The following is a 56,279-nucleotide window of genomic DNA, read 5'->3' as shown; positions in this document are numbered from 1 at the left end:
CACGGCAGCCTCTATGATCGGCACATTTCCAGCGCGGATTCGCCTCTGGGCAGGCTCGCAACGGCCCCGGCCGGTCCGCACGAGACAAGATCCCCCCGCGGAGCGATCGGTGAACGGACCCCTCGAAGGACCGGGCAAGGACTCCGGCGACGCCCCCGGAACACAGGCGGAAGCCTTCACGGAAAGTAGTGGCGTCTGCCCGAAGCAGCGCACCCAGAGCGGACGGGAGGAGCACTCCGACTTCCGTGCCGCGTTCGACGCCGCGCCGCTGGCGATGGCGCTCGTCACCCAGGAGGGGCGGGTGCTCAGCGCCAACCGCGCCCTGAGCGCCCTGCTCGGCTCAGCCCCCGCGAGCCTCACCACCGGGGTCCTCGCCGACCTGCTGGAGCTCAACCTCGTCGGCCGGGCGCGCAGCGCGTACCACGAGGCGCTGCGCGGGCGCAGCGACCGCATGTGCTGCACCCGGCGGCTCAAGCACGCCGACGGCCACGCCCTCTGGGCGGACATCACCGTCACCCCGACCCCGCGCGGCGAGGCCCTGGTGACGATCTCCGACATCAGCGAGCGGCGCGACCTCCAGGAGCGGCTGCGTCACCTCCAGATGCACGATCCGGTGACCCGGCTGCCCAACCGCAGCCTGTTCTTCGAACGGCTCGGTTCCGCGCTGGACGACACCGCCACCGGCCGCACCGGGATCTGCTACCTCGACCTCGACGGCTTCAAGGCGATCAACGACACCCTCGGGCACCGCGTGGGCGACAACCTGCTCAGCGCCGTGGCGCAGCGGCTGAGCCGCTGCGTGGAGGAGGACGGCCACCTGGTGGCGCGGCTCGGTGGGGACGAGTTCGCGCTGCTCGTCGAGTCGTCCACCGGCACCGAGCAGTTGACGGGGCTGGCGCAGCGGGTGCTGCGGGCCCTCCAGCACCCCTTCGACGTGGCGGGTCAGCGGCTGACCGTCTCCGCCAGCGTCGGTGTGGTGGAGCGGGAGGCCGAGGGCACCAACCCCACCGAGCTGATGCAGGCCGCCGACACCACGCTGTACTGGGCGAAGGCCGACGGCAAGGCCCGCTGGACGCTGTTCGACCCGGAGCGGAACGCGCACCGGATGACCCGGCAGGCGCTCTCCAGCACCCTGCGCCGGGGTGTGGAGCGCGGCGAGTTCACGCTGGAGTACCAGCCCATCGTCGGGTTCGAGGACGACGCGGTGCGCGGGGTGGAGGCGCTGGTGCGCTGGCGCCACCCCCGGTTCGGCGTGCTCGGCCCGAACCAGTTCATCGGGCTGGCGGAGGAGAACGGCGCGATCGTGCCGCTGGGCCGCTGGGTGCTCGCCGAGTCCTGCCGCCAGGCCCGCCGCTGGATGCTGGAGCACGACCGGACGCCGGTGTTCGTCAGCGTGAACGTGGCGGTACGCCAGGTCTGGGACTCGGACCTGGTCGCGGACGTGGCGGCGATCCTGGACGAGACGCGGCTGCCGCCGGGCCTGCTCCAGCTGGAGCTGACGGAGTCGGCGGTGATGGGCTCCGCCGGGCAGCCGCTCCAGGCGCTGCGCGCCCTCTCCGACATGGGCATCCGGATCGCCATCGACGACTTCGGCACCGGCTACTCCAACCTGGCCTACCTGAGCCGTCTGCCGGTGCGGGCGCTCAAGCTGGACGGCACCTTCGTCCGCGGGTTCCGTTCGGAGCAGCACCAGAACCCGGCGGACGAGACCATCGTCGCGGCCCTGGTGGAGCTGGCCCACAAGCTCGGGCTGACCGTCACCGCCGAGTGCGTCGAGGGCGCGGCGCAGGCGGAGCGACTGCGGCGGATCGGCTGCGACACCGGCCAGGGCTGGCACTACGCCAAGCCGATGAGCGCGGACCGGATCTCCCGGCTGCTCGGCTGAACCGCCCCGGGCCGCGCGGCGCCGTGTACGGGCCGCGCGGCCCGGGGCCCGGCGCGCGGCGGGTGGCGGGTGGCGGGTGGCGGGTGGTCAGCTGCCGTAGGCGTCGGCGATCAACTCGTAGGAGCGGACCCGGATGTCCGGGGTGTGCACGTTGCCCGTGATCATCAGCTCCTGCGCCCCGGTGCGCTGGGCGAGCGCGTCCAGCCCCGCGCGCACCTCCTCCGCGCCGCCGTACACCACGTTCCGCGTCCAGCCCCGGACGAACTCCCGCTCCGCCTCGCTGAACGCGTACTTCTCCGCCTCCTCCGGCGTGGGCACCAGCCCGGCGTCGCCACGGCGCAGCCGCAGCATCGCCAGCGCCCCGCTGAGCACCTGGGCGTGCGCCTCCCGCTCGTCGTCGGTGGCGATCGCGGCGACGCCGACCATCGCGTACGGCGCGTCCAGCAGCGCGGAGGGACGGAACGCCTCGCGGTACAGCTCCAGCGCGGGCAGCGTGTGCGCCGGGGCGAAGTGGTTGGCGAAGGCGAAGGGCAGTCCGAGCTGGCCGGCCAGCTGGGCGCTGAACCCGGAGGAGCCGAGCAGCCAGACCGGCGGCCGGGACCCCTCCCCGCCCTGCACGGGGCCGGGCACCGCGTGGATCCGGGCGTACCGGTGTCCGGCGGGGAAGCTGTCGTCCAGGAAGTGGACCAGTTCGGTGAGTTGCCGCGGGAAGTCCTCCGCCCCCTCCCGCAGCCGTTCGGTGCGGCGCAGCGCGGCGGCCGTGGCGCCGTCCGTCCCGGGCGCCCGGCCGAGGCCGAGGTCGACCCGGCCCGGGGCGAGCGCCTCCAGCGTCCCGAACTGCTCGGCGATGACCAGCGGCGCGTGGTTGGGCAGCATCACCCCGCCCGAACCGAGCCGGATCCGCTCGGTGTGCGCGGCGAGGTAGGCGAGGATCACGGCGGGCGAGGAGCTGGCCACGCCCGGCATCGAGTGGTGCTCGGCCACCCAGTACCGGGTGAACCCGCGCCGCTCCGCCAGCCGCGCGATGCGGACGGAGGCGCGCAGCGCGTCAGCCGAGGTGTGGCCGACCCCGACGTTCGCCAGATCGAGGACGGACAGCGCGGCGGGCGCGCTGCCGGGGGCGCCCCCCCGGACGGGATCGGACGGGGCGGCGGCGCGCGGCTCGGACACGGGGTCTCTCCGTTCGCTGTGCGGCACAGCTGGTTCGCTCGGCTGACTCTCGGACACGAATCGGCACAACAACGGAGCGCGACGATCTGTTCCGCCACCCACCCCGGCCCCGCCCCCGGAGACCGAGACCGCGAACGGGACCCCGATCGAACGGGACGGCGCAGGGACGGGACGACGAGGGGGGCGGACGGGGGACGAGCGGGCCGTCGCCGGGACGGCGCGGCCCGGCGCGCGTCAGGCGAAGAGCGTGCCCAGTTCGGGGCAGCGCACCCGTTCACCGAGGAGTCGCAGCCCCTCGAAGGCGGTGACCTGGTTGGCCGTGAGCACCGGCTTGCCCAGCTCCTCCTCCAGTGCGGGGATCCAGGCGGCGCTGTGCAACGCGGTGTCCGGCAGAAGCACAGCCTCCGCGTCCGGATGGTCCCCGGCCCGGGCCATCCGCCGCACCTCCTCCATGCCCCAGGTGCCCACCTCGGCCGCCGTGATGATGCCGCTGCCGCGCATCGCCACGACCTCGGCGCCCGCCGCCTTCAGGAAGGCGGCGAACAGTTCGGCCACGTCCTCCGGGTAGGTGGCCGCCACCGCGACCCGCTCCACACCCAACTCCCGTACGGCGTGGGCGAAGGCGAACGAGGTGCTGGAGGCGGGCAGTCCGGCGGTGGCCGACAGCTCGTTCACCTGCTCGTGCGCCCCCTCCCAGCCGAAGACGAAGCTGGCGCTGGTGCACGCCCAGACGACGGCCTGGACGCCGTGCCCCTTGACCTCCTCCACCTTGGCGGCGAGGCGGGCCGCCGAGCCCATCTCCAGCAGGGCGTCGACCCGGTGCGCGTCCTCCCCGATGTCCGTGTGGACCAGGGGCAGCCGCACGTCGGCACCGGCCTCCCGCAGGATGCCCTCCAGCCTCGGGTAGTCGTCCTCCGCCGAGTAGCCGGGGTAGAGAAAGCCGACGGCCCGGGGGGTGCGGGCGGCCGCTGCTGCCATGTGATGCCTCCTGAACGGATGAGGCGCGCGGACAGCGCGCCAACTGGTGCGATCAGCGTGGTGGTTGCGATATCCGCGCCGCCGGAGCCGGATCCCGTCCCCGGACCGAACGCCGGACCGTCCGCGTTCCGGCGACCGCCGGGGCGACGGGGGCCGGGGCGACGGGGGCGAGAGCGGGCACGTGCGGAGGCCGGGCACCGTCCCTCGCGGGAGACGCCCGGCCCGTGACGCGTCAGCGGGGCCCGGGCTCGCCCACCCGGGCCGTACGGCTCAGGCGCCGGAGGACGGGACCCGCGGAGACCGGCCACCGGAGCGCCGGACCCGTCCCGTCGGGGCGAACGGAGCCGGGGGGCGGAGGCCCGAGCGCGGGCCCGGAGCCTCCTGTCCGGCGGGCCGGGTCAGAGCGGCGGTCAGACCGGTGGTTGCGGTCCGCCCCACTCCTCCGGGGATCCGGCGGCGTACCCGAGGTCGTGCCCGCCATCGAGCGGGTCCTCCGTCCCGGCGCCGGCGAGCGCGGCCTCCGGCTCGGCCGGGCCGAGTCCGGCCGCGTCCGGCAGGGAGTTCGGGTCCGCCGCCGGATCGACCGGGGGTGCGGAAGCCATCGCGGCCGGCCCTCGGCGGGCCACCGGGTCGAGCAGCGCCTGGTACGGCCCGACCGCCTCCTTGCCGATGCTGCGCAGTGCGGCCCAGACGGTCACCTGGTTCGCGGAGAGCACCGGCATCCGCAGCTCGGCCTCCAGCTGCGGGATCACGTCGAAGGTGGGCAGGTTGGTGCAGCTGATGAACAGCGCGTCCGGTGCGTCGTGGACCGCCTCCCGGGCCATGTCGACCACGTCCCGGTAGGGCACGCGCTGGATCTCCCGGGTCAGCCCCAGGTAGCTGCGGCCGGTGACGGAGATTCCGGCCTCCGCCAGGTACTCCTCCAGCGCGTCCGTCACCGACTTGGTGTACGGCGTGACGATGGCGATGCGCTGGGCGCCGATCTCCTCCAGCGCTTGGAGCATCGCCCCCGAGGTGGTGACCGCGGGGATCTCACCGGCCTGCGCCATGGCGGCGCTCATGGCCCGTTCGCCCGCGGTGCCGCCGACGAAGCTGCCGGAGGTGCAGGCGTACGCGACGACCTCGGGCGTGACGGCGCTCAGCGCGAGCACCGCGTCCCGCAGGGTCTCGTGCTCGCTGACGAGGCGGGCCAGGTCGAGGCTCACCTCCACGGGCACGAAGGGGGTGCGCGTCAGGTGCAGGGACACGTCGTCCGGCACCCAACGCCACAGTTCACGGTCGAGAGCGAAGTCGAACGGCGCGACGACCCCGACGCCGCGCTGCGGCTGCGGTCCGCCAAGGAAGGAGACGTCCATTTCGAGCCCCTAAGAACGGAAGGGGTGGCCCATGGCCTGTTGGGCCCCTTAAGCCGAGACATGAAAAAAGGAATGCCGGTCAAAAGCCGGGACGCCGGGACAGATGCCTTTGTTGACGAAGGTAGTTTCCGCTCCCTACCGTGGTCAATCCTCACCCCCGGGCTTGGCTTCGCCCGCCGTTCTCAGTCCACCGCCCCCTCGTTTCGAAACGGTGTCCTGCCTATGTCCGAAACCTGCCTTCTGGTCCTCGACGCCGAGCCGCTGCCCCGCCTGGAGCGGCTGGCCGGACGCGCCCGTGTGGTGCACGCCGACGAGAAGACGCTGGCCGAGCTGCTGCCCACCGCCGATGCGCTGCTGGCGTGGGACTTCCTGTCCGACGCCATCCGTGAGGCGTGGCCGGGCGAGGGCCCGCGACCGCGCTGGGTGCACACGCCCAGCGCGGGGGTCGACCGGCTGCTGCCGGAGCTGGCCGCGAGTCCGGAAACCGTCATCACGAATGCCCGTGGGGTCTTCGACCAGCCAATCGCCGAATATGTGGCTGGACTCGTACTCGCAATGGCGAAGGACTTTCGTGGCACTTGGGAATTGCAACGACAGCGGCGCTGGCAGCACCGCGAGACATTCCGTGTAGGAGGCACCCGGGCGACCGTGGTCGGCAGCGGCCCAATTGGCCGGGCAATTGGTCGCACTCTTTCAGCACTCGGGGTCACGGTGGACCTCGTCGGGCGCACGGAACGTGACGGAGACCCGGAATTCGGCCGGGTACACGGCATCGGCGCGCTGCACGGCCTCCTCGGGGAGGCGGACTGGGTGGTCTGCGTCGCCCCGCTCACCGAGGAGTCGAAGGGTCTCTTCGACGCCCGGGCGTTTGCCCTCATGAAGCCGGAAGCCCGCTTTGTGAACGTCGGCCGGGGCCAGCACGTGGTGACGGCGGACCTGGCCGACGCCCTGGTGAACCACCGGATCGCGGGAGCCGCGCTGGACGTCTTCGACCGGGAGCCGCTGCCCACCGACACGGGCCTGTGGGACGTGCCGAACCTGCTGATCTCGCCGCACATGAGCGGCGACACGGTCGGCTGGCGGGACGATCTCGCGGAGCAGTTCCTCGACAACTTCGACCGCTGGGAGGCGGGCCGTCCGCTGCTGAACGTGGTCGACAAGAACCTCGGGTACGTACCGACCAGCTCGTGAGGCCGTGCCGGAGACCGCCCCGACACGCCCCGGGCGCCCCCACCGGCCCACTCCGCCCCGCTCCGTCCCCGCCGCCCCGCTCCGGGGCGGGCCCACCTCGTTCCTCCCGGCCCCTCCGGGCCTCCCGGCCGCCGCTCCCCACGACGGCCGGTGTCCCACAGCGTCCTCACCCACAGCCCGGGCCCCGTCCGTGCTCTGCCCCGGCGGCCCGCCGGACCCTGGAGGTTTCGTGATGTCGGATCTCACCAACCTGACCGCCACCGAGCTGGTCACCGGCTACCGGGCGGGGGACTTCTCCCCCGTCGAGGTGGTCGCGGCGGCCCTGGAGCGGGCGGCTGAGACACAGACGCGGGTGAACGCCTTCACCCGCGTCGACGAGGAGAGCGCGCTGGAGGAGGCGACCGCCGCCGCGGAGCGCTGGCGGCGCGGGGAGCCCGCCGGGCTGCTGGACGGGGTGCCGGTCACCGTCAAGGACATGCTGTTGCAGCGCGGCGCCGCGACGTACAAGGGCTCGTGGACGGTGGACGCGGAGGGCCCGTGGGAGGAGGACGCCCCCTCCGTGGCCCGGATGCGGGAGCACGGCGCGGTCTTCCTCGGCAAGACGACCACCCCGGAGTTCGGCTGGAAGGGCGTGACCGACAGCCCCCGGTACGGCGCCACCGGCAACCCCTACGCCCCGGAGCGGACGGCGGGCGGGTCCAGCGGCGGCAGCGCGGCGGCCGTCGCGCTCGGCGCGGGCCCACTGTCGCTGGGCACCGACGGCGGCGGATCGGTCCGGATCCCCGCCTCCTTCTGCGGGATCTTCGCGCTGAAACCGACGTACGGGCGGGTGCCGATCTATCCCGCCAGCGCCTTCGGGACCCTCGCGCACGTGGGACCGATGACGCGGGACGCGGCGGACGCCGCGCTGCTGATGGACGCGATCTGCGGGCCCGACCCCCGCGACTGGTCCCAACTCGCCCCCGTCCAGGGGAGTTTCCGCGAGGAGCTGGCCGGGGGCGAGGAGGGCGCGCGCGGGCTGCGGGTGGCCTTCTCGCCGGACCTCGGCGGGCAGGTGGCGGTCGCGCCGGACGTGGCCGCCGCGGTGCGGCGCGCGGTGGACCGGCTGTCCGGCCTCGGCGCCCGGGTGGAGGAGACCGACCCGGGGTTCACCGACCCCGTGGAGGCCTTCCACACCCTGTGGTTCAGCGGAGCGGCCCGGGTCACCCAGGGGCTCGACGCCGAGCGGACCGGGTGGCTCGACCCGGGGCTGCGCGAGATCCGGGACGCGGGGGCGCGGATGAGCGCGCTGGACTACCTGGCCGCGGTCGACGAGCGGATGGCCCTGGGCCAGCGGATGGGCGGGCTGCTGCGCGGCGGCGCGGACGGCGGCTACGACCTGCTGGTGACGCCGACCATGCCGATCACCGCCTTCGAGGCGGGCCGTGAGGTCCCCGAGGGCGGCGCGCACACGCGGTGGACGGGATGGACCCCGTTCACCTACCCGTTCAACCTGACGCAGCAGCCCGCGGCGACGGTGCCCTGCGGCGTGGACGCCGCGGGCCTGCCGATCGGGCTGCAACTGGTGGGCGCGCGCCACCAGGACGCGCTGGTGCTGCGCGCCGCGCACGCGCTGTTCGCCTCCGGGGTGACGGAGGGGATGGCGCCCCCGGCGCAGTGAGGTACCGCCGGGCGGGACCGCGGAACGCGGAACCGCCCGGCGGGTGGGGTGGGGACGACTCCCCGCCCCACCCCGGTCGGTGACCGCGTCTCAGGCTGACGGCGCGTCCGCTCCGCGCACGTCAGGCCCGGCGGACGGCGGCCCCGGCCCCGGTGGCTCAGCCCCGCGGGGCCCGGACGCCGCGGGCTCAGGCCCGTCGGAAGGCGAGGGACTCGCCCAGCGCCCCGGCGCGCCAGAGGTCCTGGCAGGCCTCGGCCATCTCGTCGAGCCCCTCGACGATGGTTCCCCAGACGATTCCCGGAACCCATCCGGCGTCGCCGTTGATGAGCAGGTTGTTCCGCTCGTAGAAGAGCGCGAGGTCGATGACGGTGTTCCGTTCGATGTGTGCCGCTTTGCCACCCTGCTGTTCCGCCGCCGCCTCGTACCCGTAGGACGAGGTGGCCAATTGCGTGTTGGAGAAGGTGAAGTAACACAGATCGCCCGGAATCGGGGTGATGGTGGGATTCTCCAGCGGAGGCTCCTCGGGCGCGAAGGGCGGAACCAGGGTGTAGATCTCGTTCCTGGCGTACTTCGCGTGATAGACATCACCGCTCAGCGGTAGCGCGTTCCAGACAGCGGCGCAGGTGATCGGCGCGCGGTCGTCCAGCAGCTTTGCGGTGCAGGAAACTCCCCGCTTGTCCAGGGAGACTTCCAGGAAACGATCGGCCATTGTGCCTCCGGCTCCGGGTTGGGCATCGACGCTTCAATGGTGACCCATCGGTCAACCCCGCCCCCAGGTTAAGGGCTGGAAACAATCTGCATAGCTCCGGTGAACATGGGTAGCTGCGCGCGCATGGCTCCACCACAAGGGAACAACGACGCTGGCAGAGGCAGGGGAATCCGGCGCCGCTCACTGTTCGCAGGAGCGGCATCCCTCGGTGCCTTGGGTGCGCTGGGAGCGGCTGGATGCAGCCGTGCTCCCACGGAGGGAAAAGTAGAGGGAGGCGACCTGCTCGACCGGCTGCGCGACAAGGGAAGCGCGCGGATCGGTATCGCGAGTGAGCCCCCGTTCGGCTACGTGAACAGGGACGGAGAGGCCACGGGCGAGGCACCGGAGATCGCCAAGGTCGTTTTCAAACGACTCGGCATTGACGAGATCAAGGCGATTCCCGTGGAGTTCGGCGCGCTGATCCCGGGACTGAAGGCGCAACAGTTCGACGTGGTGTCGGCGGGAATGTACATCAATGCCACCCGCTGCGCACAGGTCCTGTTCTCTGACCCCGAATACCTCATGCTGGACTCTTTCATCGTCAAAAAGGGCAACCCGCACGGGATCAAGACCTACAAGGACATCGTCGACAACAATCTCAAGCTGGCGACCGGAAAGGCCTACGCGGAGATCGAGTACGCGCTGGCGGCCGGGTACCCCGAGAGCAAGCTCATGATCCTTCCCGACCAGGTCGCCGGACTCGACGCGGTAGCCCAGGGCCGGGCCCACGCGTTCGCCGGGACCAACGTGACGGTCAAGACGGTCGTGAAGGACTCGGCACGCGTGGAGGCGACGAAGGCGTTCCAGCCCATAGTGGACGGCGAACCCGCCTACGGGGCCGGCGGATTCGCCTTCCGTACCTCGGAGAAGACGTTCCGCGACGCCTTCAACAAGGAGATCCACAAGCTCAAGGCGAACAACTACGAGGAACTCCTGGAGATCGTCAGTCCGTTTGGTTTCGGAATGCGGGAGATGACCGATCTGACGGCTAAGGAGTTGTGCGGATGATGACCTCGGGCATGTTCACCTCCTGGTTCCTGCCGGGGATCTGGGTCACCATCCAGGTGACGGTGCTGAGTTCGGCGCTGGCCGCGGTCGTCTCGTTCGCCATCGGCATCCTGCGGACCTCCAGGTTCTGGATCGTCCGCTTCCTGGCCGGTACCTACTTCGAGATATTCCGGGGCACCTCGGCGCTGGTGCTGATGTTCTGGATGTTCTTCTCGCTGCCGCTCTTCGGCTGGCAACTGGTCCCGATGTGGGCCGGCGTCAGCGCGCTGGGCCTCACCTACGGCGCCTACGGCTCGGAGATCGTCCGGGGCGCGCTGGCCGCCGTCCCCCCGGCCCAGCGGGAGGCGGGGATCGCGCTCAGCTTCACCCGGGCGCAACGGCTGCGGCGTATCGAACTGCCGCAGGCCTGGCCGGAGATGGTGCCGCCGTTCAACAACCTGCTGATCGAGCTGATGAAGGGCACGGCGCTGGTCTCCGTGATCACGGTGGCCGACATGACCTTCGCCGGCAACCTGGTGCGGCTCGGCGACAACGAGAGCGCGCCGATCTACACCCTGCTGCTGGTGCTCTACTTCGTGCTCGCCTTCACCCTGACCCGCGGCATGCGGGCGCTGGAGCGGCACGCCCGGGCCGGTATCGGACAGCTGCCGGAGAAGAAGCCCGGGCTCTTCTCCCGCAGGCCGGGCGCGGACGCTGACGGCGCCGCGGCCGCGAAGCAGTCGGCGGGAGGCACGCGATGAACTGGGACTGGAAAGTCGTCGAGGACTTCATGCCGCGGTTCTGGGACGGCGTGCTGGTCACGCTCCAGGCCCTGGCCATGGGCACGGTCATCGCCTTCGGCCTGGGGCTGGTCTGGGCGATAGCCCAGCGCTCCACGCTCAGGTGGGTGCGGTGGCCGGTGATGGCGCTGACGGAGTTCATCCGCAACACCCCGCTGCTGGTGCAGCTCTTCTTCCTGTTCTACGTGGTGCCCGAGTGGGGCCCCTCGATGTCGCCGCTCACCACCGGCATCGTCGGTCTGGGCCTGCACTACTCGACGTACACCGCCGAGGTCTACCGCGCGGGCATCAACGCCGTGCCGGTCGGGCAGTGGGAGGCGGCCACCGCTCTCAGCATGTCCAAGACCCGCACCTGGACCGCGGTGATCCTGCCGCAGGCCATCCGCCGGGTCATCCCCGCGCTGGGTAACTACGTCGTCGCGATGCTCAAGGACTCGCCGATGATCGCGGTCATCGGCGCCCTCGACATGCTCGGCGAGGCCCAGGCGTACAGCAACGAGACCTTCACCCAGGAAGCGATCACCGTCGTGGGCCTCGCGTTCATCGTGATCGCCTACCCCGCTTCCCTCCTGATCCGAGCCCTGGAGCGTCGCCTTGTCCGCTGACAACACCCCTTCCGAGTCCTCGAAGGAAACCGCGAACCCGGCCGTCGACGGCAGCGAGCTGATCCGGTTCACCAATGTGACCAAACGGTTCGGCGAGAACGTCGTGCTGGACAACCTCTGTTTCAGCGTCTCCTCCGGCAAGCACGTGACCCTGATCGGCCCCTCGGGGTCGGGCAAGACCACCATCCTGCGGCTGCTGATGACGCTGATGACGCCCGACGAGGGCACCATCCAGGTCGGCGGCCAGTACCTCAACCACGAGGAGCGGGACGGCAAGCTGGTCACGGCGAGCGAGAAGCACGTCCGCGAGGTCCGCAAGAACATCGGCATGGTCTTCCAGCAGTTCAACCTGTTCCCCAACATGAAGGTGCTGCGGAACATCACCGAGGCGCCGGTGCACGTCCTGGGACTGTCCAAGGACGCGGCGGAGGAGCGGGCCCGCGAACTGCTGGAGCTGGTCGGGCTGACCGAGCACCTGGACAAGTACCCGACGCAGCTCTCCGGCGGTCAGCAGCAGCGCGTGGCCATCGCCCGCGCGCTCGCCATGCGCCCCCAGGTCCTGCTGCTTGACGAGGTCACCTCGGCACTGGACCCGGAGCTGGTGGCGGGGGTGCTGGACGTGCTCCGGGACATCGCCCACTCCACGGACATCACCATGCTCTGCGTCACCCACGAGATGAACTTCGCGCGGGATATCTCGGACGAGGTCCTGATGTTCGACGCCGGGCGCGTGCTGGAGTCCGGCTCCCCGGACAAGATCTTCAACAACCCGGACCACGACCGCACCCGGGACTTCCTCAGCGCCGTCCACTGACCGGCGCCGGAACCGATCCGGACGGTGTTCCACGCCCCGGGGCGCGCCCGCGCGGCGCCCCGGGGCGTGGAGCGTCCGGGCACGGTGCCTGGAACCGCACCCCGGCGGGCCGCCCGGACCGGCGGCGGGGGTTGCGGCCCCGCGCGGCGGGCATATGCCGATAGCCGCGACTGTGGTCTTGCCGCGCACGTCCGGCCGCTATCGTGAGAGTCACCGCCCGCGACCCGGCGCCGCCGTCACCTGGCGAGCGTCACACGCCCGAGGGGGACACCGTGGCACCGAGGCCGGAGCCCACCGCACCATTCCACTCGGTCCAGTTCGCGCTCCGCATGCTGGAGACGGTCGCCCGCGAACGCGACGGCATCAGCGAGGAGCGGCTGTGCCGGGAGGCCGGCCTCGCCCCCGGCGACCTGGACGCCATGCTGCGGATGCTCCTCCGCGAGGGCTACCTCCACCGGCTGGACGACGGCAGCTACGTGGTCGGCGCCGCGCTCCTCCAACTCAGCGGCGGCGGCCGGGAGACGGCGCTGCGTGAACGCCTCCAGTACACCCTGGAGGACCTGCGCGACTCCCTCGGCGCCGCCGTCTACCTCAGCCAGTACCAGGACGGCGAACTGGAGGTCGTGCAGTACGCGGACGGGCCGCGCGCCCCGCTGGTCAACCAGTGGGTGGACTTCCGCTCCGCCGTCCACGCCACGGCGATCGGCAAGTGCCTGCTGAGCCAGCTCGACCACGAGGCCCGCCGGGACCACCTCTCCCGACACAAGACCGCGCGACTCACCTCCCGCACCATCACCGACGAGAACGTGCTGCTCAACTCCCTCGACCAGCAGCCCTCCTCGGTCCCCACCCTGGACCTCCAGGAGTACGCGGTGGGCACCGTCTGCGCCGCGGTGCCGGTGACGGCGGGCTCCTCGGTCGGCTGCCTCGCCCTCTCGCTCCCCGTCGAGGACGCCCACCGGCTGCGCCGGACAGCCGAGGCGCTCAGCCGCCGGGCCGCCCCGGTCATGCTCTCGCTGGCGATCTGAGCCGCCGCACGCCGGGCGTGGCCGAGCGCTGACCCCGTGCGCCCCCACACGACCCGGCGCCCGCCCCGACCAGAACCCGCGGGTCCGCTCGGGCCCGCCCCGGCCCGGGCCCACGCCCCGGCCAGAACCCGCGACTCCCGGCTCGGGCCCCGGCGCGCTCCCGGTTCGATCTCGGTGCGCTTCCGGGGCCGACCTGGCCCGCTCCCCACTCGCGGGGCCGTGCTTCCGGGCCTCCGGCCGTGGAACCCGGTGGGCGGGGAGGGGCGGGGGCGGCCGGGAAAGCGGTCGGAAGCACCCCCGCGAAGGGGGTAGTATTTCCTCAGCTCGCCGGAGACGGCGGGCCCGGCGCCGCTAGCTCAGTTGGTTAGAGCAGCTGACTCTTAATCAGCGGGTCCGGGGTTCGAGTCCCTGGCGGCGCACCTGTTCCGTGGGGCGTCTTCGGTAACCGAAGACGCCCCACGGTCGTCTCCGCACCCCTTCCGACCCGTCCCGCCCCTCCACCCATCCGGACGGCGCTTCCGGACTCCCCCGCCCTCCCCGGCGGACGCACCCCGCCAACACCCGTTCACCGGGGGCCACTTACGTCCACTCACGTACGCCGCAGGCCACTGGGGGCCGCGCCCAGCGCGGACAGGGACGGACGGAGCGCGGGGTGGCGGCCCGACCCCCGGACCACCACCCCGCGCCGCTCAGCCACCGCCCCGCGTCCTCAGGAGCGGTAGGCCCGCCTCACGCTCGTCCGCGCTTCTCCAGGGAGACCGCGAACGCCTCCCACACCTGCGCGCACTCCTTCGCCGCCGCCGCCACCCGGCTCGCGTGGTGCGCCGGGACGGTACTGGTGATCCGGTCCCAGTGGTTGCCCGCGAGGTGCATCTCCAGCATGCGCAGCAGCAGCCGGCCGGTGTCCGTGTGCCGGAGCGAGGGGTCGCGGCAGAGATCCTTGAATATCGCGGTGAGGTCCTGCTCGGGCAGCCGCATCGCGGGGCGCCGGCAGCCGTCCGCCTCCTGCTCCTTCCGGGCCGGGGAGAGACGGCGCGGCGGCACCACGTCCTCGCCACGGCGCAGCCGGTCCCGCACGTCCCGCGCGGTGCCCGGCGAGATGCCCGCCTTCCGGGCGACCTCGCGGAGCGAGGCCTCGGGGTTCTCGGTGAACAGCTCACCGGCGGTCCGGCGGCCCTGCGCGGTGTCCAGCGGCCGCGCCCGGCCGTCCCGCCCGATCCGCCGCTCCGGCTGCGGCACCCCCTCCGAGGTGCGGCGACGCAGTTCCCCGACCGTCTTTCCGGCGAGTCCGGTGATGGACGCGATCGAGCGGTCCGACCACTGCGGATGGGAAATCAGGATGCGGGTCGCCGCGGCGGTGCGCTCGGCCAGGGTCAGCGGGAGACCGTCCTTCACGTTCGCCTTCACCGCGAGCACGAAGGCCTCTTCCGCACCCCCCTCGAAAAGCCGCGCCCGGATATGGGTCCGCCCCTGGAGGATCGCCGCGCGGGTGCGGTGCATACCGTCGATCACGCGGAGCGAGGGCCAGTGGACCAGGATCGGCGGCAACTCGCTCTCCTTCGCGGCGAGCATTCGCACATGATCCGGATTATGACCCCCTTCGCGCGGGGAATCAGCTCCCATCAGCTCTCCGATACGGAGCAGTTGAGCCCCGTGCAGGCCAGGCCGATCCGTGGGCGCGAGCCCTTCCCCGTCCGGGCCGAAACGCCTCTTTATCCGCGGCGCAGCGGCCTCGGTGGCACTCATTGCCGGGTACCCCCCGTCTGTGGATTCGGTACCTGAGGGCGGCTCGCCAGAATGGCCCCCGCTGCCCTGCCGTGGGTCGGCCCATGCCGACCAAGGTGGTGCACGACAGGAGACGTTACAAACCGATCAAGCGGTTTGTAAAGGGAGCGATCAAACCCCGGCCTTTGCCCCAGGTTTCTCAACTTTGCTGCTCAGGGCGGCTTTCTTGAGCGCTCAACCACCAGGGGTGGCCGTACGCCCGTCAAGTCGTCGGTATCGCCAGGTACTTAGCACACCGGCGTCCCGGTTTTTCCCTCAGCGCAGACCGATACCCACGCTATAGAGCCACCACACCTCAACGCGACAGCGGGGGCCACTCAGCGAAAACCGGAGCGAAGTGGTCAACTTCCGGGCCACGTTCAACTGCGGAGCCCCTGAGCGGGGATCAACTTTCAGTACCTCGTGGTTCGTTTTAGTCTCACGCGGATCGCGCACCCCTCCCGGAGGGTCCGGGGGGCACGGGGACGACGGCGCGGCGCCTCCCGGCACCGGGGTCCCCCAGGACGGCACCCGAGGTGGAGCATGCGGCAGGAGCGAGCGGAACGCACCCGGCGCGCGCTGGTACTCGCCGCCGCCCAGGCGTTCGACGCGCACGGCTACGACCGGACCTCCCTCCAGTCCATCAGCGGCTCGGCCCGGGTCACCAAGGGCGGACTCGGCTTCCACTTCGCCTCCAAGCGCGAACTCGCCCTGGCCGTACGGGACTCGGCCTGTGCCTCCGCCCGCTCGGCGCTGGCGTCCCTGGAGCGGGGCGAACGTCCCGCCCTCCAGGTCGCGGTGGACATGACGCACGCGCTCGTCCAGCAGCTGCACCGAAGTCCGGTGGCCAGGGCGGCCGTTCGCCTCACGCAACACGGAGACCTCCCGGACGACGAGACGCGGGACTACTGCCTCATCTGGCGCGCGGGAATGGACGGTGCGCTGACCCGGGCGGTCCGGCAGCGGGCGCTGACCCAGGACAGCGACCCGGGGAAGCTGGCCCCGCTGGCCCTGGCCCTGGCCACCGGCGCGGAGTTGACGACCCGGCCGCTCCGGTCACGCGGCCACGGGACGGCCGTCGCCACCGCCTGTTCGCCCGACGTCCCGCCCAGGGAATGGCTCGGCCTCTTCTGGCGCCTGGTGCTGCCCCAACTGGCCACCCCCACCGTGCTGCCGGAGATCGAGCCCATGGGCTCCCTCCGGTGACCCGGTGAACTGACGGCGTGTAAGCGGAGGTTGGGCACCCCGGTGAGTAGGCCCGGAGCCCTCCGCGTACGGAACCCGCCCCTCGGCGAACGGCGACGCGCGGTACGCCGCGGACAGGGGCCCTTCGGGCGCCGAGCGGGCCCCACGGGCCCCGCCGAACCCACGAGGTCCACGGAGGTCCACGGGTCCATCTCGGCCTGCGGACCCGAAGCCCCCTAACACGCACGTGAGTTGACGGGCGCGACGGGGTGCGTGGCAGAACGGGGGAAGGGGCGGGACGTGCTCAGCCGTCCGTCTCGACCTCGAAGGTCCCGGGCAACAGCCGCTGACGTTCCATGAGTTCGGCGTGGGTGCTGTCCAGCCGCAGGTGCGGCAGCACACCGGGTACCGCGATCCCCGGCAGGATGACGCGCCAGAGCGCCGTGATCTGCTCCGGTAGTTCCGCCAGCGTGTCGAAGAGCGCGCAGACCTGCTGAACTCCCGTGTAGGAACTGACGATCAGCCGGGCCAGCTGCTGCGGGTCGACGTGCTGGAGCAGCTCGCCCTTCTCCTTGGCCGCTGTCAGCTGGCTGGAGAAGAGTTCCGTCCACAGGCGGAACGGGGCGAGTTCGCTGATGCCCACCGAGCGCTGCACCGCGGCGGAGAGCCGAACACCGGCCCGGAGAAGGGTGTTGGTGCGCATCTCGTGCGCTATCCGCAGGTTGATGTCGATCAGCGTCTGGAGTCCGGCGGGTTCGAGTCGCAGCTCCAGCGCCCGCGCCTGCGCCGCCATCACGCCCTGCGCCAAGGCCTCCTTGGAGGGGAAGTGGAAGTACAGCGCCCCCTTGGTCACCCCGGCGCGGTTCAGGATGTCGGTGATGGAGGCGGCTTCGTAGTGGTACTCGTCGAACACCTCGGCCGCCGCGGCCAGAATGGCATTACGGGTCCGGATGGCGCGCTCCTGCTGGGCCACGCTGACCTCCCTCCACAGCGTGTCCGTTCCCCCCACGAGAAACGGAACCGCCGCATGTCGTCCGCGCTTCACCCCGAACGCCGCGTTCCGCATGGCGTCGCGATGCCTGTTCAGATAAGCAAACCGTCCGGACCGTATCTTACGCCGACGGCACCGCGCTGCCCATTCCACGCAAGTCCGCTCAGCGGCTTTCCGCCGCCGCTCACCGGCGGATTCGTGCGGACCATATACCGGTTCCGGGGCTCCGCCCACGCGTTGGCCCCCGGTCGCACAGCGGACGCCAAACCGACTTCTCCGAAAGAGAACCGCATGCCCGGTATGCGGACGGCTCACCACCCCCGGGAGGGTTCCGGATCCCCGCCAGCCTCCCGCGACCCCGTCCGGCCGCATCCTCCCCATGCCCGTTTCTCTCCGCACCCTGCCCGTTTCCCTCTCCGTCCCGTCCGGTTTCTTCCGGCCTCTCGCCTCCCTCCGGTTGCTGCCCCGTCAGTCCGGGATCACGCGGCCCGCTCCCCCTTCAGCCGGTCATGTTTCTCCCAACTCCCGTCGAAGCCGGGACGGGGTCTCCCGCCGCGTCCCCGGCCCGGGACCACGCGGCGACCGGCACTGCGACGCACCGCGCCCCCGGATCGTTCCCCGCACCCCCGGGGTGCCCGGCCCGGGCCCAGTCACCCCGGACCGTTCCCCGCTCAACCCCGCCGCTGGGCATCGCCGTTGGGCCGGGAGCCACCGGAAGCGCCGGGCACTCCGGAACCGCCGGGCGCCCCTGGACCACCGGGCGCATCGGCCGCCCCGCCCCCCGGTCCGCCCGCCGCGCCACCCCCGGGCCCGTCCCCCGGTCCGTGCCGCCGGTCGCGGCCCCACAGCGAGCCGATCGCGGTGAGGGCCACCCCCGCCACGGCCCAGACCGCCAGCACCAGCAGCGGCCCGCTGACCGCGTGGCCCGCGAAGTACACGGCGTTGCGCACGGCCGACACCCCCGCCCCGGTGGGCAGCCACTCCCCGACCGCGCGCCAGAACGGCGGGATCATGTGGGCCTGGTAGGCGCCGCCCGCGCTGGGGTTGCCCAGGACGACGAAGACGAGGATCGCCAGCCCGATACCGATCACCCCGAAGAGCGTCTGGAGCCCGATCGTGACGCTCGCGGCGCCGAACACGACGAGCGTGCCGACACCCCAGACCGTGCCGAAGTGCCCCGGCAGCGCGTCGAGTACCGGGCCGACGAGCACCGCGCCGCCGAGTCCGGAGAGCGCGGCGTACACGGCCATGGCGGCGAGTCGGATCACCGCGCGGGGCCCGGTGGACGGCCGCGCCCCCACCGTCACACCCAGCATGGAGGCGGCGAGGTAGCCGCCGACGAGCCAGCCGATGACGAGGTAGAAGGCGGTCAGGCTGCCCTGGTCGCCCTTTCCCGCCGGGACGATGTCGCGCACGTCGAGGGTGCGCCCCTCCTTCCGCGCCACCTCCTCACCGATCCGGGTGACGGCGTCCGCCACCGACTGTCCCCCGGCGGAGGCGACGAGGAGGGTGTCACGCGTGCCCGAGGGGTTCATGACGTAGGCCGCGTCCGCCTCACGGTGCAGGACCCGGTCGCGCGCGGCCGCCTGCCCGGAGACCCGGTCCGTCTCAACCGGCCGCCCGGGCAGCGCGTCCAGCCGCTCGGCGAGCTGCTGGGGACCGGCGACGGCGAGCGGCACGCGCTGCGGTTCGGGATGGTGGAAGGCCCCGATGTACGAGACGAGGAAGGCCAGTTGGACGAGGAAGACCGCCACCATCAGCAGGAGGGCGCGGGGGGTGATCGCGTCGCGCAGCTCGGCGACGAACGGGGGCTGGCGCATCGGTGCGGCTCCTTTGGGGTGCTTTGCCCCATCCATACCGCATCGTTTCTCCCCACCCCGGGAGCGCGCCAGTGAACGGAGGTCGAGATTCCTCAGTCATTGGTCTGGACATGCTCGCCGACCGTCACTAGATTCCGCTTTGGTCTAGACCGCACCTCGATCCCCCCACAACTCTGGAGCGAGCATGCGCAAGAAGATCGTCTCCGCCGTTCTCGGCCTCGGTCTGAGCGGCACGGCCCTGCTGTTCACCGCCGGTTCCGCGCAGGGCCACGGGTTCAGCCAAGACCCCATGAGCCGCCAGGGTTTCTGCGCCAACGGCACGGTCACCGACTGCGGCGCGATCCAGCACGAGCCGCAGAGCGTCGAGGGCCCGAAGGGCTTCCCGGCCGCGGGCCCCGAGGACGGCCTCATCTGCTCCGGCGGCAACGAGGGCTTCAAGCAGCTCGACGACCCCCGGGGCGGCGACTGGCCCACCACCAAGGTCACCGCGGGCGAGAACTTCACCTTCACCTGGAAGCTGACGGCGGCCCACGCCACCACCGACTTCCAGTACTACGTCACCAAGGACGGCTGGGACCCGAGCAAGCCGCTCACCCGGGCCGACCTGGAGTCCGAGCCGTTCCTCACGGTGCCCATGGACGGCAAGCAGCCGCCCTCCGAGTGGAGCGCCGAGGGCCAGCTCCCCGAAGGCAAGTCCGGTCAGCACATGATCCTCGGCGTCTGGAACATCGCGGACACCGCCAACGCCTTCTACGCCTGCTCCGACGTGGAGTTCTGACACGTACGGAGAACCCGGGGACCCCGGAAACCCCGGAGAACCCGGGCAACACGAAGAGCACGGGCGGTACGGGGAGCGCGGGACTCCCGAGCGGACGGGACGGGGAGTGCTGATGGGTGACCCCTGAGCGGTGGGCGGTCCGCCCCGGAACGCCACCGGGCGCCCGGAAGGCCCTGGCCACTCGGGACGCCCGGGAGTCGCCCCGCGCCGGGTACATCCCCCACCCGGCCGGGCGCCGCGGCGCCGGCGGACCTCATCCTCCCGCCGCCGGCGCCGCCCCCTCCGCGCCCACCCCTTCCCCCCTCTGGGCCCGCCCGCGTCACCGGGGCCCACGCCCCACCGCCTCACCACCCCACGTCCCACCGACCCAACACCCCAGCGCCCCGCGCTCCTCCGTGCCGCCCCGCACCCCACCGTCGTCCCCGCGGCCCGAAGGGGCCCCGGCGGGCGGGCTGTTCGGCGGCCACCCCGGACCCGGCGCCGGGCCGACCCCAGCCCGGCCCGGCCTCGGAGAGCCCTGAACCCCCGTCGTCACCCCGGAGAGGGTGGGCGGCGGGGGTTCAGGTGTTACCCGGGGGCCGTGGGTGCCGCCGTGCGGATCCATCAGGGGGTACACCGCTGTTCCGCACTAAGGCGACACTTCCATCACATCCGGTCGGTCAATAGCGCACGTTCCCGGTCAAAAACCACCAATCAGCCTTGCGATCATGTCATCCGTCGGGGACCCTGGCGTGGTTGCCGCCGGACCCGAGCACTCCCGAAAGCGCCCTGGTGGGGACCGGGTTGGGCGTGGACGAGGGACCCCTCGCAGGCGGTGGTGACGCGAATCACAGAACCGTACGCTGTTCGGTCGCAGTCCATGAGGGGTGGCGGCCGAAGTATGCCGCGCCCGCGCGAGGGGGCCATGGACGCGGGCCAGCACGAGCACACGCAGACAGCTGCGTGCGGGGGGATGGACTCATGACGTCGACGCCGCAGGACGGCGCCCGGCAACCGCAGCAGCCTGCCCAGGACCCGGCGCAGACCGCGCAGTTGCGGCTGCCGGGCAAGCACAAGCCGCGCGGCACACTGGGACGTGGGCTCCGCCTCTCCAAGGCGTCGCTGCCCCGGTACGACTACGAGCACTACAGCCGTCTCGCCGGGCCGCTGACCCAGCCGGACCCGAACAAGCCCTACCGGGTCAAGTTCCGCAGCCTGCTGTCCGACGAGCCGCACCGCGTCAAGGCGGCGATCCTGCTCTGCCTCGCCCCGCTGCTGTCAGCCGGTCTGCTGATCTGGCTGATGCAGCCGCAGCACTGGACCCAGCGGGACGACGGCGAGGTCTCCGACCTCGTCCTCAAGCTGGACATCGTGATGCTCGTGGCGATCGGCCTCATCGAGCTGTTCCGGACCCTGAACGTGCTGTCCAACTCGCACGCCACCCTGGTCGCGCGGGACCCGATACCCGTCGTCCCGGAGTCGGGCACCCGGGTCGCCTTCATGACCTCGTTCGTTCCCGGCAAGGAACCGATCGAGATGGTCACGAAGACCCTGGAGGCCGCGGTCAAGATCCGGCACCGGGGCACCATGCACGTCTGGCTGCTCGACGAGGGCGACGACCCGGAGGTCAAGGAGGTCTGCCGCCGTCTCGGGGTGCACCACTTCTCCCGTAAGGGCATCGAGAAGTGGAACCAGCCCACCGGCGCGTTCCGGGCCAAGACCAAGCACGGCAACTACAACGCCTGGCTGGACGCGCACGGCGACAACTACGACTTCTTCGCCGGGGTCGACACCGACCACATCCCGCTCCCCAACTACCTGGAGCGGATGCTCGGTTACTTCCGGGACCCGGACGTCGGCTTCGTCATCGGCCCGCAGGTCTACGGCAACTACGACAACTTCATCACCAAGGCCGCCGAGAGCCAGCAGTTCCTCTTCCACGCGCTGATCCAGCGCGCCGGGAACGCCTACGACGCGCCGATGTTCGTCGGCACCAGCAACGCCGTGCGGATCAAGGCCATCAAGGCCATCGGCGGGCTGTACGACTCCATCACGGAGGACATGGCCACCGGGTTCGAGATGCACCGCGCCAAGAACCCGGAGACGGGCAAGAAGTGGCGCTCGGTCTACACCCCGGACGTGCTGGCGGTCGGCGAGGGCCCGAACGCCTGGACCGACTTCTTCACCCAGCAGCTGCGCTGGTCGCGCGGGACCTACGAGACGATCCTCAAGCAGTACGGCCGGGGGATCTTCACCCTGGGGCCGGGCAAGCTCTTCAACTACACCATGTTGATGATCTTCTACCCGATCTCGGCGATGAACTGGATCCTGGCCGCGCTCAGTTGCGGGCTCTTCCTCGGTCTCGGCGCCTCGGGTGTGCAGATCGACCCGACCATCTGGATGGCGCTGTACGGCAACGCCTCCGCCCTCCAGATCGGCCTCTACATCTGGAACCGACGGCACAACGTCTCCCCCCACGAACCAGAGGGCTCCGGCGGTCTCGCCGGAATGCTGATGTCGGCGCTCTCCGCACCGATCTACGCGCGCTCGCTGTTCGACACGGTGCTGCGGCGGAAGAGCAAGTTCGTGGTGACGCCCAAGGGCGACTCCGCGAGCCCGGACACCCTGTTCGGCACCTTCCGCATCCACCTGTTCTTCATCGTGATCTTCGCGGGCTCCGCTGGCGGCTCCTTCTACCTGGGGCACGACCATCCCGCGATGCTGATCTGGGCCAGCCTCGCCACCCTGATCACGGCGGCACCCATCATCGGCTGGCGCTTCTCCGTCCGCGCGGAGAAGAAGCGCCGCAAGCAGCAGAAGAACCGGCACCGTCAGGGTCACGATCAGGAGCCGCCGCCCGGCGGCGGTACGGCGGAGCACACCGCTCCGGATCCGGCCGCACCGGGAGGCGGGCCCAGCTGGGCCGCCTCGCCTGACGAGACCATGCAGATCGCCCTTGGGGGACGTAAGCAATGAAGTACCGTCCGAGCCGCCGGACCCGTCGCCTCGCGATAGGTTCGGCGGTCGTCCTCGTGATCGCGGGTTTCAACGGCCCGTGGCTCTACGGCGAGATCACGGAGACGTACCACAACTACAAAATCAACCAGCCGGGTTACAAGGCCGAGAAGGGCCACTGGCAGGTCGTCGAGGTGCCGGAGAAGTACCGGATCAACACCATCCACGCCGCGCTGCTGAACACCGGCAAGGTGCTGCTCGTCGCCGGATCCGGCAACGACGCCAAGCAGTTCGACGCGAAGACCTTCCGGACGGTGCTCTGGGACCCGGTCAAGAACACCTTCAAGAACATCAGCACGCCGAACGACCTGTTCTGCGCCGGGCACAACCAGCTGCCCGACGGCAAGCTGCTGGTGGCTGGCGGAACCCAGCGGTACGAGACGCTCGGCGGTGACGTGAAGAAGGCCGGCGGCCTCATGATCGTCAACAACGAGAACCCGGACGCCGGGAAGGTGCTCAAGAAGGGCACCCGCTTCACCGGCCGGAAGAACGGCAAGACCTTCGTCTCCAGCAAGACGATCACGCTGCCGCCCGCGAAGAAGAAGACCGACCCGGTCACCGGGGAGGCCGAGGTCTCCGCGAGCTTCAAGCGGGTCTACGTCGAGGCCGAGAAGAACGGCAAGAAGTACCAGACCGGCACCCAGGACAACTACCGGGTGCACGGCCTCAGCGGCGGCGAGAAGAAGAACATCTACGGCATCGCGCAGAAGCTCTCCTTCGACAAGAAGGACTTCCAGGGCATCGACGACGCCTACGAGTTCGACCCGCAGAGTGAGCGGTACATCCGGGTCGACCCGATGCACGAGGCCCGCTGGTACCCGACGCAGACCACCCTCCAGGACGGCAAGGTGCTGACCGTCTCCGGGCTGGACGACATCGGGCAGGTCGTACCGGGGAAGAACGAGATCTACGACCCCCGGACCAAGAAGTGGTCGTTCCTGCCCAAGACGCGCTTCTTCCCGACCTACCCCGGACTGCACCTGGTCGGGCAGAACAAGATCTTCTACTCCGGCACCAACGCCGGGTACGGCCCGGACGACAAGGGCCGCACCCCCGGCCTGTGGAACCTGGAGACCAACAAGTTCACCAAGATCCCCGGAATGTCCGACCCGGACGTCCTGGAGACCTCCATGTCGGTGCCGCTCCCGCCCACCCAGTCCCGCAAGTTCATGGTGCAGGGCGGCGGCGGGGTCGGTGAGTCCCCCAAGGTGACCAGCAAGACCCGGATCGTCGATCTCACCGAGGACCAGCCGCAGTTCACCGACGGCCCCGACCTCTACGACAAGGTCCGCTACCCCTCCAGCGTGATCCTGCCGAACGACACGGTGCTCACCACCAACGGCTCGTCCGAGTACCGCGGCAAGAGCGACAGCAACGTGCTGAAGTCGGCGATCTACGACCCGAAGAAGAACTCCTACGAGAGCGCCGCCGACCCGCTCGTCGGCCGCAACTACCACTCGGGCGGGCTGCTGCTCCCCGACGGCCGGGTCATGACCTTCGGCTCCGACTCGCTCTTCGACGACAAGGCCAACACCAAGCCCGGCGAGTTCGACCAGCGGATCGAGATCTACACCCCGCCGTACCTGAACAAGGAGGGCAAGGACCAGCCGCACCTGGCCGACGTCGGCACCCCCCGCAAGGAGCTGGACCCGGGCGACCAGGTCAGCTTCCAGAGCAAGGACGCGGGGTCCATCGAGAAGCTCCGCCTGGTGCGCCCCAGTTCCTTCACCCACGTCACCAACGTCGAGCAGTCCTCGGTGGCGCTGAAGGTGAACAAGTCGGCGGGCGGCAAGCTCAGCACCACCATCCCGGACGACCCCTCGCTGGTCACCCCCGGCTGGTGGATGGTGTACGCGGTGGACAAGGACGGCATCCCGTCCAAGGCGAAGTGGGTGAAGGTCAACACCGACCCGAACGCCCGCACCGTCCAGACCACGAGCGAGTCCCCCTGATCCGGCGGCCTCCGGACACCGCCTGAGACACCGGGCGTCCACGGGCGGTCCACCGCACCCGCGGTGGGCCGCCCGCCGTCGTCTCCGGCCCCCGGGACCTCCGAGTGCCCCGGACACGCCCCCAAGATCCCCCGTACGCCCCCGGGACCCGGACGGCCCAGGCGCCCCGGCCCGCCCGGACCGGCCTCCCGCGCGGAGCCCCCGAACACGAGGAACCCCGCCGGAGGCGCCCAACGCGCCCCCGACGGGGTGTCGTTCACGTGCCGCGGGCCGCTCAGCCCTTGGCGTTGCGGACCAGGTCCAGCGCGTACTTCGGCCACCACTTCCCGGCCTTCGGCCCGCCCTTGCACTCGCCGTCCGACTCACCGGGACGCTTGATCCACAGGTAGGCGTCCACCCGCTTGTCGCCCGTCTTCGTGGTCGGCGACTCCCCGAGCGCCCGGCCGTCCGGGTTGCACCAGGACTCCTCGTCCTGCGCGCCCTCGATGGGGCCGTTGCCGTTCCGGCTGGTGTCGATGACGAAGGGCTTGTTGCCCACCATCTGCGAGACCTTCCGGCCGTAGGCCGTGTTCGACCGCGTGGTCTGGTAGTTGGAGACGTTCAGCGCGAAGCCGTCGGCCTGCGCGATCCCCGCCCGGTTCAGCGGCTCCACCAGTCCGCCCGGGTCGCGCACCCAGTCCGGGTTGCCCGCGTCCACGTAGACGGTGGTACCGGGCAGCTTCTTCAGCTTCCCGACCGTCTCGTTCAGCAGCTGGTACCGCTCCTCGTGGAACTGCTGCGGGGTACAGCCCTCGTCCAGCAGGTGGGGTATGGAGTCCGGCTCGACGATCACGGTGGCCTTGCGGTCCCCGATCCCCTTGGCCACCTTGTCGACCCAGGCGCGGTAGGCGTTGCCGTCCGCCGCGCCGCCCTTGGAGTACTGGCCGCAGTCCCGGTGCGGGATGTTGTAGAGCACCAGCAGCGCGCTGCGGTCCGCCTTCTCCGCGGCGTCGGTGACGCGGCGGGTGTCGCCCTCCGGGTCCTCGTAGTCGACCCAGTGGCCCGCGGGGTGCCGGGCGATCCTCTCGATCAGCTCGGCCTGCGAGGACTTGTCCTCGTCCCGGTAGCTGTCGACCTGCTGGGCCGCGCTCCCCTTCGGGTCCACCCAGTACGGCGTCTGCGTGCTGGCCGGCTGGCGGGCCTCCTTGCCGCCGTCACCCTCGCCGTCATCGTCGTCGCCCGATGAGGAACACCCCGCCAACAGCATCGCGGTGCTCAGCACGGCGCCGGTGGCGGCGAGTCGCGCGCGGGCCCGCCGCCCCCCGCGGCGGTCGTCTGTGCCGTACATCCACTCCCCCTTGGTGCACTCTGCTCGGAAGGACGCCCGCGTCCCCGTGGGGCAGGCCGTCGCCCTATCGTGCCATACGGCCTTTTCGAGCAAAGGGCGCGTCAAATCCCCAGCTAGGGAACGATACGGGGACCGTGAACGTTCGACCGTCCACCCCCGCGCCAGCCCCCACTCCGCCTGAACCGGACCGTCCACGTCCACGGCCCCGCTCCGCGGAACGCACCCGTCCCACGGGCACGTTCCCCACCACGGACCGTTCCCGGGGCACCCCGGAAAACCGCCCGCGCCCGGTCCCCGACTCCGTCGGCCGGACGACAGCTTCCGTCACGGGACGTCAAGTACGGCTAAGGACGCGGCGGATCACGTGACGGTTCACACGACGGACCACCCGGCGAATCACCCGGGATCACCCGGGATCGCCCGGCGGACGCCAACAGCCGCCGCCCTACACGGGGATACGCGGGGATACGCGGGGATACGCGGGGATACGCGACTGGCTGGTCATGCGCGGTCAGACGCGATCGACGAGATCCGCGATCGAGTCGACCACCGTGGAGGGCCGGTACGGGTACCGCTCGACCTCGTCGGGCCGCGTCACCCCGGTGAGCACCAGGAAGGTCTCCAACCCGGCCTCCATCCCGGCCCGCACGTCGGTGTCCATCCGGTCACCGATCATGGCGGAGCTCTCCGAGTGCGCGCCGATAGCGTTCAGCCCCGCGCGCATCATCAGCGGGTTCGGCTTGCCGACGAAGTACGGCTCCTGCCCGGTCGCCTTGGTGATCAGCGCGGCCACCGAACCCGTGGCGGGCAGCGCCCCCTCCGCCGAGGGGCCGGTCTCGTCCGGATTGGTGGCGATGAACCGCGCCCCGGCGTTGATCAGGCGGATCGCCTTGGTCAGCGCCTCGAAGCTGTAGGTGCGGGTCTCGCCCAGCACCACGTAGTCCGGGTCGGCGTCGGAGAGGACGTACCCGATGTCGTGCAGCGCGGTGGTGAGTCCCGCCTCGCCGATCACGTACGCGGAACCGCCGGGCCGCTGGTCGTCCAGGAACTGGGCGGTGGCCAGCGCCGAGGTCCAGATGTTCTCGATGGGGACGTCCAGCCCGATCCGGCCCAGCCGGGCCTGGAGGTCCCGCGGGGTGTAGATGGAGTTGTTGGTGAGCACCAGGAACGGCCGGTCGGACTCCTTCAGCCGCTTCACGAAGGCGTCGGCACCGGGCACCGGAATGCCCTCGTGCATCAGGACACCGTCCATGTCGGTGAGCCACGACTCGATGGGTTTGCGCTCTGCCACGGGGGCTCCTGCCGGGTCGACGAAGGATCCAGGCGGGTCACGCGGGGCGCCACCCGCCGCTCTCAGCCTAACCGCAGGCCGCGCGACCGGATCCGCGCGCGCACCGGTCAGCCCCGCGCAGCGGACGTACGGCTCCGGGCAACGGACGAAGCGAACCGGTCAGCCGACGGCGCCGCACACCGCGCGATGGTGACTCACCGCGCGACTGAGCGCGGATCCCGGGACGATCGGGGATCCCGAATCGGCCGGGGGTCACGGAGCGACCGAAGGTGCCGGAGGTGCCCAGGGGTGGTCAGAGACGGTCAGCGACTGTCAGAGGTCGGGTCAGACCCACCAGCGGCGTCACCACGGACATCATCGCTGTCAGAGGTACAGCCCCGTGGAGTCCTCGGAACCCTGGATCCGCTCGGCGGCGACGGCGTGCAGGTCCCGCTCGCGCATCAGCAGGTAGGCCACCCCGCGCACCTCGACCTCGGCCCGCTCCTCGGGGTCGTACAGCACGCGGTCGCCCGGCTCGACCGTCCGGACGTTCTGGCCGACGGCGACCACCTCAGCCCAGTTCAGGCGGCGACCGACCGCGGCGGTCGCGGGGATGACGATCCCTCCGGTCGAGCGGCGCTCGCCCTCGGCGGTGTCCGTCCGGACGAGGACGCGGTCGTGCAGCATCCGGATCGGCAGCTTGTCGTGGCCGGAGCCGGGGTCCGCCGGGACGCTGGGGTTGGGGGTCTCGGAACTCACCCCACGACCGTATCTCAGGGGTTCAGCCGCGCCGACGGCGAGCCTTCACCGCGCAGACGCCGCCCACCACGACCGCCACCGCGACGGCCGCCGGAACGACGCGCTCCAGCCGGGGCGCCCCCGTCTCGTCGACGAAGCGACTCCGGGCGTCGTACACCGCGCGGTGGGCCGCCTCGCAGGCCCGCCCGGCCGTCCGGTCGACGGCCGCCGCCACGCGCGCCTTGGCGTCCCCGATGAGCGTCTGGGGGTGCACACGGATGGCGATCTCGTCCAGCGCCGCGGCGAGCTCCCGCCGCCTGCGGACGATGTCCGCCTCGATCTGGGCGGGGGTCCTGGCTTCCGGCACCGCACTGCCTCCGTCGCTGTCACAAGGTCCGATTCCCGTCTCCGGGTGGCCCGCTGACCGGGCCGTGGCCGGATCCGCCATGACCCGGCTGCCGGACAGTCTGTCAGCTCGCGGGAGGCGCCGCCCCACGGCACCCCCGATCGGCCGCTCCCGGCTACCCTCGGGGCCCACGGCCGGGCGCACGACCGGACGCGTGCCGACATGAGGAGCATGAGGAGCACAGATGAGCGAGCGGTTGGAGCCGGGCGACGTCGCCCCCGAGTTCAGCCTGCCGGACGCCGACGGCCAGCAGGTCTCCCTCAGTGACTACCGGGGCCGCAAGGTCATCGTGTACTTCTACCCGGCCGCGCTGACCCCCGGCTGCACCAAGCAGGCCTGCGACTTCACCGACAACCTCCAGCTGCTGTCCACCGCCGGATACGAGGTGGTCGGCGTCTCGCCGGACAAGCGGGAGAAGCTGGCGAAGTTCCGGGAGAAGGAGGATCTCTCGGTCACGCTGGTCGGCGACCCGTCGAAGGAGACGATGACCGCGTACGGCGCCTTCGGCGAGAAGAAGCTGTACGGGAAGACGGTGACCGGCGTCATCCGCTCGACCGTCATCGTGGACGAGGACGGAAAGGTCGAGCGGGCGCTCTACAACGTGAAGGCCACCGGGCACGTCGCCAAGCTGATCAAGGACCTCCGCCTGGAGCCCTGAGGGGCGGCCGCCTGGAGTCCCGAGGGACAGCCGCCCGGGGGTCCCGCCCGCGACGGAACGGGACGGGACGGGACGGGACGGGGCCCCTCACCCGGGCGGCGTACCGGCCGCCCGGACGGGGGCCGGGGCGGGGCCCGCTCGACGGGCACGGCCGCGCGACGCACGGTACAGATGCACCATGCGTCGCGAGGTTCCCGAACCGGACAAGGCCGCGCTGCGGCGGCACCGAGCGCTGTTCCGCGCCGTCGAGCGCCGCGTCCACCCCCGGGTGCGGCGCAGCGACGTCACCGTCACGGACGAGCCGACGGTGCGCCGGGCGACGACCGCGGCGGCCGTCGGTAACGCCATGGAGTGGTTCGACTTCGGGATCTACTCCTACCTGGCCGTCACCATCGGGAAGGTCTTCTTCCCCGGCGACGACGGCACCCAACTCCTCGCGTCCTTCACCGCGTTCGCCGCCTCCTTCCTGGTCCGGCCGCTCGGCGGGCTGTTCTTCGGACCGCTGGGCGACCGGGTGGGCCGGAAGAAGGTCCTGGCGCTGACCATGGTCCTGATGGCGGCGGGCACCTTCTGCATCGGGCTGATCCCCAGCTACGCCTCGATCGGCCTCGCGGCCCCACTGCTGCTGCTCCTCTGCCGGATGGTGCAGGGCTTCTCCACCGGCGGCGAGTACGGCGGCGCCGCCACCTTCATCGCGGAGTACGCCCCCGACAAGCGGCGCGGGTTCTTCGGCAGCTTCCTGGAGCTGGGCACCCTCGCCGGGTACACCGGCGCCGCCGCCCTGGTGCTGCTGCTGACCACCACGCTGGGCGACGACGCCATGCTCGACTGGGGCTGGCGGCTGCCGTTCCTCGTGGGCGGGCCGATCGGGCTGGTCGGGCTCTACCTGCGGGTCAAGCTGGACGAGACACCCGCCTTCCAGAAGCTCGCCGCCGAACAGTCCCACGACCCGGACACCACCAGCGCCCGCAAGGAGCCGCACCTCTCCGAGAACGCCCCGCGCCCGGAGTTCCGGAAGATCTTCACCGGTCAGTGGCGGACCATGCTGATCTGTGTCGGGCTGGTCGCCGGATACAACGTCACCGACTACATGCTGCTCTCGTACATGCCCGCCTACCTCACCAGCGAGCTGGACTACGGCGGCTCCATGGAGCTGGTCGCCGCCATCCTGGCGATGGTGGCGATGATGACGGTCATCCAGCGGATCGGCCACCTCAACGACCGGTTTGGGCGGAAGCCGCTGCTGCTCATCGGCATGACCGGCTTCCTGCTCCTGACGGTGCCCGCCTTCGCGCTGTTCCAGCTCGGCCACTTCGCGGCGGTCCTCGCCGGTCTGCTGCTGCTGAGCGCCTGCCTGGTCTGTCTGCTCGGCACCATGTCGGCCACGCTCCCGGCGCTCTTCCCCACCGACGTGCGCTACGGCTCGCTCGCCATCGGCTACAACGTCGCCACCTCGGTGTTCGGCGGGACGGCTCCGGGTGTGATGACGTACCTGGTGACCGCGACCGGGGACAAGCTGGCGCCCGCCTACTACGCCTCGGGGGCCGCGCTGCTCGGCATCATCGCGGTCCTCGCCATGCGGGAGACCGCCCGGCAGCCCCTTGAGGGCTCCCCGCCGGCCGTCACCACCGAGGAGGAGGCCCGGGCGCTGGCTGGCACCCGCCTCCCGGAGGCCAGCCACTGACCCCCGCGCCCCGCCGCCAGGCCCCGTTGGCGAACCCCGGAACGGGCGGGTGGGCGGGGGGTGTTGGACCGTCCCATCATTCAGACCACCGGCTCTGGGACGCCGGAGAGGTACGCCGTACGGTGCCCGTCGAGCGCGTTCCGGATGGTGGTACGGACGCGGATGAGCTGGTACGGCGCGAGGTACCCGGGCAGTTCCTCCAGCGGGACGAACCGGTGGTCGCCCAGCTCGTGCGCGGGCAGCGTGAGCGGAACGTCCGACGGCAACTGCCCGCCGTCGAACACGAAGTTGACACCCTCACGGTGTGGCGGGTCGGCGGGCATGTGGTGCACGGTGAGCAGGTCGCCGGGTTCGACGCGACGCCCGATCTCCTCGAAGACCTCGCGCCGGAAGGCGTCGTGCAGGTCCTCGTCCGGCTGGGCGCAGCCGCCGGGCAGTCCCCAGGGGAAGGGGTCGCCCCGCTCCTTCCGGTACACCTTCTCCAGCAGGAGCACGCTCCCCTCGGGGTCGGTGATCAGGGCGAGGGCGCCGAGTCGGCGGCCGGGCGGGTGGGTGAAGTCGTACTCGGTGTGCATGATCCGTGCGCTATCCCTTGTGAACTGACGTACGGGTGGGGCCTGTTGGACTGGCGCCGTCACCGCCACGACTGCCGTCGACGCCCGTGCCGGGGCTGCCGGACGGACGGGGCGGAACGGACACGACGCCGGGGGCCGGTGGGCAGACGGTGGATATCCGGCCGCCGGACGGCGGGGTCGGCGGATGCGAAGGGCTCGGTGGAGTTGGTGGAGTTGGAGAAGCCGGTGCGGCCGGTGACGTTGGTGGACGCGGTGGACTCGGCGGGGTCGACGACTGACAGGCGGCCAGCCCGATACCGAGCGTCAGCAGCGCCGTGACGGACGTCAGCGCCACCGCGAGGATCGGCCGGTCCAGCTCCGGCGGACAGCAGTATCCGTCCCGGCCGTTCACGTCGTCCGGTCCGTTCGCGTCGGCCGGTCCGTTCTGGCCGCACGGGCCGTCGACGCCGTTCGGAACGTCGGCGTGGGCCGCCAAGTCCCGCGCGTAGGGGGCTGGTTGGGACCGGGTTACGTTCTCAGGGTGTGGGCGGTGGGGCTCGGCGTGGGCAGAGGAAGGCTCGGGCGCCAGGGAGTGCGCGAAGGGTGTTCGTGTCAGCATCACGCGGTCGCTCGCTCGGCTCGCTCAACTTGTTCGGCTCGTAAGGCCAGTTCGTGGCGGTGGATGGTGCCGTGGGGGTCACGGGCCGCCCCCTCGGCACCTCAGGGGGCACCACAGCGGTGAGTTGGAGCCGTGCCACTCGCCCCGCGTTCCCGGACGGGCGGGGGCGTCGGCCGCCGCCGGGACGCCGTCGCGGGGTGGCGTCTCCGGTGCGGACGACGACGGCAACCCGGCGCCAAGCGGCGTGCGGAAGGCCGCCGTCAACTCCCGAGTGCGCTGCCGTTGCAGGCGGTTGAGCTGTTGCAGACACCGCACGCACGAGTACAGCTCCATGGGGCCCCAGGGCATGGGAACCGTCCGGAACGCCGTCACCCGTACGTCGTCGCGACCGCAGTACAGCCCGCACTGGCCGACAGCCCACACCGCCCGACCGTCCCCCGTGCCGCCCGCCCCCTCATCCCCGTCGGCACCGCCGTACCCACCGTCGATATCGGCGGCGTCCTCAGCGCCGGTGTCTGTGCCGCTGCCGATTTCCGAGCCGGTCTCGGTGGCGACCGGCTCCAGGCAGAGGTAGACAGTCGCCACACAACCGACCGCGACCAGCAGTCCGAGGGCCACCGACACCCCGTTCACCGGCGCCCGTTCCACGAGAGCCACCATCGCCCGCACGCCCGACGGCGCTTCGCTATCCCCTGGCCCGCGCACGCAGCACCTCGGTCAACTCCCGTGCCGTCGCGAGGTCGCAGCGGCCAAGGTCCACCAGCGGACGTGGCGTGGGCCCCGTGCAGGAGAGCGGGTCCAGCCCGAGCGACGGCAACCTCACGCCCGCCGCCTCCAGCGCGTCCCGTAACTCCCGCCGTACCCGGTCCGCTTCGGGAATCGACGCCGACTCCCCACGGTCGTCCATCGCCGTCATCACCACTCCCCGCCCTTCAGTGCTCGCATGTCCGAACGACCGCCACACACGGTCGAGTTGAGTACCGGGTTGAGCGCGCGCCCGGGCGCCACACGGGCGCTCACGAGGACGATCCGCGACTGCGCCGGTTCACCAGAGCCAGAACGGCGCGAAGGTCCGGGGGCGGCGGCGCCTTCGGGTTGTCCGGGCACGCCGGATGCCCGCACTGACAGGGCGGGAACTCCATTGATCCCGGGGGGATATCCGCACCGTCAAGCGCGCTATCGATCGTCAGTCGCGTACGGTCCTCCACGGCTACCTTCCTTTCCTGGGTGGCCCATATCCCCGGGCCGACCGCACATCGTCCGCTGGGGTCTTCGCTGCTCTACGCAACTCCACCGCTACGCAGAGCGGTACCGTTGGAGCCCTAGCGGGTTTTAAGCGCTTTAAGTGCCGGCCAGCACGAGGAGTTGAGGGTCAGTGAGCACGCCGAAGCCGAATACCGATCTTGAACGGCTGTACCGCGAGACCCGGTGGACGCTGCGTCAGTTCGCCCAGGCCGTGAACCGTGTCGGAACGGAACGTGGGACCCCCCTCAACTACCGCGAACCGTCGGTCCACCAGTGGCTCAAGGGGCACATGCCCAGAGCGGCTGTGCGACCGCTGATCCTTGAAGCCCTGTCCCGTCGACTGCGTCGCCCCGTCACACACGCCCAAGCCGGGCTCCCCAAACCCCAGGACCAAGCGAACACCCATGCCCGTACGGTGGAAGGGCTCATCGATCTTGGGAGAAACGATATGGACCCTTCTCGTCGCAGCATGATAGGAGCAGGTCTATTCTCCGTCGCCCTTGCCGTACCCAACTGGCCAGATGTCGTTGGCCGGATGGAAGCAATTCAGAAAGGACAGGCACAGCGAGTAGGGATGCCCGAGGTGGAAATGGTCATTGCTATGACCGAACGGGTTTCCGATCTGGATGACCAGTTCGGCGGGCGACATGCGCGACCCATGGCTGCCGCGTTTCTCGTCAACACAGTCGCCCCCTACCTTCGAGCGGATGCTCCTGACCGTGTCCGTAAGGCAATGATGGCAGCGGCTTCTGACCTCTGTTACCTGACTGGCTACATGGCCGTAGACGAAGGAACTCACGGGGCAGCCCAGCAGTACTACCTCAAAGCTTTGGAATTTGCCGGAGCGTCAGAGGACCACCTGACGTACTGCACGACACTGCGAGGAATGAGCGTCCAAGCCGTAGACCTGGGGCACGGAAGAGCGGCAATGCGACTGGCTGACGCCGCCGCCACAGCCTCACCCAACGCAGGTCCACGCATGCGCGCCTTCCTGGCCGGTCAGCAAGCACACGCCGCCGCCCAGACCGGCGAGCGAAACAAGGCACTCACGTACCTTCGGGAAGCCGAAGTGGCGATGGAGAAGGCAGAAACCCGGGCGAAGACGTTTGGGTCGTACGACCCAGCCGCCCTGAATTACCACACGAGCCAAGTGCGGTATGAATTAGGTGACACGGCGGGGGCCGTCGAGGCGATGCGGCAGTCTGACAACTTACGGCACGACGTCTACAGGCGTACACGCGTCAAAGAGCGCGGAATCCTCGCTGAGCGCCAGCTTTCCGTTGGACACCTGGAAGCCGCCTGCGCCACCTGGAATCTCGTGCTGGATGACTACCCCCTCGTCCAGTCCGGGCGCGCGGACCAGCGAGTTCGGAACATGTTCAAGCTGATCCGACCGCACTTGGGTAACCCCAAAGCTAGAGAACTCCATGAACGGGCGCGACTGATCGCTCCGCCGTCCCTCCTGGCCGTCACATAGTCGCGGGCGGCTATGGCACAGGACGGACCTCTTCGTGTGGCCCTGGCCGAGTCACCACCCATCGAAACCGCCCCGCTGACTCCCCCGTCAGCGGGGCCGTTTCGCGTCTGTCCACTATCGGCTCGGCACGACCCGTTCCAGCACGGCGGATTCCCGCAGCCCCTCCGGACCTGTCCCCTGCGACACGGACGTTGACGCTGAACGCCGTCCCCCCTCACGCCCTTCGCTCCTCCGCTGGCCCGAACTCGCCATTCTCCTCGACGCGTTCGCCCAGCCTCGAACCTTCCGCCGTACCCTCGGATACGTGACGGGCGCACACGCCCACACAACCGGAGTTCCCCAGACAGAGCCTGGAGGACGACAGAGCATGAGCAGCACCCCCAACCTGCGCACGGCGGCATGGCGCAAGTCCACCTACAGCAACGGGGGCGACGGGAACTGCGTGGAGGTGTCCGACAGCTTCCCCAGCCTCGTACCGGTCCGCGACTCCAAGGACCTCGACCGCGAACCCCTCACCTTCGCCAACACCACCTGGTCCACCTTCGTCTCAGACCTCAAGCACCACACGATCTGACCCCACGAACACCCATCGAAACCGCCCCGCTGACTCCCCCGTCAGCGGGGCCGTCGTGTGTCCATCACCCGTACCCCACAACGGCGTTGTTGCGGCACGGGCGGGCTGGCGGCCGGTGTCATCGTGTGTGTGCGTCACGAGGGGGGATGTTCCAACGGGTTCCGTCGGGGATGTGCCACACGTGCGCGGTTCCGTCCCGCTCGCGGGTGTAGCCGAGTTGGTCCTGCGCCGGGCGGTCCGCGTCGTTCCACCAGCGCCACGCGGCCTCGGCCCGCTGCCACAGACCGGGGTCGCCGCCGTAGGTGACGGTGCCGGTGTGGTCGCCGGTGAGGGGCGTTCGCGCCCAGGAGCCGTCGGCGTCCTGGATCTGGATCGCCATGCCGCCGTCCGTGTCGTCCAGGTGGTAGACGAGTTGGGCGCCCGGGAGGTGGAGGGCGAGCAGCAACCGGAAGGGGTAGTTGCCGCGAATGTCCCTGGCGGTGACCGTTGTTGGGCGGGTCCCCGCCGTCGGCGCTCGCTCGGGCCGGACGGGTGTGGCGTAGGTGTGGGCACCGGTGCGTGCTGCCATGAAGCGGCCTGCCGTCGTGGTGAATCGCCCCGTCGCTCGCCCGTCGTCATCGATGACGACACGCACCAGGCCGCCCTCGATGCCCAGAGCGATGTCGGTGACGATGACGGTTCCGGGTCGGCTCTGGTCCATCCACGCCTGAGGGATGGCGGGAACGGAACAGGTGGCGATGATCCGGTCGAAGGCGTCGCCGGTGGGAGAGCCCCGGGTTCCGTCGCCAGGGGCGAGTCGTGGTGCGTACCCGGCTTCGGCCAGGCGTTGCCGCGCGAGGTGGATCAGCGAGGGGTCCACGTCCACGGAGTGCACCAGGTTTTCGCCTAGGCGGGCGCAGAGCAGGGCGGCGTTGTATCCGGTACCGGTGCCGATTTCGAGGGTCCGATGCCCGTCCTCGACGCTGAGGTCTTCGAGCATGCCCGCCATGAGACTTGGCAGCGTGCTGGACGACGTGGGTACACCGGTCCACGCGGTGTCGTCCACCTGCTCGACGGTGGCGGGGTCGAGGGAGGTCACCAGCGTCTGGTCACGGTAGACGGCGGCGAGGGCGGCGGCATCGGTGGTGGCACGCTGTTCACGCCATACGGCGATGCCCCTGTCATTGGTCTCCTGCCGGAACCAGCGCGGCACGAAGACATGCCGGGGCACCGTGGCGAACGCTTCGGCCCATCCGCGCGTGCGGACAGCGCCCATGGCGGACAGTTCACCGGCGAGGGCGGTGACGTGGGGGCGAGCCTGATCGAGGGCGGAAGCACTCATGCGGGAACTCCTCGCAGTTCGTCAGCGATGGCGTTGGCGATTGGCAGGCCCGTCGCGTGCTCGATCCAGTCCCACTGGCCGCACGGATTCGCTTCCAGGAACGTCCACTCGCCGCAGGGGCTGACGACGAAGTCGAAAGCGGCGAAACGCAGGCTGAGTCGGTCCATGTAGCGTCGCACGCCCTCCACGACGAGTGGCGGGGTCTTCCCCACTCGGTAGGTGAGCGATGCCATGGCGGCGGCCCGTAGATCGGTGGTGATGATGCCCTGGCCCACGACCAACTGCTCGCCGTGCGGAGCGTTGATCAGAGCACCGGCGGGGTGGGCGTCCGGTGACGAGTTCGTCGCCCGGTGATCCGTAAGCGTTCGCCGTCGAAGTCGGCGTGGACCAGGCCGACGCGGCCAATGAGCCAGCCCTCGGGCCGGGGCGGCGACGGCGCCCGTGTGGATCTTTCCGCGGGGGCGGCCCGGTTCGGGGGGCGGGTCAGGCCGCGTTCGCGGGCGCCGTCATCAGGGTGTGTGCGGTTCGGGTGATGAGGTCGGCGGCCTCGTCGATGCCGGTGCCGGTGGTGGTGCGGCCGATGCTGAGCCGGAGGGTTGCGCGGGCCTGGTCGCGGGTGAGGCCGATCGCGGTGAGGACGTGGGAGGGTTCGCCGCTTCCGGTGTTGCAGGCCGATCCGGTGGAGGCGGCGATGCCGGGGATGCGGTCGAGGAGATCGGTGGCCTCGATGCCGGGGAGGGTGAGGCTGAGGTTCCCGGGCAGTCGCCGGTGCGGGTGACCGTTGACGGTGACGCCGGGAATCGCGGCCAGGAGACGGTCTTGGAGACGGTCGCGCAGCGCCCGGGTGCGGGTCGAGGGAGGAACCGCGTCGGTGGTGATGAGGCGGGCGGCAGCGCCGAAGCCGACGATCGCGGGGACGTTGGGGGTGCCAGCCCGCAATCCGCGTTCCTGTCCGCCGCCGGTCTGCTGGGCGGTGATGCGGGTGCCGCTGCGGATGTAGAGGGCGCCGATGCCCTTAGGGCCGTGGAGTTTGTGAGCGGACAAAGAGGCGAGGTCGACGCCGAGTTCGGCGACGTCCAGCAGGCCGCAGCCGGCGCTCTGGGCGGCGTCGGTGTGGAGGACGATGCCTCGCGGGGCGGTGATCTCGGCGATGGCCGCGAGTCGCTGCAAGGTACCGATCTCGTTGTTGGCGTGCATCACCGAGACCAGCACGGTGTTCGGAGTGAGGACGGCGGCGATGTCGGCGGGGTGGACGCGGCCGTGCGCGTCGACGCCGACGCAGGTGTGGGTGTAGCCGTGGTGGTCGACGAGTCGCTGGCAGGCGGCGAGGACAGCCTTGTGCTCGATCGCGCTGGTGACGACGTGCCCGCCGCGCGGGCGGGCGGCCAAGGCGGCGCCGACGATCGCGAGGTGGTCGGCCTCGGTCGCGCCGGAGGTGAAGACGATCTCCAGTTCGTTCTTGGCGCCGACCAGGTCGGCGACCTGCTGGCGGACGGTGCGGATCGCCCTCGCGGCGGTGCGTCCGCAGGTGTGCGGACTGGAGGGGTTGCCGTACTTACTGGTGAAGAACGGCAGCATCGCCTCCAGAACGCGTTCGTCGAGCGGGGTGGTGGCCTGATGGTCGAGGTAGATCGGTTCGGTGTTCATGCGGCCCGCTCCTCGTGTCGGGCGGCGGCCGGTGCCGTCGCGGCGTACTTGCGTTCGCCGTCGACCAGGTCCCAGTAGATGGTGCGGGGTTGATCGAAGACGGAGAACGCGGTGGCCAGGCAGTGCCAGTTCCGGTTCGGCTGGGCCGCAGCGAGGAAGAAGGCGTCCTCGAACAGGCGGCGGGCGCGTTTGGCCAGGGCCTCGCGGGTCGGCTGCGGGGCGAACAGGTGCAGGAATCCGCGCCCACGTAGCCATGCCTCGGCGTGCTCGGCGCCGACGGTGCCGTCCAGGTGACCGCCGTCGGTGAGGATCTGGGTGGCCAGCCGCTCAAGCCGGCGGTGCCGTCGGGCGTCCTCACCGCCGGGGCAGTGGTCGCCGGTGATGTTCCATTCGTTCCAGCGAGGCGGCTGGTAGTGGTCCCAGTCGATGTCGTCGAGGTGGGCGGTGACCTGCGGCGGGATCTGGCCGCGGGTCAGGTCCGCGACGTCGTAGCCGGGCCCGAGAGCCTCCAGCGTGAGCGAGCCCGGCTGCCTGGGCCCGGGCCGGTCCATGCGGATCAGGACGGTGAGGCGGTTGGTAAAACGGTTGGTGGGCTCGGCGAGGATCACGGCCCGTCCGTGGGCCAGGAGCCCGGCCGCGCGGGATGGGATCTCCTCGACGGGGAAGGTGTTGCCGCCGCGGTAGTACCGCTTCTTCTCCACTCCGCCGTCGGAGCGGATCATCAGTTTCTCGGTGCCGGTGGCGGCGGCCAGGACGTGGGCGGCGGCGCGGACGGCGGCCGCGCTGTGGCCGGGCTCGATGAGGCAGGCGTTGAGGACGGGTAGCTGCAGCGAGTGCAGCAGGGCCATGGTCTGCCACTTCGGCCAGCGCCGGTCCTTGGCCGCGGCGGTCAGTTCGTCGGCGGTGAGTGCGTGTAACGGGCGGGGCAGGGATATCGCCATCGCGCCGTTTCCCCCTTCCCTTCGTCAGGCGGCGTCCGCGAGGTGCAGGTCGGCGGAGAGTTCGGCGAACGTGTGCTCGCGGTTCTCGGTGAATGGGTGGTCGCGCCAGTCGAAGAAGTCGCCGATGCCGAGCTCGTCGGCGCAGACGCGGCGGACGAACTGGCGGGCGAAGCCGGCCGAGGGCCAGTAGTAGTGCTCGCCGGGCCGCGGGGAGAGGTAGAGGTAGGGGCCGTCCGCGGCGGCCGGGAGGGCCGCCATGGAGGCGAGCCGCAGGCCGGGGCCGCCGGTCTTCTCGTAGGCGGCGGTGACCCGGTCCGGGTCGGGGACGGGGATCAGGTGCAGGTGGCAGTGGCTGCAGCAGGAGGCGCCCAATTCGCAGTCGCGCGGGCCGTGTTCGGCCAGGATGACGGGCCCGTAGCGGGCCTGGATCAGCGTGCGCGTCTGTTCCGTCTCCGCCGCGACCCGCTCCAGATCGGCCGGGGTGACGTCGGCGGCGGCGTCCAGGTGCTCAAGCGGCATGAACAGGCAGTAGCCGGTGGTGAGGGCGCCGATGGTGGGCAGCAGCACCCAGCCGCCGGCGGTCTCGGTGATGATCCGGGTCGTGCTCTCGCGTGCGGTGAACTCGGTGCAGAACTGGCAGTCCATCAGGGTCACCTCCGGATCGGGCCGACGGGGAACTCGTCGGCGTATCGGCTTTTCAGGTCGGCCTCGCGGCCGTAGAACGGGTGGGATGTGACGTCGTCGCTGCGGGGCCCGTCGAGGGCGAAGACGAGCAGGCGGGCCAGCGGCATGCCGTGGTGCAGCCGCAGGACGGCGGGGCCGGTATTCACGAGCTCCAGCGTCAGGTGCCCGTTCCAGCCGGGCAGGACAAAGGGGCTGGTGACGTGGACGGCCAGGCCGACGCGGGCCAGGTGGCTCAGGCCGCCGATCATGCCCATCAGTCCGGCCCCGAGCCGCAGCGGCTCCTCGACCACCCCCAGCAGCATCTCGCCGGGCATCAGCTCGTGGGCCTTCCACTCGGTGACCGGCTCGCCGTAGAGGTCGTCGATGCTGGACTGGTCGGCCAGGTCGATCACCAGCGTGCCGGGCGCCGTCAGCGGCTGCAGCGGCGAGCCGAGCGTCAACAGCAGCCCGTCACCTCGGAGTTGGCCGGGCCATTTCATGGCGCCCTGACTGATCAGCCAGGTGATCGACTCGGCTGAGAGCATGAGTCACCCCCGGGGATGCAGGCAGCGCTGCGGGCATCGCCTTTCGAATCGAAGGCGGCTGCTGAAATGTTCCCCGGGATAGTCCGCGATATCCATATGCCCGATAGGGCATTTAAAGGTTTTCTCGGGATGAAATGCGGAGAAGTTCAGTTCTGCTGGCCGTGCGGACAGTGCAAGCTGGTTGAGGCCGCGTCAGGGAGGGGGCGTGATGGTGCCGTCGTTGCCGTCCGGACCGTTGAAGGTGCCGGGCCCGGAGGGGTTCCGTGGCGATCTGCTGGCGTGTTCCCCGAACTTGCTGGATCTGACCTGGGACCAGATGCGGACGTTGATCGTCGTCCGTGAGGCGGGGACCGCGCTGGCCGCGGCGAAGGTGCTGGGGCGTGAGCAGTCCAGCGTGCAGAGGCAGCTCGACATCCTCAACCGCAACTTCCAGGCTCTCACCGGTGAGTTGCTGGTGGTCAAGCAGGGACGGGGCCGGGACTTCCTGTTCACCCCGACCGGGCTGGAGGTCGTCGAGCGGGCCCGGGCCACCTTCGCCGACTGGCTGCAGGGCATCGCCGATTCCCGCCGCCGTCTCGGCTCGACGCTGACGGTGGGGACGACCGAGTTCACCCTCGGCTTCCTGGGGCGGGTGTGGGAGCGTGTCGCGCCGCAGCTGCTGGAGCGGGAGGTCGAGCTGAAGGTCGTGCATGTGCGGACCCGCGACTTCTGGAAACGCCTGGACTCCAACCAGGTCGACCTGCTGTGCGGCGGGCTGGCGGCCGATGCCGCGGCCGAGCGGGTCGCCCCCGAGTACGACTTCCTCGAATGGCATCGCGAGGGCCTGGCCCTGCTGACGAACCTGCCGGTGCGCGAACTCGCTGCCAGGACCGTCGGCGTCGACCGGCTGCGGACCCTGCCGCTGGTCATCCCCTCCCGCGGGGTGATCACCGACTTCGTAGAGCGCTGGTATGGCCCGGACTTCCGCTCGCAGCTGCAGATCGCCGCCGAGATCGACGACATCTACTACGGACTCGCTCTGCTGCGGTCCCGCATGACCTATGGGTGCATGCTCTGTGCCCGCTCCATCGGCGAGGCCGCCGTCGACGGGCGCCTGCCCACCAGCGAAGACTTCCGGCTCATCGACTTCGCCGACGACTTCGACTCCATGCTCCAGCTGATCTCCGGCGTCTTCGCCCGCAAGGGCGAACGCGAGACCTATGACGCCTCCCACCCGCTGAACATCCTGTGGGACGCCTTCCGTGACGAGGCCGCCTCCGGCAGGCCCCTGCCCCTGTGACATTAAGGACCCCTCGTGCTGCTGGCCTCGGTCAACCTCAACAAGCGTCTCGGCGCCGTCGGCGCCCGCTCGAACCTCGCCGCCTGGCTGCGTGAGCACGGCGTGAAGGCCGTGCTCGCCCAGGAGCCCTTCAAGCCCGCCGACCGGACGCCGCCCGCACTCGGCGGCTTCATCTTCGCAGGCGGCGACGGACACCTGGCCGCCTGGACCAGCGAAGACCTCGCCCCGCCCGCCGCCGTGTCCTCACCCAGGACGTGGGTCCAGCGGATCGAGCTGGAGTGGCTTGTCGTCCTCCAGGTGCATCTCGACGCCTATGCCGACGCCGCCCGGGCCGCCCAGCTGGCCGAACTCGCCGTGATGGCCGCGGCCGAGGACGGCCGCCCGCTGCTGGTCTGCGGGGACTTCAACCTCGCCCCCCGCCCCGAGGACGGCCTGTTCGGCGAGGAGACCAGCACCTTCACCACCGACGCCGAACGGCAGACACTCAGGCAGCTGTTGCAGGGGGCGGGCCTGGTCGACACCACCGCCGAGACGGCGCCCGCCTTCACCTTCGAGCGGGTCTTCTCCGGCAAGCCCAGCCGCTTCCGCTGCGACCTCGCCCTGCTCAGCGACCACCTGACCGCGACGACCAGCATCACCCCGGACGCGACCGTGCGCAGTGGCCCGACGGCGTTCACCGACCACTCCGCGCTGCTGATCGACCTGCCCGTCACCGGCCAGGCGGCCGAGCCGGACGGCGTGCTCTTCGCACTGAGCGAGCTCACCGGCCAGAGTTCCACTGCCCCGGCCCCAAGGGAGTATCAGCCCCATAAGACCGCGATGAGCCGCCAGGCCCCCTCTCCGGCCTCCCGGGCCGTGACCGAGCACCTGACCGGCCCTCTCGGCGTCCGGTGCGTCCTAGACCACGGCTGCGGCCGCGGCGCCGACGTCGCCCACTACCGCTCGGCGGACCTGGATGCCGAAGGCTTCGACCCTCACGACGACTTCGGCTGGCCCCGCCCCGAGCGGACCGGCTTCGACCTGGTCACCTCGACGTTCGTCCTCAACGTGCTGCCCGACCCCTGGCAGCGGATCCAGGCCCTCCAAGACGCGGCGTCCTTCGCCCGCCCCGGCGGCTATGTCGTCGTGGTCACCCGCTCGCCGGAGGAGATCACCAAGGCCGCCGCAGACGGCGGCTGGACAGCCCACCACGACGGTTTCTGGTCCAGCCAGAGCAAGGGAACCTTCCAGCGCGGCATCGCCCCGGGCGAGATCACCGCCCTCGCCCGCCGGGCTGGCCTCGCCCCTGCCGCCGGTGCCCCCGTGCTGCCGCTGCCAGGGGTCGGGCATGCCGTCCTGACCAAGCCCCGGACATAAATCGCGTACCGCCAGACGTCCCCAGTCGTCGGCACCCTGGTGCACTAAGCCGCGTACCAACCAACATCCCCAGCCGCGTACGCAGTTGTGCACGAAATCGCGTACCGACTCGTCGCCGAGGACGGCCTGCGGTCAGCGGTTGCCCGTCCAGACGATCCGGTCGGCGAAACCGCCCCGCTCACCCGCCTTGGCCTCACGGATCTTCTCCAGCTGATCCGCGTCGACCCCTAGGTCCGCGGCGAGCGCGCGCACGACCTCCAGCACGTCCGCGAGTTCCTCCGGCGCCGAGTCCTCGTCCGCCTCAAGGAACTCGGCGACTTCCTCGCCGAGCTTGTCCCGCAGCCGGCCGCGGTATTCCTCCCGGCCCGCGGTGTAGGTGACAGGCTCGGCCCCGTCTTCGCGGATAATCCGCGGAATCCGGTCCCGCACCAACTTGCCGTGCCTGCTGTAGGGCTCCACCCGTGCTCTCCCGCACCTGTCCTCGTGAGGCGGTCGCCGGATGCCGCCCCTTCATTCCGCCGCAGCCTAGGGAAGTCGCCTCACCACTCGCCATGCGAACCGCCAATCCCAGCCGTGCAGATACTTGTGCGTCAGCAGCCACCGCTTGATCTGGGCTTCCTCGGCCAGGTCAAGGATGGAGAGCTTGCCCGAGAAGTGCAGCGGGATCCCGGCCAGCAGCGGTCGGCTGCCGTCCGCAGTTTGACTCACAACTCCTGCGGCGGATCCGGCTCAGGACTCATGCTGTGCCCCCTTCGGGTCACCCGCGTTCATGTTCGTCGATGAGGCTCTCCAGGTGGGCGAGGCGCCGACGTTCGCGTCCCCAGCGGATCGCCGGGCTGGCCTCGTCGGCGACAATGAGTCTCGGTTCGGCGGCCTCGGCCCGGAGCTCGTCGATGTTCTCCTCGGTGCGGGCGATGTTGCGGCAGGCTGGCCGGAAGCCGTCAGTGTCGGGAGTGACCCGGGCGTCATCGAGTGCGGGTCCCAGCTCGCAAAGCGCCGCCGGGAAGGTGAGGACGCAGGTCATGACCTTGCTCGGGTAGATGTGCAACACCGGGTTCGCCATGATGTGCCGGCCTCCTGGCCCGTGCGAAGCACCCGTCCCGGGAACTTCGTCGCCCCGCCCGTCACCCGGGACCGGTAGGTGTCCGCCGCCGGACCGCTGACGCGCCCACCGGCCTCCAGCCGCCAGTCGGCCTCCTCCAGGTCCTCCAGCCTCGTCAGCCACCGCTCGAACGCGAGATCGTCGGTGAGACTCCGTGGGAGATCCACTGTTGGGGTCCTTACGTTCGACGAGTCATGAGGGGTACGGGGACGGCCCGTTGAGGGTCGTGGAGCGGCCGTCGTCACCTGGCTCGTCGTCGAACGCCTCCCGCCGAACGTACGGATCGTCGAACTCCGGCGGCGGGGCAACGCACCGGGCGGCGGCGTCCGGCGGTGCCACGTGTGCCCGGTGGCCGCACCCGCCGGGGCATCGCCCGCCCCTCCCGGTTAATTTGCATCTCAGATTCCAGTTCAATAGTCTGCGTGGCGTGAGGCTGACCAAGAGCACCGACATCGCACTGCGCGTCGCCATGCGCCTCGCGGTGCTCGACGACGCGGCGAACCCGACCACCCGCGATGTCGCGGACGCGGTCGAGGTGCCGTACCACCACGCGGCGAAGGTGGTCAGCAGACTGCGGCAGCTCGGCGTCATCGAGGCGCGGCGAGGGCGCGGCGGCGGGCTGGCACTCACCACGTCCGGACGGGCGGGCTCGCTGGGCAGGCTGGTCCGGGAGCTGGAGGGCGTCGGGGACGTGGTCGGCTGCGAGGACGACCCGCCGTGCCCGCTGCGCTCCGCCTGCCGCCTGCGGAACGCCCTGCACGTCGCGCAGGAGGCGTTCTTCGCCGCCCTCGATCCGCTGACCATCGACGACCTGGTGGCGTCGCCAACCGGTCCGGTCCTGGTCAGCCTCTCGGCCCGCCCCGACAGCTGATTCGTCGCCCGCGTCCGCCCACCGCCCACGCCCGCGCGCCGCACCCCAACCGCCCGCACCCACACCCACACCCACACCCACACCGAGTGTCCTCATCACGACCTAAAATTTGCATCTCAGATGCGTGTTAGGAGTCGTCCATGCTGTCTCCCGCGTCCACCGAGACCGTCCGCGCGACCCTGCCCGCCGTGCGCGGGGCGATCGGTGAGATCACCCCGCTCTTCTACGACAGGATGTTCGCCGCCCATCCGGAGCTGTCGCGGGACCTGTTCAACCGGGGCAACCAGGCGAACGGCAGCCAGCGGCGGGCGCTGGCCGGTTCGATAGCCGCTTTCGCCACGGCCCTCGTCGAGCACCCGGAGACCCGGCCGGACTCGCTCCTCGCCCGGATCGCCCACAAGCACGCCTCGGTCGGCATCACCGCCGACCAGTACGGGATCGTGCACCGGTACCTCTTCGAGGCCATCGCGGAGGTCCTGGGCGGGACCGTCACCCCGGAGGTCGCCGCCGCCTGGGACGAGGTCTACTGGCTGATGGCCAACGCCCTGATCGCCATCGAGCGGCGGCTCTACGAGGAGGCCGGAGTGGCGAACGGCGACCCCTGGCGGACCTGCCGGGTGGTCGCGCGGCTCCAGGAGACCGAGGACGTCGTCACCTTCCTCGTCGCCCCCGTCGACGGCGGAGCGATCCCGGCCGCCAGGCCCGGCCAGTACGTCTCGGTCCAGGTCCAACTGCCGGACGGGGCACGCCAGATCCGCCAGTACAGCCTCTCGGGCAGGCCCGACCGGGCGCTTCAGTTCTCCGTCAGGAGGGCCGCTGGCGAACCGGCCGGTGAGGTCTCCCACCATCTGCACGACCACGTCCACCCGGGCGACCGGCTCCTGGTCAGCGCCCCCTTCGGGGACGTGGTGCTGGAGGACGGCGACGGGCCGGTGCTGCTGGCCTCGGCCGGGATCGGCGGCACGCCGATGATCGGCATGCTCGCCCACCTCGCGGCCACCGGCGCCACCCGGCGGGTCATCGTCGTCCACGGCGACCGCGACCCGCTCTCCCACGCCTTCCGCGCCGACCTCGACCAACTGGTGCGGAAGGTCCCCGACGCGTCGGCCCACGTCTGGTACGAGCACCCGGCCACCGACTGGCCCGCGCACCGCACCGGCCTGGTCGACCTCACCGGCGTCCCGATCCCCGCCGACACCACCGCCTACCTCTGCGGCCCGCTTCCGTTCCTTCGCTCGGTGCGCGCCCAGCTCCTCACCGCGGGTCTCCACCCCTCCGCCGTCCACTACGAGGTCTTCGGCCCCGACCTCTGGCTGGGGCACGACGGCTCCTGACGGGGATGTCACCGACGCCCGGGCTGGCGACGGCACTTCGGCCCGCCCGTCGAAAGGTCCCAGCGCGGAGGTGTACACCCGGCTCGCCGGGTACGTCGGCCGTCCCGGCACGGCGCAGGGCCGACGAGCACGGGGTGCCGCTCCGCCAGTAGCCACGAACACGGCCCGGCACGGGGGGACTTCGCGGAGCGGTCGGCGCCACCGGATGACGCGGTTCGCCGACTCCGGGCCCGCCCCGACGGTCGCGTCGCCCGTACCCGCGGGTCCGCCCTCCTCGTACCCGTGCGTCCTCGCGCCCGTGAGCACCCGTGCTCGGGGGAGGGGCCCGTCGCGGGCGGTGCGGTGGTCAGCGAGGGCGCCGGTCGGGTCTAGGCTCCCGCGCGTGCGTAGACGTCCTCATCTGCTCTGGCTGCTCGGCCCGTTCGTCCTGTTCCTGGGGGCCGTGCCCCTGGTGAACCGGGTGCATCCGACGGTGGGCGGGCTGCCGTTCCTCGTCTTCTGGATGCTGCTGGCCACGCTGGCGACCCCGGCGCTGGTCTGGTGCGCCTACCGGGGCGACCGCCGTTCCCGGGCGGCCCGCCGGTGACCTCCGACGCGGCCGTCGCGACCTCGATCTTCGCGGCCTTCATGGTGCTCACGGTGGTGCTGGGGCTGCTGGCGCTGCGCGGCCGGAGGCGCGGCCACGAAAGCGGCCTGGCGGACTGGTCGGTGGGCGGGCGCAGCCTCGGCACGGTCTTCATCTGGGTGCTGATGGCGGGCGAGAGCTACACCAGTTTCAGCTACCTGGGCGCCGCGGGCTGGGGCTACGACTTCGGCGCCCCGGTGCTCTACGTGGTGGCGTACATGTCGTGCGGCTACGCGCTCGGCTACCTGGTGGGGCCGATGCTCTGGTCGTACGCGCGGCGCCACGGCCTCGTCGGCATCACCGACATGGTGGCCCACCGGTACGGGCGGCCGTGGCTCGGCGCCGCCGTCGCGGTCCTGGCCACCGTCTTCCTGCTGCCCTACATCCAGTTGCAGATCACCGGCATGGGGGTGGTCGTCTCGACGATCTCCTACGGCGCGATCAGCCTCAACTGGGCCTACTTCCTGGCCTTCGCGGTCACCACCGGCTTCGTGGTGCTCAGCGGACTGCGGGGCAGCGCCTGGGTCTCGGTGCTCAAGGACGTTCTGGTCATCCTCACCCTCGGCTTCCTCGCGGTGTACGTCCCGCTGCACTACTTCGGCGGCTACGGCGAGTTGCTGCACCAGCTGACGAACAGCAAGGCCGAGTGGCTGACGCTGCCCGGGCACGACTCCGGCGGGCTGGGCGAGGGCTGGTTCATCTCCACGAGCCTGCTGAACGCCCTCACCATCGTCATCTTCCCGACCACGGTGGCCGGTTACCTGGGCGCGCGGGACGCGGAGGCGCTGCGCCGGAACGCCGTCCTGCTGCCGATCTACAACGTGCTGCTGTTCGTGCCGATGCTGCTGGGGCTCGCGGCGCTCTTCGTGGTGCCGGGGCTGGCCGGCGCCGACTCCAACCTCGCGCTGTTCGAGATGGTGGTGGACTCGCTCCCGGCCTGGGCGGTGGGCGTCATCGGGGTGGCGGCCGCGCTCTCCTCCATCGTGCCGATGGCGGTGTTCATGCTGGTCATCGGCACCATGTGGGGGCGCAGCGTGCTGGGCGCGCTGCCGCGGCTGGCGGGACGGCAGAAGCTGTGGTCGCAGATCGTGGTGGTCGTCGCCGGGGCGCTGGCGCTCCTCCTCACCTACGCCGCGCCCACCACGCTGGTTCGGCTCTCCCTGATCAGTTACGAGGGGATGGCGCAGCTGATCCCGATGCTGCTGCTGGGACTGGTCTGGCGTGGGCTGACGCTGGCGGGGGCGCTGAGCGGGCTGACCGTGGGGGTGACGCTGGTCTGCTGGCTGGTGTTCACCGGCAACGACCCGGTGTGGGGCGTCAACGCGGGCCTGGTGGCGCTGGTGCTGAACCTGCTGGTGGCGCTCGCGGTGACGTGGCTCGGGCCACGCCCGGCGCCCGACCCCCGCCCCGACGCCGAGGTGCTGGCCTCCGACGAGGACGACCTCGCCCCACTCCACGCCGGGGAGGCGGTCGGCCCCACGGGCACCGTCACGGACGGCGCGGCGGTCATCGGAACCGGGGCGGGGACGCGGACGGCGGGGCGGACGGCGGACGGAGCGGCGGACCGTCCGGCGGGGCCTTCTGCCGGGACAGGGGACGCGGGCGGGGAACCGGGGGCCGGGGCCGGACGTTGGGGGAAGTGAGCGGAGCCGGAACGGGTGTGCGAGCCACCCCGTCCCCAGGGCGGCCCCCGGTGGGGCCCGGCAGAGGGGGCAGGCGGACGGCCGGGTTCCGCGCGACGGATCACGGCGCCCGAAGGGGCTGTTGTGCACGGGTCCCGTGACACCACGGGGCTGGTGCCCGGGGACTCGTGACGAGCGCGCCCGGGTGGGGACGCGGAGGCGAAGGGGGGCAGGGATGATCAGCCGTACGACGCGGGCCCGTTGGGCCCTGCTGACCGGCCCGCTCCTGCTCCTCGTCGGCTTCCTGCTCGCCCAGAGCGGCCTGGGAACGGCCGTCACCGTCCTCGCGACGACCGCGGCGGTCGCCCTCCTCCACCACGCCCTGCTCCACCTCGCGCCGCCCCCTCCCCCACCCACCGGGCGCATACGCACGGCGATACGGGACCGGGCTCTCCGTACCGCCTACCTGCCACAGCGCGATCCCGACGCCGCGGGCCGCCCGCGCCCGCGCGCCCCGGGCCGTCCGCACCGGACGGCCACGCGGGGGCACTTCGCGCTCTCCTGACGCCTCCTGAACTCGTCCGAGTTCCTCTGAACTCCCTGAGTTCTCCAGGCTCTTCTGGCTCCGGGCCGCCGCGCACCACGCGCGGGGCGGCGCGGAGTCAGGCCCGCGTGGCTCGTCACGCCGACTCCCGTCCTTCGGCACGACGAGACCCGTGGAGGGCTCCACCTTGTCCACTCTCGGCTCCTGGCTGGCGCGACTGTCCGACGCGCTCAGCCCGCTCTTCGGCGCTTCGGCCACCGCCGCCGCCATCGTCATCTGCACGCTCGCGGTGCGCCTCGCGCTGCACCCGCTGGCCCGGGCGGCGGTCCGCGGCGAACGCGCCCGCGCCCGGCTCGCCCCCGAACTGGCCCGCGTCCAGCGACGGCACCGGAACGACCCGGAGCGGCTGCGGCGCGAACTCGGCGCCCTGCACCGTCGCGAGGGTGTCTCCCCGGCGGCGGGCTGCCTGCCGACGCTGCTCCAACTCCCGGTGTTCTTCGTGATGTACCACCTGTGCACCACCGACCGGACACTGCTCGAAGCGGACCTGTTCGGCGCCCCGCTCGGCGGGCGCTGGGCGGACGCGCTGCGGGACGGCGGAGTGCTGGGCACCCACGGCCTCGTGTACCTCGGGCTGTTCTCGGTCATCACGGCCGTCGCCTGCTGGACCTTCGTCCGCACGCGCCGCGTCGCGGCCCGTAACGCGGCGGCGAACGCGGACCGGCGCGACGACCGCTCCACCGCCAGAAACTCCCGGAACGCCGGGAACACCGGGAACGCTGGGAACGGCATGACGCCTCCGGGCGGGGCCGCGCTCACCAGGCTGCTGCCGCTGCTCCCCTTCGGCACCCTGGTCACGGCGGCGGTGGTGCCGCTGGCGGCCGGACTGTACCTGGCGACGACGACCGCGTGGACGGCGGCCGAGCGGGCGGCGCTCCGCGCCGGACTGCCGGACCGCGCACCGTCCGGCCCCGGTCGTCCGCACCGAAAGCCCAGCTGAGCGGTCCGGCGGAGACCATGATCGCCCCGGCGGAACCCGCGGTGACGCGGTGGCGGGTGACGCGGTGGCGGGAGCGCCCGGTGGTGTGGGGCGGGGCTCCGGACCCACCCCGGGCGAGGGGCGGGGCTGCGGGCGGCCCCGCCCCGCTCGTCGCCCGGTGCCCGTCACTCGGCGCCCCGGCACTCGATGTCGTCACCGCTGTTCACCAGCGCGTATCACCACCGCCGTTCACCAGCGCGTATCCCACGGCGTGTTCCGTCTTTCGTCACCGCATATCTCGTTTGTCCCGTTTCGTGGGGCTCGCGAGGGGTATCCGGCTGGCGGACGGCCCTGAGCGGGCGCACCCCCGCCCGGTGGCTGTCCCGCCCCGGCCCGCGGGCCCCCGCGGGCCCCGTCCGGGCGGCGGCCCGGAGGACAGTACGGCGGCCCGGACAGCGCGCGTCAGCGCGCCGGAGCGGCCCCGGCCGCGGGCGCACCACGGCGAGCCGCGGGCACACAACAGCGAAGCAGGCGGCCCACCGGCACGGCCGAGGTGGCCGACGGCGTCGGCGGGCCGCCACCCGCCCGCGGTGACACCCCACGGAGGCGCCGCACCACCGGAACCCCGGTGGAGGCGCGCGCCACCGCACACCCCACGGAGGCATCATGAGCACGCAGACCGCCCGTCCCGGCAGCGAACGGGCCCAGGAGACGGGGCAGTTGCCGAGCGGCCCGGACCCGCCCCGGCCGACGTCCGACGCGGGCGGCGGGAGCGGCGGCGAGCAGCGGGGCGGCGCCGGTGAGCGCGCGCACGCCGTCGCCGACGAGGCCCGGCAGCAGGCGGACAGCGCGCTGCACGAGTTGCGGGACCGGGCGACCGAGCAGGCCGGTTACCAGACCGAGCAGGCGGCCCGGGCGCTGCGGCAGTGGTCCGGCGACCTGGCGGACCTGGCCGAGCACGCCACCCACGACTCCCCCGCGAAGTCCCTGACCGCGCAGCTCGCGGACGGCAGCCAGCGCGCCGCCGAGTACCTGGAGCGCAACGGCCTGGACGGGGTGTGGGGAGAGTTGCGCTGCCTGGCGCGCCGCCGCCCGGCCGCGTTCCTCGGCGGAGCGGCGCTCGCCGGGCTGGTCGTCGGCCGGGCCGCGCGGGCGCGCGGCGGCTCCACCCCGTCGGACGGATCGTCGGACGGATCGGAGCCCGGTGGGGGACCTGCGTCCGGTGCGGGGGCGGCACCTGGTACGGGGGCGGCGTCCGGTGCGGGGGCGGGCGGTGGTTCGCGAACCGGCGGCGCCAGCGGGGAGACAGCCCAGCGGAACGCGGAGGTGTGAGATGTCGAGCATGCCGACCACCCGGCCGCGGGCGCGCGAGCGCGCGTACCCGGCGGAGGAGACACACCCGCCCCACGAGGGCGACTCGATGGGCGAGTTGCTCGCCGAGGTGGCCTCGGACGTACAGCACCTCGCGCACCAGGAGGTGGAGCTGGCCAAGGCGGAGATGCGGGAGGAGGCGAGCAAGGCGGGTCAGGCCGCCGGGATGTTCGGCGGCGCCGGTTTCGCCGGGTACATGGTCGCCCTCTTCCTGTTGCTGGCCGCCGTGTTCGGGCTGGCGAACCTGATGGACATCGGCTGGGCGGCACTGATCGTCACCGGCGGCTGGGCGCTGATCGGGGCGGTGCTGTTCCTCGTCGGGCGGATGCGGATGCGCTCCGTGTCGCCCAAGCCCACCAAGACCGTGGAGACGCTGCGGGAGGACGCCGAATGGGCACGTCATCCGACCAGGTGAGAGCCGATATCGAGGCCACCAGGGAGAAGCTGTCACGAGACGTCGACCGGCTGACCGAACGAGCCGACCCCCGGCGGGTGATGCGCCGCCGGACCGACCGGGCACGCCACGCCATGAACCGCACCCGGGAGCGCCTGATGGGACACGTCGAGCACGAGCCGCACTCCAGCCACCACCATCCGTCCTACCGGCACGCGCACCAGCACGAGCACGCGGACGGACACCGGCACCGGCACGAACACGAGCACCACCACGGCCAGGGGCACGAGCACGGCCACGGGCACGGCCCCGGTCACCGGCACGGTCGCGGCGAGCACCACGGAACCGGCGGCCGTGGGAAGGACGAACCGCACGAGCGAGGCCACCACGACGGCGGGCGGCACCATCCCCACGGGGAGCGTGCCCACCAGGCGGCGCGGAGCATGCGCGAGGCCACCCGCGGCGTGCGGGACAGCGCCGGGCAGGCGGCCGGGAACGCCAGGGAACGGGCGAGTCAGGCGGGCCACGGTGTGCGCCAGGCGCCCGAGCGGGCCGCCCGGCGGACGGGTGGCAGCCCGATGGCGGCCGGTCTGATCGCCTTCGGCGCGGGGCTGCTGGCGGCGTCCGCGTTCCCCGCCTCACGGGCCGAACGGGAGGCCACGGCACAGCTGTCGGAGCAACTGGGCGACTCCGTGGAGCCGGTGCGGCGCTCGGCCACCGAGTCCGCGCGGAAGCTCAAGGACGACGCGGTGCGCACCGCCCGGCGCGCGGCCGACGACCTCCGCACCACCGCCCGCCACGTCTGACCGCCGCCCCTTTCGCTCCCGGCGCCGCGAACCGGACCGCGTCGGGAGCCCCCGACCGCACCGGGAGCCGCACCGGACGCCGGGGGCTCCGCGTGCGACGGCCACCAACGGCCCGTCCGGACCGGTCAGTTGGGCCGACCGTACGGACCGGGGCCAGGCGGCCCGTCGGAGTCCGGAGCCAGGAGAGGCGCCCTGGACCCGGCCGGGCAGGCATCCAGCGGCCTGACTCCGCCCGGGAGTTGGGCCGATCGGGTTCGGGGCTCCGAGACCCCGGCACCGCCCGGGAGTTGGCGAGGACCGCTCAGGCGTCAGGGGTTGAGGCGGACGGTCCGGCCGTCGGCCGCCGAGGTACGCGCCGCCTCCAGGACGCGCAGGCCCTCCGCCGCCTCCCGCGCGGTGACCGGGGGTGGGCCCGCGCCGCGCACCGCGCGGGCCATCGCCGCGTAGAAGGCCGGGTAGTCACCGGGGCGGGAGGGCACCGTCCGCCGTGCGTCCAGCGAACCAAGCGTGCCCCAGGCGGAGTCGGGCTCGGTTCCCCAGCCGGGACCGCCCGGCACCGCTCCGGCGCGCAGCGCCGCCTCCTGCGGGTCGAGGCCGTGGCTCACGTATCCGGCCTCGCTGCCCAGCACCCGAAAGCGCGGCCCGAGCAGCGGCGCGGTCGCGCTCACGTGCAGGTGGGAGCGGACGCCGTCGCGGTGGGCGAGCGCGAGGAAGGTGTCGTCGTCGGCCTCGGCTCCCGCGCGCCGCGTGTCGACCTCCGCGTAGACGGTGGTGACCGGGCCGAAGAGGGTCAGCGCCTGGTCCACCACGTGGCTGCCCAGGTCGTAGAGGAGACCGCCGAGTTCGGCGGGGTCGCCGGACTCCCGCCAGACACCGCGCGGCTTCGGGCGCCAGCGCTCGAACCGCGACTCGAAGCGGTGCACGGTGCCGAGCGCGCCCTCGTCGAGCAGCGCGCGCAGCGTCAGGAAGTCGTTGTCCCAGCGGCGGTTGTGGAAGACGGACAGCGCCAGTCCACGGTCCTCGGCGAGGCTGGCGAGCCGGTACGCCTCGGCGGCGGTCCCGGCGAGCGGCTTGTCCACCACGACCGACAGCCCGGCCTCCAACGCCCGCCGGGCCAGGGTCACATGGGTGCGGTTGGGCGAGGCCACGACGACGAGGTCGAGGCGGTCGGCGCGGGCGAACAGCTCGTCCACACCGCCGACGACGGTCAGTTGGTCCCCGTGGGCGGCACGGGCCGCGGCCCGCCGTTCCGGGTCGGCGGTGACGACGGTGTCGAGGGTGAGGTCCGGAGCGGCGGCGATGAGCGGCGCGTGGAAGACGGAGCCCGCGAGCCCGTAGCCGATCAGTCCGGCCCGGAGCGGGGTGGTGGCGGCGTCCATCCTCCAACTGTCCCAGCTCGCCGGGGCGTTCGGGCAGCCACCCCACGGGTTCGGGTGCGCCTCCGGCCGGGCGGCCCGGAGCCGCGCCGCCGGTCACCCCGCTGCCGCCCGGACGGACGCCGGGCGGCGGGGGCGGGCGGGTCAGTGACCCGAGGTGACCTTGAGGCCGACGATGGCGGCCAGCAGCAGGACGATGAAGAAGATCCGGACAGCGGAGGCGGGCTCGCCCAGCGAGGTCATGCCCACGATCGCGGCTCCGGCGGCACCGATACCGACCCACACCCCGTAGGCGGTGCCGATCGGCAGGGACTTGGCGGCCTGCGCCAGCAGGATCATGCTCGCCGCGAAGCCGAGCACGGTGAAGACGCTGGGCCACAGGCGCGTGAAGCCCTCGGTGAACTTGAGCCCGATCGCCCAGCCGACTTCGAGCAGGCCAGCTATGGTCAGCAGAATCCAGGCCATGACGGCACCTCCGTGGTGGTGACACTGCGGGGGTGCGCCGTCTTGTCCTGCCCGGTACGACGCGACTCGTCGGGTCCGGTGACGTGTTCCGCGCGGTGAAGCCCGCGCCCGTCGACCGGCGATTCCACGGTAGCAAACCGCTCACCAGCGCGAACACCAGGGATCGGCCCGAGGTGACCGCCGGAGCTGACACCGCCCTCGCGCCGGACGTCGGGCGGCCCGGCGCCCGGGCACGCCGAACGCCGGACCGGAGCCCACTACGCACATACGGTCACGCATGGTGACGCGCGGTCACCGTGCGGGGCGGGCGGTGGCGGTCAGTCGCGGGAGCGCGCCCCGTACGGGCCCTGGTCGACGCCGCCGTTCAGATCGCCGCCGGGATCACCGCCCCCCGGAGTGCCGGGATCACCCCCACCGGGGCCGCCGTCCTGGCCCTCGGTCGGCGGGATGCCCGGGCCGGTGGGCGGGGGCTCGGTCGGCGGCGGGTCGGTCGGGATCTCCGGGATGCTCGGGCCGTCGTCCGGCGGCTCCTCCGTGGTGGGCGGCGGCTCCTCGGACGGCGGCTCGGACGGCGGTGGCTCGGTGGCCGGCGGCCCGCTGGACGGGGGCGGGGTGGTGGGCACGTCGGCGTCGCCCCCGTCGGTGTCCAGATCGAACTTCTTCACGGGACGGCCGTCCAGCGCCTCCTTGGTGTAGGCGCCCCAGATCTCGGCCGGGTAGCCCCCACCGTTGATCCGCTTCTGCCCGGCCGCCCCGTAGAGCGGCTTCTGCGCCCCGCTCTCCGAGTCCTGACCCATCACGCTGACCACCGTGGCGAGGTCGGGCGTGAAACCGGCGAACCAGGCGGCCTTGTCCTCCTCCGCGGTGCCGGTCTTGCCCGCCGCGGGGCGCCCGGCGGACTTGGCGGCGGTGCCGGTTCCCCGGTCGACGACGCTGCGCAGGATCGCCGTGGTGGAGTCGGCCGCGACCCGCGGCACCTCCTGCCGCGGATCGTGCTCCGGCAGTCTGATCACCTCGCCGCCCCGGGTGGCCTTCTCGACCAGCCGGTAGTGGCCGTGCTTGCCGTGGTTGGCGAGGGTGGCGTACGCCTCGGCCATGTCCATGGTGGAGGCGGTGGCCACGCCCAGCGCGATCGACCCGTCCTCCGGCATGTTCGGGGTCTCCTTGGGGAGCCCCAGGTCGATCGCGGTGCGCTTCACCCTCTTCGGTCCCACGTCCACGCCCATCTGCGCGAAGACGGAGTTCACCGACTTGTCCATGGCGGTGGTGACCGGGATCTGGCCGTAGGACTTGTGGTCCTCGTTCTCCGGGGCGTAGTCGGTGCCCTGGCCGTCACTCACCACCTCGCGCTTGTTGGTGCCGTCGTAGACAGTCCGCGCGGTGATCGTCTCGCCGTCCTGCGTCTTCGACTCGTTCCGCACGGCCGAGGTGAAGATGAACGGCTTGAAGGTGGAGCCGACCTGGTAGTCACGGCGGGTGGCGTTGTTGACGTACTGCTCGGTGTAGTCGATGCCGCCGTACATCGCGACGACCTTGCCGTTCTTGGGGTCGACCGAGGTGCCGCCCGCGCGCACGTACTTGTCGACCTTGCGCTGCTTCCTGTCCAGCTGGGACATCAGCTTGTCCTCGACGGCGTCCTTCATCGCCTCCTGCTTCTTCCGGTCCAGCGTCGTGGTGATCCGGAAGCCGCCCGCCGCGAGGCGCTGCTCGTCGACGATCCCATTGCTGATCAGGTAGTTCTTCACCGCCTCGACCACGTACCCGCGCTGTCCGGAGAGGCC

53 protein-coding genes, 1 tRNA gene and 1 riboswitch (1 of these 55 only partly in view) are annotated in these 56,279 nt (G+C 71.5%); of the genes, 28 read left to right on the top strand and 26 right to left on the bottom strand.

Annotated elements, in window-relative coordinates:
- The first annotated feature begins 109 nt into the window (after positions 1-109).
- Positions 110-1,885 (top strand): EAL domain-containing protein, encoded by a 1,776-nt coding sequence (locus E0L36_RS01615; protein WP_180927054.1) that lies wholly within the window; start codon positions 110-112, stop codon positions 1,883-1,885.
- 87 nt (positions 1,886-1,972) lie between these two features.
- Here E0L36_RS01615 and E0L36_RS01610 read toward each other — a convergent pair whose 3' ends face one another.
- The 3 genes from E0L36_RS01610 to E0L36_RS01600 all read right to left on the bottom strand — a co-directional run bounded on the left by E0L36_RS01610 (position 1,973) and on the right by E0L36_RS01600 (position 5,388).
- Positions 1,973-3,055 (bottom strand): LLM class flavin-dependent oxidoreductase, encoded by a 1,083-nt coding sequence (locus E0L36_RS01610; RefSeq protein ID WP_180927053.1) that lies wholly within the window; start codon positions 3,053-3,055, stop codon positions 1,973-1,975.
- Positions 3,056-3,289: 234 nt separating this feature from the next.
- Positions 3,290-4,033 carry an aspartate/glutamate racemase family protein gene (locus tag E0L36_RS01605; protein WP_180927052.1) on the bottom strand — a complete coding sequence of 248 codons (744 nt, stop codon included), beginning with the start codon at positions 4,031-4,033 and terminating at the stop codon, positions 3,290-3,292.
- 410 nt (positions 4,034-4,443) lie between these two features.
- Positions 4,444-5,388 (bottom strand): aspartate/glutamate racemase family protein, encoded by a 945-nt coding sequence (locus tag E0L36_RS01600; RefSeq protein ID WP_180927051.1) that lies wholly within the window; start codon positions 5,386-5,388, stop codon positions 4,444-4,446.
- Positions 5,389-5,610: 222 nt separating this feature from the next.
- Here E0L36_RS01600 and E0L36_RS01595 point away from each other — a divergent pair, with 222 nt between their 5' ends.
- Together E0L36_RS01595 and E0L36_RS01590 are read left to right on the top strand one after the other, a co-directional pair.
- On the top strand, positions 5,611-6,579 hold the full coding sequence (locus E0L36_RS01595; RefSeq protein WP_180927050.1) for a D-2-hydroxyacid dehydrogenase: 969 nt from the start codon (positions 5,611-5,613) through the stop codon (positions 6,577-6,579).
- A 232-nt stretch (positions 6,580-6,811) separates the two neighbouring features.
- The gene (locus tag E0L36_RS01590) at positions 6,812-8,239 is read left to right on the top strand and encodes an amidase (protein WP_180927049.1); all 1,428 of its coding nucleotides are present in this window, start codon (positions 6,812-6,814) and stop codon (positions 8,237-8,239) included.
- Between the two features lie 187 nt (positions 8,240-8,426).
- Here the strand turns inward: E0L36_RS01590 and E0L36_RS01585 are convergent, their stop codons facing one another.
- Positions 8,427-8,948 (bottom strand): DUF3830 family protein, encoded by a 522-nt coding sequence (locus E0L36_RS01585; protein WP_180927048.1) that lies wholly within the window; start codon positions 8,946-8,948, stop codon positions 8,427-8,429.
- A gap of 123 nt (positions 8,949-9,071) precedes the next feature.
- Here E0L36_RS01585 and ehuB point away from each other — a divergent pair, with 123 nt between their 5' ends.
- From ehuB to E0L36_RS01555, 6 genes are all read left to right on the top strand, one after another.
- Positions 9,072-9,995: an ectoine/hydroxyectoine ABC transporter substrate-binding protein EhuB gene (ehuB, locus tag E0L36_RS01580; protein WP_180928524.1), complete on the top strand. Its 924-nt coding sequence runs from the start codon at positions 9,072-9,074 to the stop codon at positions 9,993-9,995.
- The gene (gene ehuC / locus E0L36_RS01575; RefSeq protein ID WP_180927047.1) at positions 9,992-10,735 is read left to right on the top strand and encodes an ectoine/hydroxyectoine ABC transporter permease subunit EhuC; all 744 of its coding nucleotides are present in this window, start codon (positions 9,992-9,994) and stop codon (positions 10,733-10,735) included. The genes ehuB and ehuC overlap by 4 nt, the downstream gene beginning before the upstream one ends.
- Positions 10,732-11,379 (top strand): ectoine/hydroxyectoine ABC transporter permease subunit EhuD, encoded by a 648-nt coding sequence (ehuD, locus tag E0L36_RS01570; protein WP_180927046.1) that lies wholly within the window; start codon positions 10,732-10,734, stop codon positions 11,377-11,379. Before ehuC ends, ehuD begins: the two co-directional genes overlap by 4 nt.
- Positions 11,369-12,193 (top strand): ectoine/hydroxyectoine ABC transporter ATP-binding protein EhuA, encoded by an 825-nt coding sequence (gene ehuA / locus E0L36_RS01565; protein ID WP_180927045.1) that lies wholly within the window; start codon positions 11,369-11,371, stop codon positions 12,191-12,193. The genes ehuD and ehuA overlap by 11 nt, the downstream gene beginning before the upstream one ends.
- Before the next feature lie 272 nt (positions 12,194-12,465).
- Positions 12,466-13,221, top strand: coding sequence for an IclR family transcriptional regulator (locus E0L36_RS01560; protein ID WP_180927044.1), 756 nt, complete (start codon positions 12,466-12,468; stop codon positions 13,219-13,221).
- A 345-nt stretch (positions 13,222-13,566) separates the two neighbouring features.
- Positions 13,567-13,640, top strand: a tRNA-Lys gene (locus E0L36_RS01555).
- A 310-nt stretch (positions 13,641-13,950) separates the two neighbouring features.
- On the opposite strand, the gene E0L36_RS01550 is transcribed toward E0L36_RS01555, so the two are convergent.
- Positions 13,951-14,793, bottom strand: a complete 843-nt coding sequence (locus E0L36_RS01550; RefSeq protein ID WP_258015862.1) for a streptomycin biosynthesis regulator — start codon at positions 14,791-14,793, stop codon at positions 13,951-13,953.
- A gap of 735 nt (positions 14,794-15,528) precedes the next feature.
- On the opposite strand from E0L36_RS01550, the gene E0L36_RS01545 reads away from it, so the two are divergent.
- On the top strand, positions 15,529-16,191 hold the full coding sequence (locus E0L36_RS01545; RefSeq protein ID WP_180927042.1) for a TetR/AcrR family transcriptional regulator: 663 nt from the start codon (positions 15,529-15,531) through the stop codon (positions 16,189-16,191).
- 283 nt (positions 16,192-16,474) lie between these two features.
- Here E0L36_RS01545 and E0L36_RS01540 read toward each other — a convergent pair whose 3' ends face one another.
- The gene (locus tag E0L36_RS01540; RefSeq protein ID WP_308416592.1) at positions 16,475-17,143 is read right to left on the bottom strand and encodes a ScbR family autoregulator-binding transcription factor; all 669 of its coding nucleotides are present in this window, start codon (positions 17,141-17,143) and stop codon (positions 16,475-16,477) included.
- A 689-nt stretch (positions 17,144-17,832) separates the two neighbouring features.
- A complete protein-coding gene (locus E0L36_RS01535) occupies positions 17,833-18,981 on the bottom strand; it encodes a DUF3533 domain-containing protein (RefSeq protein ID WP_258015861.1) in 1,149 nt (382 codons plus the stop codon).
- A 184-nt stretch (positions 18,982-19,165) separates the two neighbouring features.
- Here E0L36_RS01535 and E0L36_RS01530 point away from each other — a divergent pair, with 184 nt between their 5' ends.
- From E0L36_RS01530 to E0L36_RS01520, 3 genes are all read left to right on the top strand, one after another.
- Entirely contained in the window at positions 19,166-19,759 is a 594-nt protein-coding gene (locus E0L36_RS01530; RefSeq protein WP_180927040.1) for a lytic polysaccharide monooxygenase, read from the top strand.
- A 960-nt stretch (positions 19,760-20,719) separates the two neighbouring features.
- A complete protein-coding gene (locus tag E0L36_RS01525) occupies positions 20,720-22,714 on the top strand; it encodes a glycosyltransferase family 2 protein (RefSeq protein ID WP_180927039.1) in 1,995 nt (664 codons plus the stop codon).
- Entirely contained in the window at positions 22,711-24,705 is a 1,995-nt protein-coding gene (locus tag E0L36_RS01520; protein ID WP_180927038.1) for a kelch motif-containing protein, read from the top strand. The genes E0L36_RS01525 and E0L36_RS01520 overlap by 4 nt, the downstream gene beginning before the upstream one ends.
- Positions 24,706-24,979: 274 nt before the next feature.
- Here E0L36_RS01520 and E0L36_RS01515 read toward each other — a convergent pair whose 3' ends face one another.
- The 4 genes from E0L36_RS01515 to E0L36_RS01500 all read right to left on the bottom strand — a co-directional run bounded on the left by E0L36_RS01515 (position 24,980) and on the right by E0L36_RS01500 (position 28,407).
- Positions 24,980-26,032: a glycoside hydrolase family 6 protein gene (locus E0L36_RS01515; protein ID WP_180927037.1), complete on the bottom strand. Its 1,053-nt coding sequence runs from the start codon at positions 26,030-26,032 to the stop codon at positions 24,980-24,982.
- Positions 26,033-26,543: 511 nt separating this feature from the next.
- Positions 26,544-27,323, bottom strand: a complete 780-nt coding sequence (locus tag E0L36_RS01510; RefSeq protein WP_180927036.1) for an HAD-IIA family hydrolase — start codon at positions 27,321-27,323, stop codon at positions 26,544-26,546.
- Between the two features lie 363 nt (positions 27,324-27,686).
- Complete coding sequence (locus E0L36_RS01505; RefSeq protein WP_180928523.1) at positions 27,687-27,989, bottom strand: co-chaperone GroES; 303 nt, start codon at positions 27,987-27,989, stop codon at positions 27,687-27,689.
- Between the two features lie 94 nt (positions 27,990-28,083).
- Positions 28,084-28,407 (bottom strand): DUF3618 domain-containing protein, encoded by a 324-nt coding sequence (locus tag E0L36_RS01500; RefSeq protein ID WP_180927035.1) that lies wholly within the window; start codon positions 28,405-28,407, stop codon positions 28,084-28,086.
- Positions 28,408-28,630: 223 nt separating this feature from the next.
- Between E0L36_RS01500 and bcp the strand changes: the two genes are divergently transcribed.
- A complete protein-coding gene (bcp, locus tag E0L36_RS01495) occupies positions 28,631-29,104 on the top strand; it encodes a thioredoxin-dependent thiol peroxidase (RefSeq protein WP_180927034.1) in 474 nt (157 codons plus the stop codon).
- Positions 29,105-29,282: 178 nt separating this feature from the next.
- Positions 29,283-30,788, top strand: a complete 1,506-nt coding sequence (locus tag E0L36_RS01490; protein WP_180927033.1) for an MFS transporter — start codon at positions 29,283-29,285, stop codon at positions 30,786-30,788.
- An 80-nt stretch (positions 30,789-30,868) separates the two neighbouring features.
- On the opposite strand, the gene E0L36_RS01485 is transcribed toward E0L36_RS01490, so the two are convergent.
- The 3 genes from E0L36_RS01485 to E0L36_RS01475 all read right to left on the bottom strand — a co-directional run bounded on the left by E0L36_RS01485 (position 30,869) and on the right by E0L36_RS01475 (position 32,877).
- Complete coding sequence (locus E0L36_RS01485) at positions 30,869-31,363, bottom strand: NUDIX domain-containing protein (RefSeq protein WP_180927032.1); 495 nt, start codon at positions 31,361-31,363, stop codon at positions 30,869-30,871.
- A gap of 676 nt (positions 31,364-32,039) precedes the next feature.
- Entirely contained in the window at positions 32,040-32,609 is a 570-nt protein-coding gene (locus E0L36_RS01480; protein ID WP_180927031.1) for a hypothetical protein, read from the bottom strand.
- Positions 32,610-32,646: 37 nt separating this feature from the next.
- On the bottom strand, positions 32,647-32,877 hold the full coding sequence (locus E0L36_RS01475) for a hypothetical protein (RefSeq protein WP_308416591.1): 231 nt from the start codon (positions 32,875-32,877) through the stop codon (positions 32,647-32,649).
- 459 nt (positions 32,878-33,336) lie between these two features.
- On the opposite strand from E0L36_RS01475, the gene E0L36_RS01470 reads away from it, so the two are divergent.
- Positions 33,337-34,683 (top strand): tetratricopeptide repeat protein, encoded by a 1,347-nt coding sequence (locus tag E0L36_RS01470; protein ID WP_180927030.1) that lies wholly within the window; start codon positions 33,337-33,339, stop codon positions 34,681-34,683.
- 367 nt (positions 34,684-35,050) lie between these two features.
- The gene (locus E0L36_RS01465; protein ID WP_180927029.1) at positions 35,051-35,257 is read left to right on the top strand and encodes a DUF397 domain-containing protein; all 207 of its coding nucleotides are present in this window, start codon (positions 35,051-35,053) and stop codon (positions 35,255-35,257) included.
- Between the two features lie 118 nt (positions 35,258-35,375).
- Here the strand turns inward: E0L36_RS01465 and E0L36_RS01460 are convergent, their stop codons facing one another.
- The 6 genes from E0L36_RS01460 to E0L36_RS01435 all read right to left on the bottom strand — a co-directional run bounded on the left by E0L36_RS01460 (position 35,376) and on the right by E0L36_RS01435 (position 40,374).
- Positions 35,376-36,578, bottom strand: a complete 1,203-nt coding sequence (locus tag E0L36_RS01460; RefSeq protein ID WP_180927028.1) for a methyltransferase domain-containing protein — start codon at positions 36,576-36,578, stop codon at positions 35,376-35,378.
- Positions 36,575-36,853, bottom strand: coding sequence for a hypothetical protein (locus E0L36_RS01455; protein WP_258015860.1), 279 nt, complete (start codon positions 36,851-36,853; stop codon positions 36,575-36,577). Before E0L36_RS01455 ends, E0L36_RS01460 begins: the two co-directional genes overlap by 4 nt.
- Positions 36,854-37,061: 208 nt before the next feature.
- Positions 37,062-38,225, bottom strand: a complete 1,164-nt coding sequence (locus tag E0L36_RS01450; RefSeq protein WP_180927027.1) for a cysteine desulfurase family protein — start codon at positions 38,223-38,225, stop codon at positions 37,062-37,064.
- Positions 38,222-39,166, bottom strand: coding sequence for a hypothetical protein (locus E0L36_RS01445; protein WP_180927026.1), 945 nt, complete (start codon positions 39,164-39,166; stop codon positions 38,222-38,224). Before E0L36_RS01445 ends, E0L36_RS01450 begins: the two co-directional genes overlap by 4 nt.
- Positions 39,167-39,190: 24 nt before the next feature.
- Positions 39,191-39,811, bottom strand: coding sequence for a hypothetical protein (locus E0L36_RS01440; protein WP_219636067.1), 621 nt, complete (start codon positions 39,809-39,811; stop codon positions 39,191-39,193).
- Positions 39,812-39,816: 5 nt separating this feature from the next.
- On the bottom strand, positions 39,817-40,374 hold the full coding sequence (locus E0L36_RS01435; RefSeq protein WP_180927024.1) for a hypothetical protein: 558 nt from the start codon (positions 40,372-40,374) through the stop codon (positions 39,817-39,819).
- A 208-nt stretch (positions 40,375-40,582) separates the two neighbouring features.
- Here E0L36_RS01435 and E0L36_RS01430 point away from each other — a divergent pair, with 208 nt between their 5' ends.
- The gene (locus tag E0L36_RS01430; RefSeq protein WP_258015859.1) at positions 40,583-41,653 is read left to right on the top strand and encodes a LysR family transcriptional regulator; all 1,071 of its coding nucleotides are present in this window, start codon (positions 40,583-40,585) and stop codon (positions 41,651-41,653) included.
- Between the two features lie 15 nt (positions 41,654-41,668).
- The gene (locus E0L36_RS01425; protein ID WP_180927023.1) at positions 41,669-43,009 is read left to right on the top strand and encodes a methyltransferase domain-containing protein; all 1,341 of its coding nucleotides are present in this window, start codon (positions 41,669-41,671) and stop codon (positions 43,007-43,009) included.
- A gap of 132 nt (positions 43,010-43,141) precedes the next feature.
- Here E0L36_RS01425 and E0L36_RS01420 read toward each other — a convergent pair whose 3' ends face one another.
- The 3 genes from E0L36_RS01420 to E0L36_RS01410 form a co-directional block, all read right to left on the bottom strand.
- A complete protein-coding gene (locus E0L36_RS01420) occupies positions 43,142-43,468 on the bottom strand; it encodes a nucleoside triphosphate pyrophosphohydrolase (protein ID WP_180927022.1) in 327 nt (108 codons plus the stop codon).
- A gap of 66 nt (positions 43,469-43,534) precedes the next feature.
- Complete coding sequence (locus E0L36_RS01415) at positions 43,535-43,717, bottom strand: hypothetical protein (protein WP_180927021.1); 183 nt, start codon at positions 43,715-43,717, stop codon at positions 43,535-43,537.
- Between the two features lie 49 nt (positions 43,718-43,766).
- Positions 43,767-44,072, bottom strand: coding sequence for a hypothetical protein (locus E0L36_RS01410; RefSeq protein ID WP_180927020.1), 306 nt, complete (start codon positions 44,070-44,072; stop codon positions 43,767-43,769).
- Between the two features lie 466 nt (positions 44,073-44,538).
- Between E0L36_RS01410 and E0L36_RS01405 the strand changes: the two genes are divergently transcribed.
- The 9 genes from E0L36_RS01405 to E0L36_RS27305 all read left to right on the top strand — a co-directional run bounded on the left by E0L36_RS01405 (position 44,539) and on the right by E0L36_RS27305 (position 52,657).
- Positions 44,539-44,982 carry an Rrf2 family transcriptional regulator gene (locus tag E0L36_RS01405; RefSeq protein ID WP_180927019.1) on the top strand — a complete coding sequence of 148 codons (444 nt, stop codon included), beginning with the start codon at positions 44,539-44,541 and terminating at the stop codon, positions 44,980-44,982.
- Between the two features lie 140 nt (positions 44,983-45,122).
- On the top strand, positions 45,123-46,316 hold the full coding sequence (locus E0L36_RS01400; protein ID WP_180927018.1) for a globin domain-containing protein: 1,194 nt from the start codon (positions 45,123-45,125) through the stop codon (positions 46,314-46,316).
- Between the two features lie 382 nt (positions 46,317-46,698).
- Entirely contained in the window at positions 46,699-46,902 is a 204-nt protein-coding gene (locus E0L36_RS27310) for a DUF3311 domain-containing protein (RefSeq protein WP_308416590.1), read from the top strand.
- A 41-nt stretch (positions 46,903-46,943) separates the two neighbouring features.
- Entirely contained in the window at positions 46,944-48,584 is a 1,641-nt protein-coding gene (locus E0L36_RS01390) for a sodium:solute symporter (RefSeq protein WP_258015975.1), read from the top strand.
- 214 nt (positions 48,585-48,798) lie between these two features.
- On the top strand, positions 48,799-49,128 hold the full coding sequence (locus E0L36_RS01385) for a DUF6412 domain-containing protein (protein WP_180927016.1): 330 nt from the start codon (positions 48,799-48,801) through the stop codon (positions 49,126-49,128).
- A gap of 166 nt (positions 49,129-49,294) precedes the next feature.
- Complete coding sequence (locus E0L36_RS01380; RefSeq protein WP_180927015.1) at positions 49,295-50,107, top strand: membrane protein insertase YidC; 813 nt, start codon at positions 49,295-49,297, stop codon at positions 50,105-50,107.
- Between the two features lie 645 nt (positions 50,108-50,752).
- Positions 50,753-51,418 carry a hypothetical protein gene (locus tag E0L36_RS01375; protein ID WP_180927014.1) on the top strand — a complete coding sequence of 222 codons (666 nt, stop codon included), beginning with the start codon at positions 50,753-50,755 and terminating at the stop codon, positions 51,416-51,418.
- 1 nt (position 51,419) lies between these two features.
- The gene (locus E0L36_RS01370) at positions 51,420-51,872 is read left to right on the top strand and encodes a phage holin family protein (protein WP_308416589.1); all 453 of its coding nucleotides are present in this window, start codon (positions 51,420-51,422) and stop codon (positions 51,870-51,872) included.
- Positions 51,848-52,657, top strand: coding sequence for a DUF3618 domain-containing protein (locus E0L36_RS27305; RefSeq protein WP_258015858.1), 810 nt, complete (start codon positions 51,848-51,850; stop codon positions 52,655-52,657). Before E0L36_RS01370 ends, E0L36_RS27305 begins: the two co-directional genes overlap by 25 nt.
- 308 nt (positions 52,658-52,965) lie before the next feature.
- Here the strand turns inward: E0L36_RS27305 and E0L36_RS01360 are convergent, their stop codons facing one another.
- The 3 genes from E0L36_RS01360 to E0L36_RS01350 form a co-directional block, all read right to left on the bottom strand.
- Positions 52,966-54,036 carry a Gfo/Idh/MocA family oxidoreductase gene (locus E0L36_RS01360; protein ID WP_180927013.1) on the bottom strand — a complete coding sequence of 357 codons (1,071 nt, stop codon included), beginning with the start codon at positions 54,034-54,036 and terminating at the stop codon, positions 52,966-52,968.
- Between the two features lie 141 nt (positions 54,037-54,177).
- Positions 54,178-54,498: a multidrug efflux SMR transporter gene (locus E0L36_RS01355; protein ID WP_180927012.1), complete on the bottom strand. Its 321-nt coding sequence runs from the start codon at positions 54,496-54,498 to the stop codon at positions 54,178-54,180.
- Between the two features lie 31 nt (positions 54,499-54,529).
- A riboswitch (guanidine-III (ykkC-III) riboswitch) is annotated at positions 54,530-54,594 on the bottom strand.
- 221 nt (positions 54,595-54,815) lie between these two features.
- Positions 54,816-56,279: the 3' portion of a transglycosylase domain-containing protein gene (locus tag E0L36_RS01350; RefSeq protein WP_180927011.1), read on the bottom strand. It continues 864 nt past the right edge of the window; only the last 1,464 of its 2,328 coding nucleotides appear in the window; its start codon lies beyond the right edge, outside the window; it ends in the stop codon at positions 54,816-54,818.

This window comes from Streptomyces sp. AJS327 (genome assembly GCF_013450295.1).
Classification (GTDB): domain Bacteria; phylum Actinomycetota; class Actinomycetes; order Streptomycetales; family Streptomycetaceae; genus Streptomyces.
This window is presented reverse-complemented; position numbering and strand designations above follow the sequence as displayed.

Bases quoted from the DNA above. Each gene is read 5' to 3' on its own strand.
- E0L36_RS01390 (WP_258015975.1), top strand. From the start codon at position 46,944: ATGGTGCTCACGGTGGTGCTGGGGCTGCTGGCGCTGCGCGGCCGGAGG.
- E0L36_RS01605 (WP_180927052.1), bottom strand. From the start codon at position 4,033: ATGGCAGCAGCGGCCGCCCGCACCCCCCGGGCCGTCGGCTTTCTCTAC.
- ehuC (WP_180927047.1), top strand. From the start codon at position 9,992: ATGATGACCTCGGGCATGTTCACCTCCTGGTTCCTGCCGGGGATCTGG.
- E0L36_RS01585 (WP_180927048.1), bottom strand. From the start codon at position 8,948: ATGGCCGATCGTTTCCTGGAAGTCTCCCTGGACAAGCGGGGAGTTTCC.
- ehuD (WP_180927046.1), top strand. From the start codon at position 10,732: ATGAACTGGGACTGGAAAGTCGTCGAGGACTTCATGCCGCGGTTCTGG.
- E0L36_RS01550 (WP_258015862.1), bottom strand. From the start codon at position 14,793: ATGCTCGCCGCGAAGGAGAGCGAGTTGCCGCCGATCCTGGTCCACTGG.
- E0L36_RS01520 (WP_180927038.1), top strand. From the start codon at position 22,711: ATGAAGTACCGTCCGAGCCGCCGGACCCGTCGCCTCGCGATAGGTTCG.
- E0L36_RS01475 (WP_308416591.1), bottom strand. From the start codon at position 32,877: ATGACGGCGATGGACGACCGTGGGGAGTCGGCGTCGATTCCCGAAGCG.
- E0L36_RS01360 (WP_180927013.1), bottom strand. From the start codon at position 54,036: ATGGACGCCGCCACCACCCCGCTCCGGGCCGGACTGATCGGCTACGGG.
- E0L36_RS01445 (WP_180927026.1), bottom strand. From the start codon at position 39,166: ATGGCGATATCCCTGCCCCGCCCGTTACACGCACTCACCGCCGACGAA.
- E0L36_RS01600 (WP_180927051.1), bottom strand. From the start codon at position 5,388: ATGGACGTCTCCTTCCTTGGCGGACCGCAGCCGCAGCGCGGCGTCGGG.
- E0L36_RS01435 (WP_180927024.1), bottom strand. From the start codon at position 40,374: ATGCTCTCAGCCGAGTCGATCACCTGGCTGATCAGTCAGGGCGCCATG.
- E0L36_RS01505 (WP_180928523.1), bottom strand. From the start codon at position 27,989: ATGCTGCACGACCGCGTCCTCGTCCGGACGGACACCGCCGAGGGCGAG.
- E0L36_RS01370 (WP_308416589.1), top strand. From the start codon at position 51,420: ATGTCGAGCATGCCGACCACCCGGCCGCGGGCGCGCGAGCGCGCGTAC.
- E0L36_RS01485 (WP_180927032.1), bottom strand. From the start codon at position 31,363: ATGCACACCGAGTACGACTTCACCCACCCGCCCGGCCGCCGACTCGGC.
- E0L36_RS01450 (WP_180927027.1), bottom strand. From the start codon at position 38,225: ATGAACACCGAACCGATCTACCTCGACCATCAGGCCACCACCCCGCTC.
- E0L36_RS01440 (WP_219636067.1), bottom strand. From the start codon at position 39,811: ATGGACTGCCAGTTCTGCACCGAGTTCACCGCACGCGAGAGCACGACC.
- E0L36_RS01595 (WP_180927050.1), top strand. From the start codon at position 5,611: ATGTCCGAAACCTGCCTTCTGGTCCTCGACGCCGAGCCGCTGCCCCGC.
- E0L36_RS01460 (WP_180927028.1), bottom strand. From the start codon at position 36,578: ATGAGTGCTTCCGCCCTCGATCAGGCTCGCCCCCACGTCACCGCCCTC.
- E0L36_RS01355 (WP_180927012.1), bottom strand. From the start codon at position 54,498: ATGGCCTGGATTCTGCTGACCATAGCTGGCCTGCTCGAAGTCGGCTGG.
- E0L36_RS01525 (WP_180927039.1), top strand. From the start codon at position 20,720: ATGACGTCGACGCCGCAGGACGGCGCCCGGCAACCGCAGCAGCCTGCC.
- E0L36_RS01465 (WP_180927029.1), top strand. From the start codon at position 35,051: ATGAGCAGCACCCCCAACCTGCGCACGGCGGCATGGCGCAAGTCCACC.
- E0L36_RS01490 (WP_180927033.1), top strand. From the start codon at position 29,283: ATGCGTCGCGAGGTTCCCGAACCGGACAAGGCCGCGCTGCGGCGGCAC.
- E0L36_RS01400 (WP_180927018.1), top strand. From the start codon at position 45,123: ATGCTGTCTCCCGCGTCCACCGAGACCGTCCGCGCGACCCTGCCCGCC.
- E0L36_RS01515 (WP_180927037.1), bottom strand. From the start codon at position 26,032: ATGTACGGCACAGACGACCGCCGCGGGGGGCGGCGGGCCCGCGCGCGA.
- E0L36_RS01590 (WP_180927049.1), top strand. From the start codon at position 6,812: ATGTCGGATCTCACCAACCTGACCGCCACCGAGCTGGTCACCGGCTAC.
- E0L36_RS27305 (WP_258015858.1), top strand. From the start codon at position 51,848: ATGGGCACGTCATCCGACCAGGTGAGAGCCGATATCGAGGCCACCAGG.
- ehuB (WP_180928524.1), top strand. From the start codon at position 9,072: ATGGCTCCACCACAAGGGAACAACGACGCTGGCAGAGGCAGGGGAATC.
- E0L36_RS01430 (WP_258015859.1), top strand. From the start codon at position 40,583: ATGGTGCCGTCGTTGCCGTCCGGACCGTTGAAGGTGCCGGGCCCGGAG.
- E0L36_RS01375 (WP_180927014.1), top strand. From the start codon at position 50,753: ATGAGCACGCAGACCGCCCGTCCCGGCAGCGAACGGGCCCAGGAGACG.
- bcp (WP_180927034.1), top strand. From the start codon at position 28,631: ATGAGCGAGCGGTTGGAGCCGGGCGACGTCGCCCCCGAGTTCAGCCTG.
- E0L36_RS01545 (WP_180927042.1), top strand. From the start codon at position 15,529: ATGCGGCAGGAGCGAGCGGAACGCACCCGGCGCGCGCTGGTACTCGCC.
- E0L36_RS01530 (WP_180927040.1), top strand. From the start codon at position 19,166: ATGCGCAAGAAGATCGTCTCCGCCGTTCTCGGCCTCGGTCTGAGCGGC.
- E0L36_RS01535 (WP_258015861.1), bottom strand. From the start codon at position 18,981: ATGCGCCAGCCCCCGTTCGTCGCCGAGCTGCGCGACGCGATCACCCCC.
- E0L36_RS01385 (WP_180927016.1), top strand. From the start codon at position 48,799: ATGATCAGCCGTACGACGCGGGCCCGTTGGGCCCTGCTGACCGGCCCG.
- E0L36_RS01410 (WP_180927020.1), bottom strand. From the start codon at position 44,072: ATGGCGAACCCGGTGTTGCACATCTACCCGAGCAAGGTCATGACCTGC.